We start from the raw sequence: 57,671 nt of genomic DNA on the forward strand, positions 1-57,671 counted from the left end.
ACGAGCCGTCGTCATCGTTGTGTAATACCCGCAGGATGGGCTTGCCTTCTTTGAAAATCTGCCTTGCTACAAAGGCCGCGACGTTTCGGTACTCGAAAAACTTGAAGTCAAGCTTTTGGTCAAGGAAAGGCTGGTCCAGTTTGTAGCCCTCATCGAATTCCGGCTCCCAGGGAAATTTACCGCCTTTATCCGTCCAGAATAATTGCAGCGCGGGGAAGGCTTCGTACTCGTAAAACCACTGAGCACAGCCGAAATAATCAGGAATGTTATCCGCATCAACCTGCCGAAACTGAACCGGGTGCAGCTCCAGAATCTCGAAGTTATCGACAGCTGTTTCCAAGGGATTGCCAGCTTTGATGATGTCACCGGCATCGTTCAAAATGGCGTGCATCGTATCGAGCGGCAAGCCAAAGGCAATTAGTTCGGGATGGTTGAAATTTTTCCAAAGGCCAATGGTATAAGCGAAGGCGGGCGTGGCGGTATCTGCTTCAAATAAGCAGACCGTCCAGCCATGTTTTTCAACATCGTTTTTAATGTTGATTTCGGCCTGGGTATCGTGTTCTTCGTGCGACATGGCGGTAAAAGTAGCTTAGGCTCCGCCACAAAAAAGCCCTGCCGTCTTGATTGACGACAGGGCTTTTTATTGGGTCAATTAACCTTACGCGTACCGCAGTTCCCCCGCGGCCACGCGTAGCGTCACGCCGGGCTCGGCGGTGAGGTGGCCTGCCACCTGGGCCAGGTAGCCGCTGGCGCGCAGCGAGGCCACCACGGCGGCGGCGCTGGCGTCTTCGGTCACGATGAGCATACCGGTGCCCATGTTCCAGTAGAGGTAGGCGGTTTCGGCATCGATGCCGCCGATTTCGCAGAGGCGCTGCATGGCGGGGAAGGGCTCGAAGATGTTGTCCAGCACCGCGCCGAGGCCGTTTTTGAGGACGCGCTTGAAGTTGTCGGCCACGCCGCCGCCCGTGATGTGGGCGATGCCGTGCAGCGGCAGGCCGGCATCGAGCAGGGCCGCCACGCCGGGCGAGTAGATGAGCGAGGGCTCCAGCATGGCCTCGCCCCAGTTGGCAAACTGGTCGGGGCCGTCGTAGGGCGCGTCGTGCCAGTTTTCGCCGAAGAGGCGGGAGAGGGTTTTGCGGGCCAGCGAGTAGCCGTTGGAGCGGAACGAGGGCGAGCGCAGGGCCACCACCGCGTGGCCGGCCTGGGCGGTTTTGCCGCTCAGGGGCTGGGCTAGGCTGGGGTGCAGCACCCCGATGGCCGTGGAGCACCAGTTGAAGTTCATCTTGGCCCCCGGCCAGCCGCCGATGCGGTTGCCAAGCTCCGCGATTTCGCCGCCCGTGATGGCGATTTGGGCGAAGTTGGCGGCATCGTGCAGGCCGCGCATCAGCTGGTCCACCACATCGTAGTCGAGGTGGTTCACGTCGATGATGTTGGAGAGGTTGGTGGGCACGAAGCCGGCGGCGATGAGGTCGTCGGCCGTCATGGCGATAAGGTCGTAGCCGAGCGAATCGTACTTGTTCAGGCGCTCGGCCACCTCAATCTTGGTCCCGATGCCGTCGGAGCTGATGCCGAGGCGCTCGGCCCCGAAGCGGATTTCGTTGGAGAAGCCGCCGTCGAGGTCCTGGGCGGGCTCGCCGGGCTTGCCGGCGCGGTTTGCGAAGGTTTTTTTCGACCAGTTGTAGGCGTTGCGCGAGGCGGCGTTGCCTTCTTCGATGGAGTAGCCGGCGGGGTTGTTCATGGGCAGTTGGAACGAAACTCCCCTCCTCAGACGAGGAGGGGATGTTTGCGCGCAGCGCAAACGGGGGTGGTTGAATTCGTTGAACGACTCGCGTCAGAGTCGTGTGGTTAGTTGAGCCGGGTTCGTTCGGGTGGTCGTTCAACGACTTCAACCACCCCAGTTTCAGCTAAAGCTGAAACATCCCCTCCTCATCTGAGGAGGGGAGTGATGTTCTCCCCTCCCCTATTTGCTACTTAATGCTCCGTCGGCGCGGGCGCTTTCGCGCTCACCGACTTCTTGTCTTTTTTATCGCCCCGGTGGCTGGCGCGCTCCTCCTGAATGTGGCGCAGGTAATGCGTCACATCACCAGTCGGATACTTACCCGAGAAGCAGGCGAAGCAGCTGCCGCCGTGGCCTTTTTCCTCGGCAAACAGCTCCTCCAAATCGGCCAAATCCTGGTAAATCACCTTGTCGGCCTCGATGTAGCGGCAGATTTCGTCCTCCGTGTAGTTGGCCGCAATCAGCTCCGTGCTCATGGCCATATCAATGCCGTAGATGCAGGGCGACACGATGGGCGGCGCGCTGGAAATGAAGTAGACTTCAGAAGCGCCCGCCTCGCGCAGCAGCCGCACGATGCGGCGCGAGGTAGTGCCGCGCACGATGCTGTCGTCGACCACGGCCACCTTTTTGCCTTCCACAAACTCGCGGATGGGGTTCAGCTTCTTCTTCACCACGTCCTCGCGCCCGGCCTGGGTGGGCACGATGAAGGAGCGGCCCATGTGGTTGTTCTTCACCAGCGCCCGGCGGTACGGTACCCCAATGGCCTCGGCCAAACCGGAGGCGGCAAAGTAGCCGGAAGATGGTACGTCAATCACCATATCAGGCTTCAAACCGGCATCAACGACTTTGCGGGCGAGGATTTTGCCGAGGCGAACCCGCTCCCGGGCCACCAGTCGCCCGTGAATCACGGAGTCTTCGCGGGCGAAGTAAATCTGCTCGAAGGCGCAGAAGTTCTTCGGCAGGGCGTACTTGTTTTTGTAGTGAACCTGGTAGTTGTTGTCGATGAAAATGGCCTGGCCGGGGCCGACATTCTCCACGAACTCAAAGTCCAGGTAATCAAAACAGGTACTTTCCGACACGAAGGCGTAGACCGGGCCGGCGGGCGTTTCCCGCTTGCCCAGCGCCAACGGCCGAATGCCCAGCGGGTCGGTGAAGGCCAGCAGGCCGTGCCCGGCAATCATGGTGATGGTGGCGTAGGCACCCTTCACCAGCTCCTGGGTGGTTTCCACGGCATCGAAAATATCAACTACCGAGATGTGGTCGAGGTCTTTCACGCGCAGCTCCGAGGCGAAGGTGTACATGATGAGTTCCAGGTCGTTGGTGGTTTTGGGCAGCACGTGGTACTTCTCGTGCAGGCGCTTGGCCACGTCGCGGAAGTTGATGACGTTGCCGTTGTGCACCATCGCCAGGCCGAAGGGGTAGCTGGTGGTGAAGGGCTGCGCGAGGTCCGAGTCGTTCGCGCCCTGCGTGGTGTAGCGCACATGCCCGATGCCGAGGTTGCCCTTGAGCTTCTTCACATGCTTGGGCTTGAACACGTCGTTGACCAGCCCTTGCCCCTTGCAGAGGTGAAACGAGTCGTCGAACGTGGCGATGCCGGCCGCGTCCTGCCCCCGGTGCTGGAGGGCGGTGAGGCCGATTATCATATCGCCTACGACGTTATCGGGACCGTGAAAACCTACTATTCCGCACATGGGATGGGGTGATTTTAGTGTCTTTTAAGAACGGTCATGTCGAGCGCAGCCGAGACATCTCGCGTGCGTCGCTGAACGATTGAGTTACTTCTCCGAGCGAGATGTCTCGGCTGCGCTCGACATGACGTTCTGTTTGTTGGTAATCAATGCAGCAATTGTTTCCGCGTACAACTCGTGCTCCACCGCCAGGCCGCGGCGCTCCACTTCCGCCAGCGTATCGGCCCCACGCAAATCCACCGTTTGCTGGGCGAGTATAGGGCCGGTATCAAGCCCCTCATCCACCAGATGCACGGTGATTTTGGTTTCGGCCAGCTTGTTCTCGAAAGCCCACTCGTAAGCATGCAAACCCTGGTGCTGATGGGTGTCAGCGGGGTGAATGTTGATGATGCGGCCCGCAAACGGCTGAATGAAGGCTGGTGACAAAATCCGCATATACCCCGCCAGCACCACCAAATCGGGCTGATACTGCTGGAGCAGCGCCGCCACATCCGCATCGAAAGCCTCGCGCTTGCGGCCCTGGCTGGGCAGCGAGGCGATGGGGCAGCCAAGGGCAGCGGCGGCTTCGAGGCCGAAGGCATCGGGCTTGTTGCTAAAAACAACTACCACTTCGGCCAGGCCTTTCAGCACGCCGGTTTTGGTGGCTTCCAGTAGCGCGAGCATATTGGAGCCCCGACCCGACAGCAGGATGGCCAGGCGCACCGGCCTCCCCTCCTTCCCCTCGCCAAAAGAGAGGGAAGCCTGCTGCAATTGCTCGAAGGAGGCGAGGAGCTTCATGAGTTTCAGTTGTGCTTCTGGTCTCAATTTACAAGGGAGGCAGTGAGAACCGGTGCAGGGCGCTGGGCGATATCGGGGCGGAAATACGCATCCTGGAACGTGACGCGGGCACAGGCTTCGTAGGCGCGGGCGGTGGCTTCTTCCAGGTCCTGGCCGTGGGCCGTGAGGACGAGGACACGGCCGCCGTTGGTCACCAACTCGCCGGTTTCATCGCGCCGGGTGGCCCCGTGGTAGGCATGCACGCCGACCGGCAGGTTATCGAGGCCGGTGATGGGAAAGCCGGTGGGGAAACCGGACGCCGGGTAGCCGCCCGAGGCCAGCACCACGCCTACAAACGCGCCTGGCCGCTGCCGCACGCCCTGCTGGGCGAGGGTGCCGTTCAGGGTAGCTTCAATCAGTGTGAGAAGGCTGCTATCCAAAGCGGGCAGTAGCACTTCGGCTTCGGGGTCGCCGAGGCGCACGTTGTATTCCAGCAGCTTGGGGCCGGTGGGCGTGAGCATGATGCCGAAATAGAGGAAGCCCTGGAACTCGAACTGCTCGTTTTGCAGGCCGCGCAGGGTGGGGTCGATGATGTCGCGGCGGATGGCGGCCAGCACGTTGGCATCGGCGAAGGGTACGGGGCAGTAGGCGCCCATGCCGCCGGTGTTGGGGCCGAGGTCATCGGCCAGCAGCTGCTTGTGGTCCTGCGAAGTGGCCAGCAGGCGGATGGTGAGGCCATCGGTGAGGCCGATAATGCTGATTTCGGGGCCGGTCAATTTCTCCTCCAAAAGGAAGGAAAACCAGCCCGAATAGCTCGTTTGTAAATCATCGAAAGCCGCTTCCGCTTCTTCCGGCGACGAGCAAACATATACGCCTTTGCCAGCGGCCAAGCCATCGTACTTCACCACCACATGCCCACCCAGCTCCGCCGCTTTGGCGCGGGCAGCGGCAATGTTGTCGCTCCGGAACGGCCAGGCTTTCGCCGTCGCCACGCCATGGCGGCGCATGAACTCCTTACTCCACACCTTCGAGCTTTCCAGCCGCGCCGCCGAACGGGTCGGCCCGAAAACCTGAATATCGGAACCTGCAAAAAAGTCGGTGATGCCAGCCGCCAGCGGCGCTTCGGGGCCTACCACAATCAGCTTGGCATCGTGAGCGTGGGCGAAGGCTTTCACCGACTCGAAATCGAGCGGATTGACTTCGGGGTGGCTGTTGGGGATGCCGGCATTGCCGGGCAGCACGAGCACCGTGGCCCCGTCGTGGGTCAGCTTTTCGGCCAGGGCGTGCTCGCGCGCGCCGGAGCCGAGGAGGAGAAGGATTTTGGTGCTAGTCACGGGATTTGGAATGTAGAGACGCAATATTTTGCGTCTCGTCGTTGAACATCTTCGTTGCACGGCGCAGTACCGCTCGTTCAACGACGAGACGCAAAATATTGCGTCTCTACAGTGCTTTTAGCTCCTCGTCGGCGGCGCGCAGCTTGGCTTTCGTGGCGAGAATGTCTTTGCTCAGGCGCTCGCGCAAGCGGGGCAGGTTCAGGGCGCGGAGGGCTCCTTGGGCGGCATTGTCGGGGCGTACTACGGTCAGGTTGGGCGTGCCGCTGGGCATGATGACCGACGAGTTCAGGTTCATGGCCAGCTCGGCGTAGTCCTTGTAGGGCGGGCACGAAATGACGGGCACGTTCACGTTGGCCGCCAGCGCACCACCAAGGCCGTTACTGAGGCCGGCCACGGCGATGATGACGCCGGGCTCGATGCTGTTGTTCCAGATTTCGGCCATGCCGGCGATGGCTTCGCCGTTTTTGTGGGCCGAAGTCACGCGCAACTGGGTGAAAACGTCGTAGCCTTCGAACTGCTGACGGATTTTCTCGCAGTGGTCTTTGTCGGCGGGCGAGCCCATTACGATGTTTACCCAGGCATCTTTCAAGATGCCGGCCTGCACGAGGTTGGCCAGCAGGCGGGCGCGGGCATCGTGGCGGCCGGAGCCGGGGGCATCGGCGGTTTCGGGCTCGGCGGTGGGCAGGGGCTCGCCCACGATGCGCTCGTAGATATCGAGGTAGCGGCGGCTGGCTTCCTGGGCCACTTCCGGGGTGAGGGCGCGGGGGTACTGGCCGTCTTTCTTGTTGGCGATGAGCCACTGGCGGACGTACTCTTTGTCCATCTGCTCGGCCGTTTCGGGATTCTTGGCGTAGTCTTCGGCGCTCCAGAAACGCGACGAATCGGGCGTGTGCATCTCATCGATGAGAATCAGCTTGCCATTCAGCAGGCCAAACTCATACTTGGTATCCACCAGGATAATGCCCTTTTCGGCCAGCAGCTTCGAGCCCACGGCAAACAGCATCAGCGACTTCACGGCCATCTGGTCGTACAGTTCCTTGGTCACCCAACCTTCGCTCACCAGGTTTTCGGGAGTAATTTCGCGGTCCGATTCCTCCTTGGTCGTGGGCGTCACGATGGGCTCGGGGAACTGCTGGTGCTTGGTGAGGCCTTCGGGCACGGTCACGCCCGAGAAGGTACGCTGGCCCTTTTGGTAGCCGCGCAGCATCGACCCCGTGATGTAGTTGCGCACAATCATCTCCACCTTGATGGGCTCAGCCTCCTTCACCAGCATGGCGTTGGCATCGATGAGCTTAATCACGTGGTTGGGGATGATGTGGGCCGTCTTTTCGAACCAGAAATTGGCCAGGCCGTTCAGCACCGCGCCTTTGTGCGGGATGGCCGTTTCGAGCACCGAATCGAACGCGGAGAGGCGGTCGGTCACGATGATGAGGCGGTCGCCGCTGGGGGCGCGCAGGCTGTCGCGCACTTTGCCGCGGTGCAGCAGGGGGAGTTGGGGAGAAGCGAAGTGGGTGAGGGTGTTCATTAGCTACGTTTCTGTGAGAGGCTAGTTTTGGTTGGCGAGTTGCACGGCCGGGGCCGTTACGGTATTTTTTTGGGCGATGTGCGCCACGATATTCTTAAAGATTTTCAGCCCGTCCCCTTCCTCAGAAGCGGCGGGGTTCTGGCGGCGGCGGCGCGCCCAGTCGGGGTGGTTGTAGGCCGACAAAAACGCCTCGGGGTGCGGCATGAGGCCGAAAACCTGGCCGGTGGGGTCCGTCAGACCGGCGCAGTTCAGGGCCGCGCCGTTGGGGTTGAAGGGATACACGTCGGTTGGGCCGCCGTCGAAATCGGCGTAGGTCAGGCAGTTCAACCCGGCTGATTCGATGGCGGCTTGCGTGGCGGCGTCGGGAATCACCAACCGGCCTTCGCCGTGGCGCACGGGCACTTCCAGCGTGTCGATGCCTTTGAGGAAGGGCGTGTGCGACACGGGATTCACACGGAGCGTCACCCACCGGTCTTCGTAGCGGCCGCTGGCGTTGTGGGTCAGGGTGACTTCGGGCGTTACATCGCCACTGATGTTAGGCAGCAAGCCCAATTTCACCAGCACTTGGAAGCCGTTGCAGATGCCGAAGACGAACTTACCGTCGGCGATAAACTGCTTGATATCATCGAGCAGGGTGCGACCGTCGGGGCCGTTCTGGCGGTAGCGCAGCTTATTGGCCAGCACCACGCCCGAGCCCAAATCATCGCCGAAGGAGAAGCCGCCGGGGAAGTTCAGGATGTCGAAATCGTGGATGCTCACCTGCCCGTGCAACACCTGGTTGAGGTGCACGATGGTGGCTTCGGCCCCGGCCAGGCGGTAGGCGGCGGCGAATTCTTCTTCGCAGTTGATGCCGAATCCGGTCAGAATTAGCGCGTGAACCATGAGATTAATGCGAAAGAGTGGAGGAAGACACGCCCAGCAGCTTGTTCACCGGACCATTGGTCCAGGCGGCACGTAGCGTGGCGGTGTTGGCCGAAATAACCGTTTGGCCGGCGTGGCGCACGGTTAGCTGGCCGTCCAGCGTCACACGGCCGAGGCGGGTGGCGCGGTCGCCGAGCAGCTGCTCGAAAGCCACTACATCTTCCGGCGCAACAGTTGCCAGGAAGCGGGAGTGCGACTCGGAGAACAACTGCGTGGCCAGGGAAAGGTCCGTTTCCGGCAATTCAATATCAGCGCCGTAGCCGTAGCCGAAGGTGGTTTCGGCCAGCGCCACGGCGAGGCCGCCGTCGCTCAGGTCGTGGCAGGATTGGATGAGGTTTTGGTCGTTGGCCTGGCCCACGAGGTTGTAAAGGGCTTTGGCTTTTTCGAAATCTACTTTTGGCACATTCGCTCCCAGTTCGCCAAACAGATTGTAGAACTCCGAACCGCCCAGCTCGTCGTGGGTTTCGCCGAGGAGGTACACCACGTCATCGGCCTGCTTGAAGTCCGAAGTCACGGCGCGGCGCACGTCTTGCATTTTGGCCGTCATTGAATAGAGCACGGTGGGGGGCACCGAAATTTTCACCCCGTCGGCTTTGAAGTCGTTTTTCATCGAGTCCTTGCCGCTGGTGAGCGGGATGCAGTAGGCAGCCGTGGCGTCGCGCAGGGCCTCGCACATACGCACCAGCTTGGCCAGCTTCTGCTTGCCATCGGGGTTGCTGACGGGGTCGTACACCGAATCGGGTACGCAGAAGTTGTCGTTCACCGACCAGAAAATCCCGTCGCCGGGCGTCAGGTTCGGGAGCTTCCCTCCCACCGCGATAATCTGGCGCACCGCCTCGTCAAACGAGCCGGCCGACATGTCATACGCGTCCAAATCGCCGTAGCGCGGGATGATGCCGTTGCTCACGGCCACGCCTTCCCAGCTCTCGAAATTGAAGCGCACCACGGCCGCGTCCTGCGGCGCCTGGCCCGTCGCGCCCATCAGCGGCTTCACAATCGTGCGGCCCTTCACCTCGTGGTCGTACTGGCGAATGACCGATTCGCGCGAGCAGATATTGAGCGAGCCCAGCAGCTTGAGTAGCGTCTCAGTGTAGTCAGTTTCAGCAGGAACCTGAGGCTCGGCAGCGGTGGGTTTGGTCCACTCCGCTTCCAGAATTTTGCGCGGCACACCGTCGTGCAGGAAGTGCATGTTGAGACGGGCCACCGGCGCACCATCGAAGCGCACGTCCAGGAACCCATCCGAAGTGAAGTGGCCAATATCCGTCAGCTCCACTTCCATTTCCTGGCCCAGCGCCGTGATTTCGGCCATTTTACCGGGCTCCACCACCAGCGTGAACCGCTCTTGGGATTCGCTCACGAAAATCTCCCAGGGCCGCAGACCGGGATACTTCAGCGGCACGCGCTCCAGCTCCACTACCGCGCCGCCCGAGATGCCGGCCAGCTCACCCACGGAGGACGAGAGGCCGCCCGCGCCGTTGTCGGTGCTGCATTTCAAGAGGCCGCGACGGGCCGCCAGCATCAGGAAATCCATCGCCAGCTTCTGGGTGATGGGCGAGCCGATTTGCACGGCCGTAGCGGGCGCGGTTTCATCGAGCTCGATGCTCGAAAACGTGGCGCCGTGGATGCCGTCCTTGCCCACCCGGCCGCCGGCCATAATGATGCGGTCGCCGGCATCAATCTTCTTTTCCCACGAGTCCAAGCCCGCGAATTGCATAGGCATCACCGCGCCGGTGCCGCAGTACACCAGCGGCTTGCCGGCGTACCGGTCGTCGAACACAATCGCGCCGTTCACCGTGGGCACGCCCGACTTGTTGCCGCCGTCCTCGATGCCCTTGCGCACGCCTTCCAGAATGCGGCGCGGGTGCAGCTGCCCGGTCAGCAGCTGCCCGTGAAACTCGGGGTTGCCGAAGCACAGTACGTTGGTATTGAACAGCAGCCGCGCGCCGCCAATGCCGGTGGCCAAAGGGTCGCGGTTGTTGCCCAGAATGCCCGTGATAGCCCCGCCGTAGGGGTCGATGGCGCTAGGCGAGTTGTGCGTTTCCACCTTCCACACGAACAGCGAACCGGGGTTGATGCGCACCGCGCCGGCGTTGTCCGAAAACACCTTTATCAACCAGTCGTTGCCGTTGGCGCGCAGTTGGCGGTCCACTTCCGAAGTGGCGTCTTTGATGTAGGTTTTGAACAACGAATCGACCTGCTTCTCCTCGCCCGTTTCCAGGTCTTTGTAGTTAATGAGGGCCGAAAACTCCTTGTGCTTGCAGTGCTCCGACCACGTCTGGGCAATGATTTCCAGCTCGCAATCCGTGGGGTCAACAGGTAATCCTGCTGCCTTCCGCTCCGCCTGCGTTTCGGCAGCGGCGAAGTAGTCGCGCACGGCGCGCATTTCCTCCAGGTTCAGCGCGTAGATATTCTCCTTCGAGAGCTGCACCAGCTCCGCATCGGTGCGACCGGTTAGCGAAATGACTTCGGTAATGGCCTCAGCGCCGCCGCCGGGACGCGGCGTGTAGTCGCGGATGCCATCGGCCACGCGGCCCACTTCCAGCCAGTTGATGAGCTTGTTGCCGAGCAATTCCTCCGCGATGCGACGCAGGTCGGTTTCCGGAAGGTCGTTTTCAAGCAGGTAGAGCTTCTTGCTGAAAATGTGCTGGGTGTGCACGTCCAGCGGCTCGTTCAGGATATCGGCGAGGGCATTCTGGGCCGAGGTGCCTTCGTCGTCAGTCACGCCGGGGCGGCGGGCTACCAATATATAAGTGGCGAATCCGGGCGCGGCCGTCACCTCATTCAGGCGCACGTCGTGCAGCACCGGGTCGGCGAGGCAGCGGGTGGCGAAATCGCTCAGTTGGGTTTCGGTGAGCGGGTAGCGCACCGTGTAGAGGGCGGCGCTGCGCACGCGGCCGGTGGCCAGGCCGAGGTGGCGGGCGGCGGCTTCGGCCACGCGCTGGCCGTCGCCGTCGTGCTGGCCGGGTTTCAGCGTGAGCTGGATGGTGTGGGTGGTGTTTTCCAATTCTGCCAAAATCTAGGTTCCTCCTTTGTCCTCCGTAAATCTCTCCTCGTGGTCCTAAAACGCTTTTTCAGGCCGGCTGCCGGGCTTCACTACCGGCACGCCGGCGGCGCACAATGGGCAGCTCTCAGGCGCAAAGGTCGCTGCCTGCACCTGTAAAAGCGCGAAATGCGGGAAATCAAGCCCACCCTTTCCGCCCGTGCGGTCAATCAGCGAGGCCACGGCCAGCACCTCCGCGCCCATGGCGCGCAGCACTTTAGCCACTTCCAGCGTGCTTTTGCCCGTCGTCACCACATCTTCGGCAATGACAACTTTTTCGCCCGGCTCGATGGTAAAACCGCGCCGCAGGGTCATTTGTCCGTCGGCGTCGCGCTCCGTGAAAATGCCAGGCACTCGCAGTTGCCGGGCCAATTCGTAGCCAATCACCACGCCGCCCATGGCAGGGCCTACCACCACATCGGGCTTCAGGCCCGCTGCTTCCAGTTGAACTGCCAGCGCCGCCGCAGCGGGGCCCGCCAAATCGGGCCGGCGCAGAAAGCGGGCGCACTGCACGTAGGTATCCGAATGCAGGCCCGACGACAGCCGGAAGTGCCCGCTCAACAGCGCATCTTCCTGGCGCAGCAAATGCTCCAGTGTGGCCGCATCGAAAGCGGTGATGGCCGAGGTATATAGTTGGTCGTTCATCTTTTACAGAAAATCTACTATGCAAAAAGCCGCGGTGAAGCGGCTTTTTGGGTCAGGCATGGGTCGGGCTCGTCACGGCCCGGAATTCGTTGATTTGTTCTTTCAATTCGCGGGCGGCGGCTCCGGCGTCTTTCGCCTGCCAGATTCCCCGCGAGGAGTTTATCAGCAGGCCGCTGCCGTCGGCCCGGAGCCCGGCGCGCAGCGTGGCAGCCAAATCGCCGCCCTGAGCGCCAATGCCCGGCACCAGAAACCATTGGTCCGGGCAGGCGGCGCGGACTTTGGCCACGGCCGCTGGCTCGGTAGCGCCCACCACCAAGCCGATAGTGGATTCGGTCAGCTCCTCGTCCATCAGCTTGGCCAGGCGGGCGGCCCAGTCACTGATGGAGCCACCACGCGTCATGGCCGCGTCTTGGAGGCCGTGGATGGGTTTATTGGAGGTTTTAGCGAGCGAAAAAACCATTTTGCCGGGCCGCGCAAACGGCCGGATGGTATCGTCGCCCATGTAGGGGTTCACCGTCACGGCATCAGCCCCAATAATGTCATAAGCGAAGCGCGCGTACTGCTCGGCCGTGTTGGCAATGTCGCCGAATTTGCCATCCAGAATCACCGGAATGTCCTTCGGAATGCTGCGCACGGTTTCCTGGAGCAGGGCCACGCCGTTTTCACGGCTCAGAAAGAAGGCGAGGTTGGGTTTGAAAGCAGCCGCATAAGGGGCCGTTTCAGTAATGACTTCGCGCAGCCGCTGGGCCACCTGGGCATCATCGCCCGTGGGGTCCAGCCCCACGCAAAGCAGGGAATTGATGGTTTCGACGCGGGTGATGAGCTTTTGCATGGCGATGCGCGAAGAGGGTTTGGGTGGGATTTTGGGGAGGAGAGAAAGAGGAGAATCAGTAATTATTTAGACCGTCATGCTTCGCTGCGCTCTGCATGACGGCCTGATTATTCATACTTCACATTATGCATCACTTCCGAGGCCAGCCGCGCCGTGAGGCCCGGCGACAGCCATTCGCCGCTGGCCACTTGCACGGCCTGAGCGCCCACGCGCAGGTAGTCCTGCACGTCGCGCAGCGTGAAAATGCCGCCCGTACCGAAGATAGGCAGCGCCAGTTTTTCATCTTGAGCCAGCTCCCACACGCAGCGCAGGGCCAGCGGCCGCAGCGCCTCGCCCGAGAGGCCGCCCACGAGTGGCGCGGCATTGCGGTCGGTGGGCAGGTGCAATACTTTGAGGGTGTTGGTAGCGGCCAAGGCAGTGGCCCCGCCCTCCTGCGCGCCCAGGGCCAGGCCCCGGATGTGGTCGGGCCACGGCGGCAGCTTCACAATCACGGCCGCATCGTCGCGCAGCTCGTTGCGCACGGCCTCGGTGGCCTCGCGTACGAAGCGGGCCGTCACATCGGCTCCGGAACCGCCGGGCGGCACCGTGATGTACACTTCCAGCCCGGCCAGCTGCTCGCCGGCCTCGCGCTGGAGGTAGCGCGCAATCTTGCGGAAGCCCGGCACGCCTGGTGCCGTCACGCTCACAAATACGGGCACGCCGAAACGGCGCAGGCGCGGCAGGTGCTCCTGCACCAGCAATTCTGCGCCTTCAGTGCGGAGGTCGGTGCGGTTGAGCAGGGTTTGGTCGGCCACTTGCAGGATGCCTTCGTCGCCGGGCAGGCCGGCGCGGGGCTCCATGGTCACGGTTTTGGTGAAAATCGCGCCTAGCTGCTCGTAGCCCTCGCCGGCGAGGTCCCAGGGTGCCGCCGCCAGGCACACTGCATTCTGTAACGTAATGGCTCCGAGTTTCATAGATATTGTACAAGTAATAAAAACGAATATTCACCCGCACTTAGGCTGGGCCAAGCGCGGGTGACATTCGGCCGGCGAACCGGCAAAAGGATTCCTTAAATTACGTTATCGCGGTTAATCAGGAACGGCATGCACTCGCGGATGTCGGTCTGGCCGAGGCGAGGCGAGGGTCGCCGCAGCCACTTTGGGGCGAGGGTGTTGGTGTCCATGAATATAGTAGTTAAAAGGCGGTTTAGACTATTAAGCTGGAGAGAAAACCGAACCAACCGTGCATAAAAAAACCGTTTCGGAATCCGAAACGGTGGCGGGGCAACAACCCGAGAAAACAGCGGAAATACCGGAGACAAAATCGGAAAAACTGACGGCGACGAAGACCTTCCGGTCCTCTCGCGGGTCGCTGCTGAGCAGGGTCCCGCGCTTCATCAACGGGTGTTTGGGTTGAAGCACGATGCAAAATTACGGCAGGATTACGCCGGCCAAACCTTTGGTCATATTAAGTTTTTGTTGAGCCCTGCCTTACAATTTTAATTTTCGCCCTAACTAGCTAATCGACGCACTTTTCACCACATTTTTTCGCCCTTAAAAAAATTCCGGCATTCGTAACCAATTGCTTTGCAATCACAACCCGCCGTAACTTCGTCTTTTTATCCCTGATATGTAGCCTCCGGCCGCATTTATCAGGCAGCAAAAAGCCCATGAAATACGCGGTATTTCATGGGCTTTTTAATTTCCGGCCGGCTTCGTTATTACAAGCGTAATTAATCAGCCAAAAGCCGGGCTGCAAGCACGATATCAGCTGGTGGGGCCGGTGTCAACTTTCGACTCGATGGTGGCCTGCACCGTGCTGCTCACAGCCGAGAGGATGTTGTAGCCGGTAGCCGATTCGATGGCATCTACCGTGGTGCGGTAAGCCCCCCAGGCCGTGCCGATGGAATTGGTGTTGGGCATGTTCACGGCGATAACGCGGGTGCTGGTGGTTACGCGGCTGGCGTCGGAGCTGCCCTCGGGCAGCACCACCATCACCTTCCAGCAATTGCTGGGCACACTGATGCGGCCGGCATCGATGGTAGTAGCGTAGCCGTTCGAGCCGGTGCCGCCGCTGCCGTAGCTGCCGGCAATGATGTAGATTTCGTAGCCCTGGCCTACCAGGGTACGGGCGTAGTTTTCGAGGCCGGCCCAGGTTTGCTGGTTGTTGGTGGGCGCCTGGGGCATCATATTGGTCATGAGAAACGTGGCCGTGTTATCGGCCACCGAGCCGGTGCGGTCTGCCGAGGGGCAGTTGTGGCCCCGGTCGAAACCCGAGCCCGAGTAGCTGGTGCTGCCCACGTGGTACCACGAAGAAGGCAGCGAGGCATCGGCGGCGAAATTATCCTGGCGGGCGGTGCTGCCCAGCCAGGCGCTGCTCAGGTGCCAGCTCACCCAGTTCGGCTTGCCCTTGTCGCGGCTATACGAGAGGGTGTACTGGGTTTTGGTCATCAGGTAGTTGTTGGGCGAGTTGGTGGCGTCGGTCACGGCCCCACTGGGGTTGCCCATGGCCAGGTTGTTGTCGCGGGTAGCGTCCTGGTTTACGGTGGCGGCGGTGGGCTGCTGGCTCGGGGCCACTTGCTCAGTACGCGAACACGACGCGGCCAGGGCCAGAAGCAGCGCGGCGCTGCTGAGACGGGTAATCATTTGCTTCATAAAAAGAATGGGGTAAGATGGTGAGATGGTGGCCGCAAAATTCCGGCGCCGGAACAATGATGCCGCCGTTGCAATGTTACGGCTTGGTTAAGATTAGTCAAGGCCAAAGACGCACAAGATTATGGCATTGTAATTCAGCATTTTGGAATGGTATTTGAGCAACAGTCTATATAAAATCTAATACACCTTCCCGGGCTTGTTCTTCCTGCTGTCAAGCGACAGCGATTTATTCCCCCCTTTCCCTTTTTTATGTCTGCACCGCTACGTTTGTTTTCGTTCCTGCTGATTGGGCTCCTGCTGGGGTTCATCAGCCCCGCACGCGCCTCGCACATCATGGGCGGTCAGTTGACGTACCGTTGGGTGAGTGGCAGCACCTACGAAGTCACGCTGGTGCTGTACGGCGACTGCACAGGCATTTACTTGCCCACTGGCAGCGTTACCATCCTTGCCCAGAATAATGGCTGCAATTCCACGGCGGTAACGGCCGCATTGGTTCCTTTGGGGACATCGCAGACTATCCAGCCGTATTGTTCAAGCGTGCAACAGCAGGTCATCTGCTCCGCCGCCAGCACAAGGCCGCTTACCTATTTCCAGAGCTACCGCGGCACCATCAGCTTGCCCCCGGCGGCGAACTGGGTGTTGAGCTACGAAGATGCTGCGCGGCCCGGTAGCGCCAACGTAGCAGGACAGCCCAACTTTCGGTTTGAAGCCACGCTCAACAACCAGCTGGCCGCAGGAGGAGCAGTGCAAACCGTCGCAAACACGTCGCCATTGTTTAACCTGACTACCAGCTCCCTCATTCCCTGGAACCGCAGCTCCACCATCAGCAATGCCGGCTTCGATGCCGATGGCGACTCGCTGGCGTATTCGCTGGTGGACCCGTTGGAAATGTGCAATAGGACAATAGCATATTATCAAAGTATTACCCGCCTCGCAGGTGTCCCGCAACCCGGCTGCACCTATGCCGTAGCGGCGGGTTCTCCCACTACCTATTCGGCCACTTACCCGATGGTCACGGCTTACGACACCACAGGCAGCTGCCCACAAAGGTTGCTTACCCCCAAACCCTTCCTTTTCGACGCGGCCACGGGGACCATCACCGTCACCCCAAGCCGGCACCCGGCTTTCGCCCCCATTCAGAGTGCCTACAGATATATGGTCGTGGTGATGGTAACCGAATACCGCCGCCTACCGGGCAGCAACCGCCGCTACCGCGTGGGCTCGGTGCGGCGCGACCTGATAATGACCGTGTATGACTGCGGCGCTAACCAGCTGCCCCGCTTCGCGCCTACCGTAGTCGTCAACCAACGTTCGCAAAGCCGCACACAACCCTTGGGGCAGGAAATTCAGGCGCTAGCCGGCGAAAGCCTCACGGTCGACCTGACGGCCACGGACAGCGATGCCGGGCAATTCGTGCTGCTGTCGGTGGCCGGCACCCCAGTGCCCGGCATCTCGCTCTACCAAACCCTGAACGGGCAGTCCCGCCTCACTTTCGTCGTGCCGCCGAGCCTGCCTGAAGGCCTCTACCACGTGTCCGTCGCGGCCCTCGACGACGCTTGCCCGGTTAAAGGTGTCCAGGGCCAGACGCTGGCCTTTCGGGTAGTCAATACGGCGCTGGCTACCCGTGCCGCTCAGGCCCTGGCCGTGGCGGCCTTCCCCAACCCCTTCACCGAGCAGGTGAAGTTCCAACTGGCCACGCCCGGCGTGCAAACCCTTACCGTTTGCGACCACCTGGGCCGCACCGTAGCCACCGTGCGCAGCCAGCCCAACGGCACCGTGGTATGGCAGCCGGCGGCCACCCTGCCCGCCGGCCTCTACTTGGCCCGCTCCGCCGATGGCCGCCAAAGCGTGCGCTTGCTGCGTAGCGCGGCGCAGTAAACCCCTCCCCCTTTTGGCACTAAAAAAGCCCTGCTGATGGTGTCGGCAGGGCTTTTTTAGTGCCAAAAGGGGGAGGAGGAATTAGCGGCTGCCCACCACCAGCCGTTGTGTAGCCAGTCGCTGCCCGGCGGCATCACGCAGCACCACATGGTAGAGGCCGGGAGCCAGCCGGGGCAATGCCAGGCCGGTGGTGGCTTCGCCCACGGGCTGCTGGCTCACCAGCTGGCCCATTTCCGAGTATGTCTGGACCATACTGCTGCCAGCGGGCATATTGATGAGCCTAACCTGCACTGCCTGGGCATCGGGCGCAGGGTTGGGGTAGGCTTCGAGTTGTGGCACGGCCACGGCTTTGCCCACCGTCACCACCACCACGGGCGAGAAGGACTGGGTGCCGTCGGTATCTACCTGCCGCAGGCGATAGTATAGCATGCTCACGCCCAGGGTGCCGGCCTCGGCATCGCGGAGCTTGTAGCTCAGGGGGCTGCTGCTGCTGCCGGCCGCCGCTACCTGGCCCACGGTTTTGAAGGCGGCTTCGCTGCTGATGGCGCGCTCTACGGCGAAATAGCTGCTATTTTTTTCGGTGGCGGTGGCCCAGTTCAGCTCGGCCGCGCCATTAGTCCACTTGCCCACGAAGGCCGTGAGCTCCACAGGCAGCGGTATAATGGTGGTGATGATGCCCCCGGCCAGGTTATCGGCGAAGGCCTGATACACGTTGATGTTCACCCCGAGGGCCACCGTGGAGGAAGCGCTGATTTGGATGGAAGCGAAGTTCTTGGTAGTCAGAAACGAGACTTCCTGCCGGCCATCGGGCAACAGGTTCAGCGAGAGGAGCGACGAGCCCGAGGCGCTTTCCAGCAGGTTGCCAGCCGCATCATACGTCGTGAGGGTGAGGCGGTCAAGTACGCTGGCATCGAGCAGGCCGCTGTTGTTGCTGATAATCATACCGGCGCGATAGCCCGCCTGGCCTACATCGGTTTTCACATTTCCACTGCCGGGGGCACGCAGGTCCAGCTTCAGCTCGGCCGTGGAGGCGATGCCGCCGCCAATGTTGATGACGGCTTTGGTAGTGGGGTCGTTGTCGGCGGCACCAGCGGGGTTGCTCACGCCACAGCCGACGCACACTACCGCCGAGGTGTTCGTGGCATAGTTGGTGTTCGATACCGGCTGCCCAAAGTCCGACAGGTAGCGCGTGGTGCCCGTGAACGCCGTAGGCTCCACCCCGAAGCCGTAATAGATGTCCAGGTTATTCAGCGCCGCCAGGGCGCTAATCTGCTCAATCTTCACCTCATCGAACGCGAACTTGGTGGGGAAGCTTACCTGGTATTTGCCGTCGGGCAGCAGCTTCACGTCCAGCAGATTGGCCCCGGTGGCCGATTCCTGCTTCACCGATACGCCGTTGATGGTCTTATAAGTAGTGATGCGCAGGGCCGACAGCGCCGCCAAATCAATGATGCCGGAGCTGCCCAGCACGAAGCCCGCATAGTAGCCGGCCGGGGCCGTTTTCGAGCTTTCGAGCTTAACACTGAGCGACGACGGGCAGTTGACCGAGATGAACGTGCCGAACGTGGCATGGTTCGTCAGACTGTTATCAACGGCAAATTCCGGATTGTAAATATTGGTGTTGCCGCACACGCTCACCAAATCGCCGGGCGTGATGGCCGTATTGTAGTAGGGCGTAAGGTCGCCGGCGGGAAAATGCGAGGTGAGCCCGCGCACCGGCTGCTGCACCAGCGACTGCACAGCGTAGCCATAGTACACGTTCAGGCGGTACAGCGCGTCCACCGTGCCGCCAATTTCCAACTCGATGTCATCGAAAGCCTGCTGGGCCACAAACTCCATCTGAACCGGCCGGCCGGTGCCCGCTGCCACCCGCAGGCTTTGCACCACGGCTAGGGAAACCACCTGGGTTTCCAGAGCGGTGCTGCTGCCGCGCAGGTAGGTGCGCAGCGTGTAAGTGCCCAGCGCACTCACGCCCGCCAAGCTGGCCGGCGGCGCTACCAGCACGCCGGCGCGGTCGCCGGCACTGGCCCGGCGGTCGAGCCCCAGGCGCAGGCTGACGCTTTTGCCGACGGCTATGAATTTCACGATGGTCGCATTATCGGTGGTGGACGTACCGTTGGCCGCCTGGCCCGGATTGTCGACCCCGCCGCCAAAAATGCCGCAAAGCGTGGGCGCTATGCAACTGTTGCTGGCCGATGCGACCCCGGTGGTGGAATAAATGGGAGCACCGGCGGCGCTGGCAGTATTCATGGCCAATACCACGAGCAGGGCGGCAATCAGCCAGGCCCGGAGCCGGGCCAGTGGGGCGGAAGGTGAGGAAAGGGATGCCATAATAATTCGTAAAAAATATTTAACTCTTTGGCCCTGTGCCTGCCCCATCCGTGCAATTCCGTGGCCATGTCGGCAAAACCCCCTTGTTAGCTTATTAGCCAATTAGATATAATTTTCATGATACTTAATTTATTTCCCATTACTGGAATATTGTCCTTAAATGGGAATTCACAAATAATAACCCTGCAATCCGATTGCATTTCCAGTTCGTATATGCCTTATTGAGGCCGTTTTTAGCCCAAAATGCTTTTTGTTGCGTATTTTTGTAATATAATTTTTCCAATACAACATTCGTTGTAAACACCGTGAATCGGCCTGTAAGCCGGTAGTTTTCGGTTGCTGCGGCGTTATCTTAGACACCCACACTCCCTTGCTGCATGACACCTGCTCTACCTTTCAAGATTTTTGTTGTCGAGGACAATGAGTGGTATGGCGAGCTGCTGATGCATCGGCTGAGCCAGAACCCGAACCACAGCGTTTCGCGCTTCACCACGGCGCAGGCGTGTCTGGAGCAGCTGGGCGAGAAGCCGGATTTTATCACGCTCGACTATTCGCTGCCCGATGCCAAGGGCGAGCAGGTGCTGCGCCAGATTCGGGAGCGGCTGCGGGGCACCGAGGTGGTGGTGATTTCGGGCCAGGAGGATGTGAGTACCGCCGTCAATATGCTCCAGCAAGGCGCTTATGACTATCTGGTGAAGGACGAGAACACCCTCGACCGCCTCTGGAACCTGGTGGGCAAGGTGGAGCAGCAGGTGTGCCTGCGCCGCGAAAATACCCAGCTTCGCCAGCAGATTGGGGCGCGCCACGGGGCCGGCCAGGCCATTCTGGGCGAGCACGCGTCGATGCAGGCCGTGCAGACGCTCATCACCAAAGCCGCCCGCACCACCATCACAGTGAGCGTGAGCGGCGAAACCGGTACCGGCAAAGAACTGGTGGCCAAGGCTATTCACTTTCAATCGAGCCGGGCCAGCCTGCCCTTCGTGGCCGTGAACATGGCCGCTATTCCGCGCGAGTTGGTGGAAAGCGAGCTGTTTGGGCACGAGAAAGGCGCATTTACCGGGGCGGTGGCCCGCCGCGTGGGCCGACTGGAAGAAGCCAACGGCGGCACCCTGTTTCTGGACGAAATAGCTGACCTCGACCTGAGCCTGCAAGCCAAGCTGCTGCGCGTGCTGCAGGAGCGGGAGGTGACCCGCGTGGGCGGCAACCAGCCCATCCCGTTCGATGTGCGCCTGATTGTGGCCACGCACCGCGATTTACTGACGGAGGTGCAGGCTGGCCGTTTCCGCGAAGACCTGTACTACCGCCTGCTAGGCCTGCCCATTGCCCTACCGCCGCTGCGCCAGCGCGGGGCCGATGTGCTGATGCTGGCCGAGGTGTTCGTGCGCGATTTCTGCCAGCTCAACAACCTGCCGCCGCGCCAGCTCACCGACTCGGCCCGCGAGCAGTTGAAGGCACATCCCTTCCCGGGCAACGTGCGCGAGCTAAAGGCCGTGGTGGAGCTGGCCACCGTGCTGGCCGACGGCGAGTTCATTCACGGCGAAGACCTGCCCCTGCGGGCCGGCAAAGCCACCATTGGCCCCGGCAGCCAACTCTCGCTGCGCGAGCAAACCACGGCCATCGTGCAGAGCTGCCTCGATGAGATGAACGGCGACGTACTGGCCGTGGCCGCCCGCCTGAACATGGGCAAGTCCACTATTTATCGTATGTTACAGCAGCAGGAATTGCACCTCGGCTAAGCCCCGCATGGCAGGCTGGCGGGTCGTTTCCGGATTCATTGGCTCGCATTGTATTTGCTTGCGGCATTATTTTACGTTACGCTTAGTTCTGTTTTGATGCGTCGCTCCCGTTATCCTCGTTTGGCCCGCCGGCTAGCTGTGCCGGCTGCCCGGCGGGTAGCCGAACGTACGATGCCGCCCGCCCCGCCCCTTCCCGCCGACACCGCCACCGCCCCAGCGGATGCGGCGATGCCGGCGCAGGTGCTGGCCGACCGGGTTCCGCTCATCCTGTTCAACTACGACTTGCGGCACCACCAGCTGGTGCATTGCAACCGGCATTGCCACACCGTGCTGGGCTACTCGGCCCAGGCGCTGCTGGACCTGGGCAAGGGCCTGACCCAGCAGGTGATGCACCCGGATTCCCTGGCTCAACTCTTAAAATCGGACATTAAGCAGCTGCTGGCCCGGAACAAAACGGCCAGCTGGGACTGCCGCGTGCGCCACCACGATGGCAGCTGGCGCCTGTTGCGCCTACGGGTGCGGGCCAGTGTGCTGGGGCCCGAAGGCCAGGTCTGGGAGCTTATGGGGAGCGCCGAGGACGTGACCCGCCACCGCGCTGCCGTGGATGAGCTGCGCCAGAGCCGCCACTTGCTGCGGCAGGTGCTGGACGTGGTGCCCAACTTGGTGGCGGTGTTTGACCTGCACCTGCAGCGCACCACCTACACCAACCGCCGCATCGAAACCCTGCTGGGCTACACCAGCGAAGAGATTCTGGCTTTCCCCTCCGGCCAAATACTGCCGCACTTGCTGCCGCCCGAGTCGCTGGCCCGCTACCAGGCCAACCTGGAAACCGTGGCCCAGCTACCCGATGGCCAGGTACGGACCATTGAGTTCACGGCCCGCCACCGCGATGGTTCCATTCGTTGGCTGCACAGCACGCAGGCGTCTTTTGGCCGCGATGCCCACGGGCAGACCAGTAGCATCATCAGCGTAACCGAAGACATCACCGAGCAGCGGGCGGCCGACGAGCAGCACCGCCTCGCCACCGCCCGCCTCACCGAGCAGCACCGCCTGTTCCGGCAGGTGATTGATGCCCTGCCGCATCCTATTTATCTGAAGGATGAGCACGGCAACTACCTGCTGGCCAACCAGGCGCTGGCCACTTTGTATGGCCTGACACCCGAGGAGCTGGTGCACGCTGGCAAACCGGATATCCCGACCACGGCAGACACGGCCCGCTATCTGCAACAAGACCTGCAGGTCCTCGCCACCGGCCAGGACCTGACGCTGGAGGAGTCGTTCACGAACCCCGATGGCCGCATCGAATGGTTCAGCAGCGTGAAGCGGCTCTTTGTGCAGGACGACGGCACGGCCCAGGTGCTGGGCGTGGACAGCAATATTACCGAGCTCAAAAGCACGCAGCAGGCCCTGGAAAGCGCCATTGCCACGGCCCAGGTGGATGCCCAGGCCAAGGAAGATTTTTTGGCCAACATGAGCCACGAAATCCGCACGCCGCTGCACGGCATTCTGGGCCTGACGGGCGTGCTGGTGAAAACCACCCTCAGCCGCAGCCAGCACGACTACCTGCGCCTGCTGGGCGAATCGGCCGAGCACCTGCTCAACGTGCTGAACGACGTGCTAACCACCGCCCGCCTCGGCGCGGGCAAGCTCCAGCCCGAGGCCATGCCCTTTGCCCCCGGCGAGCTGCTGCGCGGCTGCGCGGCCCTGCTGCGGCCCCGCGCCCGCGAAAAAGGCCTGAGCCTGCGCATCGACAAGCCCACGCTGGCCGTGCAGGTACTGGGCGATGCCCACCGCCTGCGCCAGGTGCTGCTCAACCTAGTCAGCAACGCCATCAAGTTCACCGAAACCGGCAACATCCGCCTGCGCTGCCGGGTGGTGCCCGGTCCCCGCCAGCACACTGAGGCCGCCGGCACGGTTTGGCTGCAATTTATGGTGACCGACACCGGCCTGGGGATTGCCCCCGAAACGCTGGAGAAAATCTTCGAGCCCTTCACCCAAGCCGCTGCCAGCACCGACCGCGAATACGGCGGCACGGGCCTGGGCCTAAGCATTTCGGAAGGATTGGTGAAGCTCATGGGCGGCGCGTTACGCGTGTGCAGCGAGGTAAACCAGGGCAGCACTTTCGCGTTCACGCTGGCCTTTCAGCCGGTGGCCGCCGCCAGCGCCACGCCGGTGGCTGCCCCGGCCGAGGCCGCGCCCCTGGCCGATGCCGGCCGTATTCTGCTCGTTGAAGACAACCTGGTGAACAGCTTGCTGGCCGAAACCGTGCTGCGCAACTGGGGCTGGCAGGTAACCACCGCCGCCAGTGGCCCGGCCGCCATCAAGCTGTTTGAACATCGGACCTTCGACCTGGTATTAATGGATATCCAGATGCCGGGCATGGATGGCGAAACTGCCGCCCGTGCCCTGCGCGAGCACCCCGACCCCAGCCGGGCCGCCACGCCGGTCATCGCCCTCACAGCCCGCGCCCAGGCCGGCGAGGCCGAGCGCCTGCAAGCCTCCGGCTTTGCCGGCTACCTTGCCAAACCCTACCGCGAAGAGCAGCTCCTCGAAATCATGCACGCCGTCCTGGCCCACCACAACCAGGTCAGCGAACCCGCCCCTACTTACCTTACCACTCCTTCCATGGCTTCTGCTCCACCCCTCTATAACCTAAGCAACGTGCGCCAGCTGGTGCGCAATGACGAAACCATCGTGCGCCGCCTGGCTTGGGCGTTCATCGAAACCACGCCCGCCATTCTCACCGCCCTTGATGAGGCTCTGACCAAAGGCGACTGGGAAGCCCTCGGCGATGCCGCCCACCACCTCAAAAGCTCCCTCGACGGCCTGGGCGTGGAAAGCCTGCGCCACGTCATCCGGGAGGCCGAAGCCTTCGGTGAAACCCCGCCCGCCCCGGCGCACGCCGCGCAGCAGGTCACCCTCATCCGCACCGTCACGGAGCAGGTGATGGCCGGCCTGCGCACGGAGTTCCCCGAGCAGCAAGCCTAACGCGTATGCCGCTGCCCACGCCTCCGGCTGCCCCGTTCTCACTCATCCACACCGATACGTTGGTGATTGGGGCGGGCCAGGCCGGTTTGGCGGCGGCTTATTATCTGCAACAGCACGGCGTCGATTTCCGGGTGCTGGATGCGGCCTCCACCGCCGGCCACGCCTGGGATACTCGCTACGATTCCTTGCGCCTGTTCTCGCCGGCCTGGGCCAGCGGCTTACCTGGCCGTCCCTGGCCCGGCAACCGCCGCCGCTACCCCACCCGTGCCGAAACCAGCGCCTACCTGCGCGATTACGCCGCCCATTTCGCGTTTCCAATTGATGTCAGCCAGCGCGTTACTCGCCTGACGGTCGCCCCCGGCCAGCCCGGCTACCACGCGCACACCACCGCCGGCCGCACCTACGCTGCCCGGAGCGTGATTGTGGCCACCGGCCCCTACACCGACCCCAAAATCCCGGCGTGGGCCAATCAGCTGCCCGCCGCCGTGGCCCAGCTGCCCAGCCGCGACTACCGCCGCCCCGGCCAGTTGCCCGGCAGCGGCCCGGTGGCCGTGGTGGGCAGTGGCAACTCCGCCCTGCAAATCGCGGCCGACATCGCGGCCACCGGCCGGCCGGTTTTCGTGGCTTTTGATGAAAAGACCCCGGCAATGCCCAACAACCAGTTCATGTGGACCACGCTGGCCATCACGGGCATGATGCGCATACCGCGCCACACCGCCTTCGGCCGCTGGATGATGAGCCAGCCCGATCCCGTGGTGAGCGGCGACCTAGCCCGCCTGCGCCAACTGCCAGCGGCCACGTTCATCGGCCGGGCCACAGCGGCGCTGCCCACCGGTGCCATTCAGGGCCAGCGGGAGGCCTCTCCCCCACTCGATGCCGTGGTGTGGGCCACCGGCTACCGCCCGGACTATAACTGGCTGGAATTGCCCATTTTGGAGGCCGATGGCCAGCCCCGGCACCAGCGGGGCCTGACGGCCGCGCCGGGCGTGGCTTTTCTGGGGCTTGACTGGCTCGATAGCCGCAACTCGGCCCTGCTCAATGGCATTGGGGCCGATGCCCGGCGCGTGGTGCAGGCCCTACTGCAAATGCCCTAATCTTATTGAAACCCGGCCGGCCCTTTCGGGGTTGAACACATCAGATGCAGATTGCTGAAACAAGCTGCTTTTTATCCACCCGATTTTTCTGTAGCATTATGTTTATTTTCATGCTTGGCCTCTTGCTGGTCACCGCCATCCTCGCACTCAAAACGGTATCTAATGTGGAAGAAATGCTTACGCCCATCCCGGTGCGCGCCCAGTAATTCCCCCACTTTTGACAATAAAAAAAGCAGCCCGAAAGCTGCTTTTTTTATTGTCCGATAATTGACTCTTAATTGCCCTAATTGCGGATTAACGAATAACCAGTTTGCACATCTGGCTGGTGTTGTCCGACTCGAGCCGCACGTAGTAAAGGCCGTTGGCGAACTTACTCAAATCAAGCGTGCGGGAATATTTGTCGTTGAATTCCGTTACGGTTTCGTGGTACAGCACCGAGCCGATTACGTTCAGTACGCTCAGCTCCACTTTCTTGCCCTGCAAGTTGTTGATGGTGAGGTGAACGATGCCGGTGCTGGGGTTGGGGTACACCAGGAGGGTCTTGTCGTCGCCGGGCCGGGTTTGCTGGCCGTGGCGGTGCATGGTGGCGGCCGAAGCAGCGGGCACCGTGCGCAGTAATGGCCCCATTCCGAGGCTAAGACAGACAAATAATAACAGAGGTAAGAGTAGGCGTTGCATCATAGTATTAATTAGTGGGTGGGTAGAAAGAGCGGCGGGTGTTGAATTAACGGAAAAACTTGCTTTTGGTTGACAAAGATACGGCGCTTCTGCAGTAAGCTACGCCAGAATATCCGAAAACCTCGATAAACCACCCTACTTTCGCTTCCATTGTTCTTTTTTCACCGACCAGTTAAATGGATATTTTATTGATTGGTGGGGGCCTGGCCGGTTTGGCGGCGGCCCTGGACCTGGCCCGGCGCGGCCACCAGGTGGCGGTGGTAGAGCGCAAGCAGTACCCCTTCCATAAAGTGTGCGGCGAGTACGTGAGCAACGAGGTGCTGCCCTACCTGCGCCGCCTCGGGGCCGACCCGGCCGAATTGGGCCCGGCGGCCATTTCCAAATTCCTGCTGTCGTCGCCGGGCGGCCGGACGCTCACCAGCCCGCTCGACCTGGGTGGCTTTGGCGTGAGCCGCTATTTGCTCGATGACTTTCTGTACCAGAAAGGATTGGCAGCGGGCGTCACCTTTCACCTGAAAAGCACGGTGACGAACGTAGCCTTCGACTCTGGCACCGACCGGCACACCGTGACCTTGGCCGATGGCCGCACCCTCACGGCCCGCGTGGTGCTGGGCACCTACGGCAAGCGCGCCAACCTCGACCGACAGTTGCAACGGCCGTTTTTCGTGCAGCGCTCGCCCTACCTCGGCGTCAAGTACCACCTGCGCCTGCCGGGCTTCCCGCGCGATGTGATTGCGCTTCACAATTTCGCAAATGGCTACGCCGGCATTTCAGCCATTGAGGAAGACAAGCTGTGTTTTTGCTACCTCAGCACGCGCCAGAATTTGAAAGACCACGGCACCATTCCGGCGCTGGAACGGGAGGTGCTGGCCCGCAATCCGCGCCTACGCGATATTCTGGATGCGGCCGAAGTGCTTTATCCGCAGCCCGAAGTCATCAACGAAATATCCTTCGCCCCCAAGCAGCCCGTGGAGCAGCATGTGCTGATGTGCGGCGACGCGGCCGGCCTCATCACGCCGCTGTGCGGCAATGGCATGGCCATGGCGCTGCACGGCGCAGCACTGGCGGCGGCGGCGGCCGACAGCTTCCTGGCGGGCCACACCAGCCGCCTGCAGATGGAAACGGACTATGCCCGGGCCTGGCAGGCGCAGTTTGGGGCGCGGCTGCGGGTGGGCCGGGCAGTGCAAGGCTTGTTTGGCGGGCCGCTGCTGAGCGAGGCGGTGGTAGGCAGCCTGCGCCACTGGCCGGGCGCGGTGCAGGCACTGATGCGCCGCACCCACGGCCAGCCGTTCTAAAACCTGGCGGCCGCGCGCCGGGTTGCGGAGATGAGGCCGAAATGTTATTGGCCTTTTTCGAGGGCTAAATGTGCAAAATCATGCCTTCTTCCGTAAGTAGTGGGCCAATGTGCGGGGCCACCCGTACTTTCAGCCGTTAGGCGCGGTGGTTATTATCCGTTTTCAGAATCCGAAAATCCTTCCCGGAATGCCGAGTTACTTAGGTGCCATTGGCACTGCCAATCCCGCCCACCGTATCGCGCAGCCGCAAATTGCTGATTTCATGGCCCAGGCCCTGCAATTTGGCGAGGCCGACACGCGCAAGCTGCGGGCACTGTACCGGGTTTCGGGCATTGCGCACCGCTATTCGGTGCTGCCCGACTACGGCCAGACCAACGGCAACTACACGTTTTTCCCCAACACGCCCACCCTGGAGCCCTTCCCGAGCGTGGGCCAGCGCATGGCCGTGTACCGCCGCGAGGCCCTACCCCTGGCCACCGAAGCCGTGCGCGAGTGTCTGCGCCAGGTACCCGATGTGGCACCGGCCAGCATCACGCACCTGGTCACGGTGAGCTGCACGGGGATGTATGCGCCGGGCTTGGATATTGAGCTGGTGCAGGCGCTGGGCCTGCGCCGCGACGTGCGCCGCACCTGCGTGAATTTCATGGGCTGCTACGCCGCTGTGAACGCCGTGAAGCTGGCCGATGCCTTCTGCCGCGCCGATGCCGAAGCCCGTGTGCTAATTGTGAGCGTGGAACTGTGCACGCTGCATTTCCAGAAAAGCCCCGAGGAGGACCACCTCATCAGCAACGCACTGTTTGGCGACGGGGCGGCGGCCTGCCTGGTACAAGCCGCGCCGCTGCCGAACGGCGTGCCCAGCCTGGCCTTGCAGGCCTTCCATTGCGGGCTGGAGCCCGATGGGCACGACGACATGGCGTGGCACATCAACGATTTTGGGTTTGAGATGACGCTGAGCAGCTACGTGCCGAAGCTGATTCAGCGCGGCATTCGGAGCCTGACGGATGGGCTGCTGGCCAGCCTGCCGGTGGAGCTGGGCGACATCCGGCACTTCGCCATTCATCCCGGCGGGCGCAAGATTCTGGAAACCATCGAAACCGAGTTGGGCCTGACCCACGACGACAACCGCCACGCCTACCGCGTGCTGCGCGACTACGGCAATATGTCGTCGGCCACGGTGCTGTATGTGCTGCGCGACGTGCTGGCCCACGCCACCCCGGCCGATGACGGCGCGCCGGTGCTCAGCTTCGCCTTCGGCCCCGGCCTGACGATGGAAGCCATGCTGCTGCATCTGGCCGTGAGCCCCCAGCCGCAGGAAGAAGCGGCCACCGAAACTGCCCAACTCCTCACGGCGAATGTTTGAAGCACGAGCCTCCGGCCCGGAGCTGATGGACGACCTGACGCTGGCGAATGACGCCCTGCGCCAGAACCTCGACGAGCTGGAAACCATCAATACCTGGCTGGGTGGCTACGCGCCGGTGCTCAATGCCCTGCAACGCCTGAAAAGCCGATTCCCAACCAGCCGGCCCCTGCGCCTGGCCGACCTGGGCAGCGGTGGAGGCGACACGCTACGCCATGTAGCTATTTGGGGCCGTAAAAATGGCGTTGCGGTGAAATTGACGGGCATCGACGCCAACCAATTCATGCTGGAGTACGCCACAGCCAAAAGCCGTGAATATCCCGAAATCAGCTACCGGCAGTTCGATATTTTCTCCCCGGAATTTCAGGCTCAGCCTTATGATATTCTGACGTGCAGCCTATTCTGCCACCATTTTACCGATGAAGAGCTGGTGGTACTGCTGCGGCAGTGGCAGCAACAGGCCGGTGTGGCCGTCGTCATCAACGACCTGCACCGGCACTGGCTGGCCTACCACAGCATCAAGTGGCTGACGCGGCTGCTGGGTGGCTCCTACCTCGTGCGGCACGATGCGCCGCTGTCGGTAGCCCGCGCTTTCCGGCGGCAGGATTGGGTGGCGCTGCTGGCGCGGGCCGGCATCACGAAGTATGAGTTGCGCTGGCGCTGGGCCTTTCGCTGGCAGGTGATTATCATCAAGTGAAAAGCCCGGCCGCCACGCGGTACGTGTTGGCGTGGGCTTCCACGATGTCGATGATGCGCTCGGAATAGCCGCCGCCCATGCACACCACTACGGGCAGGCGGTGGCGGTGGCACAGACCGAGCACCAGTTCATCGCGCCGACGGCAGCCTTCGCGGGTGAGGGCTAGGTGGCCGAGTTTGTCGGTGGCCAGCACATCCACGCCGGCCAGGTAGAACACGAAATCGGGCTGCACTTCATCAAGGAGGCGCGGGAGGGTTTCGGCTAGCATGTTCAGGTATTGAGTGTCGTCGGTGCCGTCAGCAAGGGGCAGGTCGAGGTCGGAGGTTTCCTTGCGGGCGGGGTAGTTGCGGCCACCGTGCATGGAAAAGGTAAACACTCGGGGCTCTTGCTGAAAGATGGCGGCCGTGCCGTTTCCTTGATGCACGTCGAGGTCCACGATGAGAACTTTTTGCGCGTGGCCGTGGGCCAACAGCCAGGCCGCAGCCGCAGCTTGGTCATTCAGCAAACAAAAGCCTTCGCCCCGCGCCCTAAACGCGTGGTGCGTGCCGCCCGCAATGTTGAACGCCACGCCGTGCACCAACGCCTGCCGGGCTGCCTCAATGGTGCCGCCCAGGATGGTAATTTCGCGCTCAAACAACTCTTTTGACCACGGGAAGCCGGTGGCCCGCTCCTCCTGCCGGGTGAGCTGGCCGGTGCGCAGGCGGTGGTAGTAGTCGGCATCGTGCACCCGCAGAATGTCCTCATCGGGCGGGGGCTGGGCCACGAAAAAGTCGGCGGTCGTGGCGGTGCCTTCGTGCAGGAGCTGCTCGGGCAGCAGCTCGTATTTGAGCATGGGAAAGCGGTGGCCGGCGGGCAGCGGATGGGCATAGCAGGGCGCGAAAGCAATGGGCAGCATCGGGACAAAAGTCGGTAGTACGGCCACGAAAAAGGCTACGCAATTTTATAACATCACAACCTGGCCTAAATGCTTGTGTTTGTGCGCGCCGGTGTGCTTCTTGCTGCTGTGAATACGGCCACCAGCTGCTGGCAAAGCTGAGGAAACCCCAGAGACATCAAAAAAGCGCCCCGACTACGGAAGTCGGGGCGCTTTTATTTTTGGTTGGTTGGGATAAATAACTGGCCACCCCGCCCCAAACTAACTGGTCCTGGCGGCTGGTGGGTCGCCACCGGTTATATGTTGGCGCAAAGCAATTTGCTGCCAACCAAGCCGAGATGGAACGCGGAATGATGAAGCAGGCATAGCCCGCCGCTGGCCCGTTGGCCAAGGTGACCCAAACGGCATGTAAGCGGCTTTGCTAAAAAGCCCTCACTGCGCTATGCAATGAGGGCTTTTAACTAGCCATAGGCAGCGAATGGCAGCATTACCGCCCGTGCAGAGCGGGAACTACAGTCATGGCCTTCGCTTCAGGGAGGATTCCCGCACCACCAATACAGGCTTGAGCACGATGGTACGCGGCGGCAGAATCGATTCGCTATTCAACTGCTCCAGAAATAGTTGGGCCGCCACTTTGCCCATTTCAAATGCGGGCTGGCTTACGCTTGATAGCGTGGGCGTGAGCAAACTGGCCACGGGCTCGTCATTGAACCCAACCAAAGCCACATCCTCGGGCACGCGCTGGCCCCGGTGGCGCAGCGCCAGCAGAGCCCCAATGGCCAGCCGGTCGCTCACGGTGAAAATGGCATCGGGCTGCTGGCCGCTGGCCAGCAGCTGCTCGGTAGCCCGGTAGGCATGGGCCTGGTCGAATTCACAGTGGATGATAAGGTCCTCATTGACGGGCAAGCCGTGCTGGCGCAGGGCCGCGAGGTAGCCATCCTTGCGCTGGTTGCTGATGGAGAAGCTGGGCGGCCCGGCCAGGTAGGCAATGCGCCGGCAGCCCTGCTCAAACAAATGGTTGACGGCCTGCATGGCCCCGTCGTGGTTGTCGAGCACCACTTTGGTGGCATCGAGGTCCGTCGCCACGCGGTCGAAAAGGACCAGGGGCACACCGCGCGTCATCAGGCGGCGCATGTGGTCCACGTTGCTGGTGGCGCTGGAGAGGGACACGATGAGGCCATCGACCTGGCTGTTGAGCAGGCGCTGGGTGTTGGTGATTTCGCGGCCGTAAGACTCGTTCGACTGGCAGGTGAGGACGGTGTAGCCCGCTTCGAGGGCAATTTCGTCGATGCCGCGCACGGCCGTGGCGAAGAAGTAATCCAGGTTCGGCACGATGACGCCGATGCTGTGCGTGTGCCGCGTTACCAGGCTCAGGGCCACCTGGTTGGGCTGGTAATCGAGCTGCTTGGCCATGTCCAGCACCGCCTGCTTGGTGTCGGGGTTCACGTCGGGAAAGTCGCGCATGGCGCGCGAAACCGTGGAGATGGAAACGCCCAGCGAACGGGCAATATCCTTGATAGTGGCCGGTTTAGCCGGCCGTTCGCGGCGCTGAAGGGGCATGGGTGGGAAGGGAGAAGGTAGGATATTCTGAGCCGTCGCAAAGAGAACCGGGAGGCGTGAACACGCCCTGGACAAAGCCGTGCGGGCACTACAAAGGCCAACGCAAATCTAGCCAGTTGCCCGGAATGAGAGCTGCAGATTGAAATTAATTTAATTTTTCAAAGGACAATTCGTTTTTACGCAATCGATGCCGGTAACGTTGCCGGTAACGTTTTCACGGGTCAAACACACATTAAAAATGCCTTAAAACGATTATTAAATGCATTTTTGAGCTTGGAATCGTTTGTGGGAAAGCATACATTTGGAATACCAAAGCGGCTCACCAATGCTGCATCCTTTCAATAACAATTGAATTTTATAAAGAATGCCGGCCTCCTGCAAATGGCTTCTGTATCTGGCGCTGCTGACGAGTGGCACCGCCGCCCGCGCCGCCAACATCCGGGTGACGGACGTGGCGGCGTTCCGGACAGCGGTGCCACGACTGCAACCCGGCGACACGCTGGTGCTGGCCGCCGGGCCGTGGGCCGATGCGCCACTGGTATTCAGCGGCCACGGCACGGCCGCCCGCCCCATTGTGCTGCGGGCAGAGCGGCCGGGCGTAGTGCAGTTGCGCGGGCAGTCGAGCCTGCGGCTGGCGGGGGAATACCTAGTGGTGATGGGGCTGGATTTTCGCAACGGCTACGCGCCGAAGGGTGGCGTGATTGAGTTTCGGGACGGCAGCAACGGGCTGGCCAACCACTGCCGCGTGACCGAATGTGTGATTGACAATTTCAACCGGCCCAGCAGCGACAAGGACGACAAGTGGATTCACTTCTACGGCCAGTACAACCGCTTCGACCACAACTACATCGCGGGCAAGAAAACCGGCGGCGTGACCATAGTAGTAGAATTGCCCACGCCCGAAAGCCGCGAAAATCACCACCAGATTGACCACAACTTTTTCGGCCCGCGCCCACGCTTAGGCTCGAATGGCGGCGAAACCATCCGTATCGGGCTAGGCGAAACCTCGTTGTCGCCCTCGCGCACGGTGGTGGAAGACAACTACTTCTACCATTGCAACGGCGAGACGGAAATCATCTCCATCAAATCGGGCGAAAATATGGTGCGCCGCAACCTATTTGAGGAGTGCGAAGGCTCGGTGGTGCTGCGCCACGGCAACAACAACGTGGTGGAAGGCAACTACTTCCTCGGCCACGGCAAGGAGCAGACGGGCGGCGTGCGCGTCATCAACGCCGGGCACCGCGTGGCGGGTAACTACTTCGCCGACCTCACCGGCCACGACTTTCGCGGGGCGCTGGTCATCATGAATGGCATCCCGAACTCGCCCCTCAACCGCTACGCCCCGGTGCGCGACGTGCTCATCGAAAACAACACCTTCGTGAACTGTGAGAGCGTGGAGCTGGCCGCCGGCAAAAGCGCCGAGCTGAGCCTCCCTCCTACCGGCGTCACGCTGAAAGACAACGTCTTCTACAGTCCCAGGCTGTCCAACCCGTTTCACGTCTACGACGACATCAGTGGCCTGGCATTCAGCAATAATTCGCTGCAAATAAGCGGCAAAGGTCCCGACATAAAAGGACTGGACGCCGCCGTACTCACGGTGCAAAAATCCGCCGATGGCCTGCTGGTGCCCACGCCCAAAGGCGCACTCAAAACCACCCTGCGCCGCCCCCTAACAGCCGCCGAAGCCGGCCCCCGCTGGTTCCGGCCCGAGGATGCGAAGGCCGCGCCGCGCACCGGCCGCGTGGTGCCGGCTGCCAATACCGAAGCCTTGCACCAAAACTGCCAAATGGCTAAACCAGGCGATATTATCGAACTGACCCAGGCCGGGCCATATGCACTGGCGCAGCCACTGGTGGTGGCCGTGCCGCTCACGGTTCGGGCTAAAAAAGGCGTCCAGCCAGTGTTAGCCGCGACGGGGGCGCAACCGCTGTTCCGGTTTGAAAACGGCGGCACGCTACGGCTGCAAAACCTGGCCTTGGATGGCGCGGCGGCCGGGGCCACGAGCCTCATTCAACCCAGCGGCCAAGCTATGCTGGACCACTACAGCCTGTGGGCTAATAACTGCGCATTTTATAACCTGAAGGACCCGGGCAGCCAGGTTTTCCGGGCTACCACCGCTACGTTTGCCGATACGGTGCAGTTTGCCAACTGCCGGTTTTATGACCTGGCCGGCGGCGCGCTGAGCCTCGCCACCGAAACCCAGGACCTCGGCACCTACAACGCCGAAGTGGTGATTCTGCGCAACTGCCTGTTTCGCAACGTGCGCGGCACGGCGCTCGACCTCTACCGCGGCGGCAAGGACGAGAGCACCTTCGGCCCCTTCCTCATCGTGGACCACTGCACCTTCGATAACGTGGGCACTGCCGCCGGTAGTCCCGTGCTGAAACTCACCGGTGTGCAGCGCTCCACCATCCAGAACTGCCTGTTTGCCAACTGCGCCCCGGTCGGGCCGGCTATTCAATACACCGAATTGGGCAAAGCCAGCAACCTGCTGGCGAGCACCAATTTCTACCAGTCGGGCAAAGTAGAGGCGAAATTCCCGCCGCGCACCGCCAGGCTCACCTACCTGCCCACCGCCTTCGTGGCCCCGCAGCGCTTCGACTACCGCCTGAAAACGCCGGTGGCCGCGCTCACGGCCGGCACCGATGGCCGCCCGGTGGGTTATCTCACTCCGCAATAATTCTTTCCCGCTTCCAACCCATTATCACACCCTGGGCTTCGGCCCGAAAATTCCCCACACATGCACGATTTATCAGGAAAAGTAGCGTTGGTTAGCGGCGGTGGCCGCGACATTGGTCGCCAGGTTTCGCTCGCTTTGGCCAAAGCTGGCGCCAACGTCTGCTTCAATTATTTCGACTCGGAAACGGAATCGGACGAAACCAAAAAGCAGATTGAAGCGCTGGGCGCGGGCCAGGTAGTGGCCGCGCAGGGCGACATGACCAAAGCCGCTGATGTAGCGCAAGTGGTGAAAACCTGCACCGATGCCTTCGGCCCAAAAATCGACATTCTGGTGAACGTGGTGGGCGGCCTTGTGGCCCGCAAGACACTGGAAGAAATGGATGAGTCCTTCTGGGATTTCGTGATTGACGTGAACCTGAAATCGGTGTTTTTGCTCAGCAAAGCCGTGGTGCCGCACATGACGGAGGGCGGGGCCATCGTCAACTTCGCCTCACAGGCGGCCCGCGACGGCGGCGGCCCCGGTGCCCTGGCCTACGCCACCGGCAAAGGCGGCGTGCTAACCCTGACCCGTGGCCTGGCCAAGGAGCTGGGCCCCAAAGGCATCCGGGTGAATGCCGTGTCGCCGGGCATGATTGCCACGGCCTTCCACGACACCTTCACCAAGCCCGAGGTGCGCGAGCGGGTGGCCGGCGGCACGCCGCTGCGCCGCGAAGGCCAGGCCCGGGAAGTGGCTGATTTGGTGACGTATCTGGCGTCGGGCGAGTCGTCATTCATCACGGGCGCTTCGATGGAAATCAATGGTGGCACTTACTTCATTTAGGCAGATGCGTTGCCGCTGGACAGGACGTATTCGGGGGTTGGTGCTGGCCGTAGCCGGCCTGCTGGCTGCGGAAGCGGCCCGCGCCGGTGCGCCTGCGCCTGGCCACCCGGCGCTACTCATCACGGCGGCCGAGGTACCGGCGCTGCGGCAAGCCCAGGGCCAGTATCCGCTGTTCGACAAAAGCTACCGCGCCCTGCAAAAAACGGCCGACAAAGCCCTTTCCAGCCCCATTGCGGTGCCCGTGCCCAAGGACCCCGCCGGTGGCTACACCCACGAGCAGCACACCCGCAACTACTACGCCATGCAGGCCGCCGGCATCTGCTTCCAGATGACCAAGGACGGCAAGTACGCCCGCTTCGTGCGCGATATGCTGCTGGAATACAGCAAACTGATTCCGGGCCTAAAAAACCATCCGGAGGCCAAAAGCTCGTCGCCGGGCCGGCTGTTTCACCAGGCGCTGAACGATGCCAACTGGCTGGTGTATAGCGCACAGGGCTACGATGCCGTGTATGACACACTGACGCCCGCCGAGCGCAAGCAGATTGAGGACGGGGCCTTCCGGCCGCTGTGCAGCTACTTCACCCAAGACCTGAAATCGTGGTTTGACCTCGTGCATAACCACGGCGTGTGGGCGGCCGCCGGGGTGGGCATGGTGGGCTACGCCATGCACGACCAGAAACTGATAAACCTGGCGGTGCACGGCAGCTCGGGCAACGACAAAAGTGGCTTCCTGGCCCAGCTGAACGGGCTTTTCTCGCCTGATGGCTACTACACCGAGGGGCCGTACTACTCGCGCTACGCGCTGTCGCCGTTCTACATGTTTGCCCAGGCCATCGATAACAACCAGCCCGAGCTGCACATTTTCGAGTACCGGGGCAGCATCCTGAAAAAGGCGCTGAACTCGTCGCTCCAGCTCACCAACAACGATGGCCGCTACTACCCGCTCAACGATGCGCTGAAGGAAAAGGACTGGACAACGCAGGAGCTGATTGGGGCCGTATCGATTGCCGCGCAGCACTACGGTGTTGATAAAACCCTGCTGGGGTTGGCCCAGCAGCAGGGCAAGGTAATGATTTGCCCCGGCGGGCTGGCTGTGGCCAAAGCGGTGCAGGAAGCCGGCAAAAACCTGCTGCCCTACCAGCGCCAAAGCGTCCTTTACACCGACGGCCCCACCGGCACCGAGGGCGGCCTGGCCGTACTCCGCGCCGGGGCCCAAGATGCCCAGACCAGCCTGATTTTCAAGTACACCAGCCACGGGCTGTCGCACGGGCACTACGATAAGCTCGGCATCGTGCTTTACGACCAGGGGCGGGAGGTTTTGCAGGATTACGGGGCCGTGCGCTTCCTCAACGTGGAGGCCAAAGAAGGCGGCCGCTACCTGCCCGAAACCAAAACCTGGGGCAGCCAGACCATCGCGCACAACACGCTGGTGGTGGACGAGGCCTCCGATTTCGGCGGCAAGGAAAGTGTGGCCGAGCAGAACGCCGGCCAGGCTTGGTTTGCCGATATCCGCAACGCCAAGGCGCAGGTGGTAAGCGCGAAGGCGAACACCGCCTACCCCGGCGTGCAATTACAACGCACCGTGGCACTGGTGCTCGACAGTATCTCGGGCAAGCCGCTGGTGCTGGACGTATTTCGAGTGCAGGCCACCGCGCCGCACCAGTACGACCTCCCGTGGTACTACCAGGGCCAGCTGATTTCGACCAGCTTCAAATACGACAGCTTCGCCACAAGCCGGCAGACGGTGGGGCTGAAGAACGGCTACCAGCATCTCTGGCGCGAGGCCGTCAGTCAGCCGGTGCGCACGCCCGGCGTGGCCACCCTCACTTGGCTCAACGGCCCCCAGTTCTACTCCCTGAGCACGGCCACCGACACGGCCACGCATCTGGTGCTGGCCCGCGTCGGGGCCACCGACCCCAACTTCAACCTGCGCCCCGAACCCGCTTTGATTGTGCGCGAAAAGGCGCAGAACCAGGTTTTCGTGTCGGTGATTGAGGGCCACGGCGAATTCAATCCGACCTCCGAAGTAGCCAGCGGCTCGCGCAGCAACGTGGCCCGGGTGACAGTGCTGGCCGACAGCCCCGAGGCCACGGTGGTGGAAGTGCAGCTGCGGCGCGGCGGGACCTACCGCCTGGCTATCGCCAATCAGGACGCCGCCGCCACCAAAGCCCACCAGGCCACCGTGGCCGGCCAGCCCCTGCGCTGGCAGGGCCCTTACCAGCTGCGCCACACCGGCCGCTAAATCAATATTTCTACCACCAATTAACCTGAATCCAACCCTCTTATGCGGTATTTCAGCACTCCTTTTATTCAAGACCAGGACATTGCCTGGGAAGCCGTGAGCCCCGGCGTGCGGCGCAAGATTCTCGCCTACGACGACACCTTGATGCTGGTGAAAGCCGACTTCGAAACCGGGGGCGTGGGGCCCATCCATCAGCATTTTCACAGCCAGATTACCTACATCGAAAGCGGGGAGTTTGCCGTGACCATCGGCGAGGATACTCAAGTGCTGCGCACGGGCGATGTGTACTACATCCTGCCCAATGTGCCGCACGGGGCCACGGCCATCCAGGCCGGCGTGCTGCTGGATATTTTCAGCCCCATCCGGGAGGATTTTATGACCGGGCACCCGGCATACGCGCCGGCGGCTGCGGCAGTCTAAATCGGCTGGCAGTCATGCAGAGCGCAGCATGACATTCTTTTAATAACGCTACCCTCCCCCATCCCAAATCCCACCCGATGCAGCCACTTACCGCCCCGCCGCCCACCCCGGCTCCTGCGCCGCCCGCCACCCGCAAGGTGGAAGGGCTGCGCTGGTGGATTATCGTGCTCATTGCCATTGCCACGGTTATCAACTACATCGACCGCAACGCGCTGGCTGTAATGTGGCCCGGGATTGCCAATGACTTGCAGCTCGACAAGAACCAATACGCGCTGGTGGTGAGCTTCTTCATGGTGGCGTATGCCATCAGCCAGAGCGTGTCGGGGCGGGTGTTTGATAAGGTGGGGACGCGCATCGGGTTCACGCTCTCCATTGTGGTGTGGAGCGTGGGGGCGGCGCTGCACTCGCTGTCGCGCGGGCTTGTGTCGTTTGCGGTGTTTCGGGCCATTCTGGGGCTGGGCGAGGCCGGCAACTGGCCCGGCGCGGCCAAGTCGAACGCCGAGTGGTTTCCGGTGCGGGAGCGGGCGTTTGCGCAGGGCTTGTTCAATGCGGGGGCGTCGGTGGGCGCGGTGGTTTCGGCTCCGCTCATTGCGTATTTCTATGGCTCGCTGGGCTGGAAAATCACCTTCCTGCTCATCGGCGGGCTGGGTTTGATTTGGGTAATTCCGTGGTGGATTGTGAACAAGGCCACGCCCGCCACCCACCCCTGGTTGACCGAGGCTGAGCGCCAGCATATCCTGGACGGGCAGCCACCGGCCGCGCCGGACGTGGCCGAAGTGGCGTTGCCCATCCGCACGCTGCTGAGTTACCGGCAGTCGTGGGCGGTGCTGGGCTCCCGGTTTCTGCTCGACCCCATTTGGTGGTTGTTTGTGAGCTGGCTGCCGATTTACCTGCACGAGCGGTTTCAGTTCGATATCAAGCAGATTGGCGCGTTTGCCTGGTTTCCGTACGTGGGCGCGGCCATTGGCAGCCTGGGCGGCGGCTGGTTGTCGGGGCGGCTCATCAAGGGTGGCAGCACCGTGAACCGGGCGCGCAAAACCTGCATCGCGCTGGGCTGCATCATCATGCTACCGGCACTGATTCTCAGCTCGCAGGCTACTACACCGGAGTACGCCATGGGCTGTATCTTCTTTGCTCTCATGGGTTTCCAGATTACGATTGGCAACATCCAGACCCTGCCGGGCGACTTGTTTTCGGGCAAGTCGGTGGGCACGCTGGCGGGGCTGGGCGGAACGGCGGCCGTGTTCGGCACGCTGCTCACTACCTGGCTAGTGCCGGTGCTCACGCGCACCAGCTACGTGCCGTTTTTCGCGCTGGCGGCGCTGCTCGTGCCGCTGGGCGCGGCCGTGGCGCTGGGCGTCAGCGGCACCATCCGGCGGGTGGCTTAGCCTCATCTCACCCGCGAATTTTCTTTAATCCCCAAAACAGCCGGCACCTCTGCCGACCTGCTTAGAATTCCCACCCTTTAGCTTTTACAGCTATGTTTCCTCTTTTTACGAAAGACAATCCGGCCCGCCGACTGAGCCGCGCCCTCCCGCCGCTGGTGCTGCTGGCGCTGCTGCCGGGCATCTTGCCGGTGCAGGCCCAGGCCCAAACGCAGGTGCTCAAGGGCATCACTGTGACGGGCCGGGTGAAGGACGTGACCGGCGAAAACCTCATCGGCGTGACGGTGCGCGTGAAGGACGGCACCGTGGGCACCGTGACCGATGCCGAGGGAAAATTCAACATCCAGGCCCCGAATAGCCAGGCGATGCTGATATTTTCCTACGTGGGCTACCAGCAAGTAGAGCGTGCCATTAAGGGCAATACGCTGCTGAACATCACGCTGAAAGGCGACGCCCAGAGCCTGGAAGAAGTGGTGGTGGTGGGCTACGGCGAGGTGAAGCGCGGCGACCTCACCGGCTCGGTGGGCTCGGTGAACGTGGAGGATTTGAACAAGGCCCCGGTGAAGTCGTTCGACGATGCGCTGGCCGGGCGCGTGGCCGGCGTGCAGGTGGCCTCGCCCGATGGGCAGCCCGGCGCGGCCCCGGCCATCATCATCCGGGGCGGCAACTCCATCACGCAGGATAATTCGCCGCTCTACGTTATCGACGGCTTTCCCATTGAGGGCTACAACAATAACTCGCTCAATCCGAGCGAGATTGAATCCATTCAGGTGCTAAAGGATGCGTCGGCCACGGCCATCTACGGCTCGCGGGGAGCCAACGGGGTCATTCTCGTGACCACCAAGCGCGGCACCGAGGGCGCGCCCACCATCACCTACGACGGCTACTTTGGCGAGCAGCAAAGCCTGAGCCGCGCCAAGCTGATGGACCCGTATGAATTCGTGAAGCTCCAGCTCGAATACGACCCCATCAACGCCGCCAACCTGTACCTGAAAAACGGCCAGACGCTGGACAGCTACCGCAATGCACCCAGCATCGACTGGCAGGATGAGCTGCTGCGCATCGCGCCCATGCAGAGCCACAACCTGGCCCTGCGCGGCGGCAACAAGGGCACCAAATACTCGGTTTCGGGCTCGATACTGGACCAGAAGGGCACCATCATCGCCTCGGGTTTCAAGCGCTACCAGGGCCGTTTCACCCTCGACCAGGACGTGAACCGCAACCTGCGGGCCGGCCTGAATGCCAACTACAGCAACTTCACCTCATACGGCACGCCGGTGGCCGGCGCGGGCAACTCCGACCTAGCCCTGCTCACCAGCCTGTATGGCTACCGGCCCATCAACGGCGGCAACGACCTGACTACGCTACTCAACGCCGAGCAGGACGCGGAAGTCACCTCCGCTACCAATTTCCAGTGGAATCCGCGCCTGACTGCCGAGAACGAGCTGCGCAACCGCATCACCAACCAGCTCACGGCCAATGCTTACGCCGAATATCTCATCGGCAGCTCGCTGCGGCTGCGCGTGACGGGCGGCGTGAACCGCAGCGTGCTGCGCTACGAAACCTTCAACAACTCCAGCACCCGCACGGGCAACCTCAACAGCGTGCAGGGCTTTAATGGCGTGAACGGCTCGGTGGTGTTCACGGAGCTGAACAACTACGTGAACGAGAATACGCTGACGTACAACAAGCTATTTAGCGGCAAGCACCGGATTAATTCCGTTACTGGCTTCACGGTGCAGGGCAACCGCACGGCGCTGTCGGGCGGCGGCTCGGTGCTGGTGCCGAATGAGAGCCTGGGCATCAACGGGTTGAGCGACGGCACGCCGTACAGCATCACCAGCTACCAGGGGCAGAACACGCTGCTGTCGTTTCTGGAGCGCGTGAATTACAACTACTTGTCGCGCTACCTGCTCACGCTTTCGTTCCGGGCCGATGGCTCGTCGCGCTTCGCGGAGGGGCAGAAGTGGGGTTATTTCCCCTCGGGTTCGGTGGCCTGGCACATCAGCCAGGAGGATTTCATGAAGGGGCTGAAGTCGGTGTCGGACGCAAAAATCCGGGCCAGCTACGGCGTGACGGGCAACAACCGCGTGGGCGACTACGCCTCGTTTTCGACCCTGAGCTTGCCGGTGGCCGAGTCGTACTCGCCGGGCGGCGTGTTCGTGCGCGGGGCCGCGCCCATTGCGCTGGGCAACCCCAATCTGAAATGGGAAACCACCGCCGAAGCCGATTTGGGCGTGGATTTGGGCTTTTTCAACCAGCGCATCACCCTCACGGCCGACCTCTACCGCAAAAAAACCACCGACCTGCTGCTCAACTCGCAGCTGCCTCCCACCAGCGGCTACCTCACCGCCTTCCAGAACATCGGCTCGGTACAGAACGAGGGTTTGGAGCTGACGCTGGGCACCGTGAACGTGGCCCAGAAAGCTTTCGGCTGGACCAGCAGCTTCAACATCGCCTTCAACAAAACCAAGGTTCTCGGGCTGTCGCAAAACCAGGACAATCTGCTGACCACCGTGCCGTGGTCGTCGGCCTCGGGCTACGGCAACGTGCCGGCCTACATCGCGCAGGTGGGCCAGCCGGTGGCGCAGATGTACGGTTTTGAGTGGATTGGCAACTACCAGCTCAGCGACTTCAACGAGACGTCGCCCGGCGTGTACGCCCTCAAGGACGGCGTGCCCAACAACGGCATCACGCGCACCAGCATCCGGCCCGGCGACATCAAATACGCCGACCTGAACAACGACGGCGTGGTGGACAACAACGACCGCAAAGTCATCGGCAACCCCAACCCCAAGTTCATCGGCGGCTTCTCGAACAACTTTACCTTCAAAGGTTTTGATTTGAACGTGTTCCTGCAGTTCTCCTACGGCAACGACATCCTCAACGCCAACCGCATCATCTTCGAGGGCGGCGCGCTCAAGCCCGGCCTCAACCAATTCGCCAGCTACGCCAACCGCTGGACCATCGACAACCCCACCAACGACCTCTACCGCGTGGGCGGCCAGGGCCCGCGCGTGTACTCCACCCGCATCATCGAGGACGGCTCCTACCTGCGCCTCAAAACCGTGAACCTGGGCTACACCTTCCCGGCTCCGCTGGCCCGCCGCGCCCACCTGCAAAGCCTGCGCGTGTACGCCTCGGCCCAAAACCTGCTGACGTGGACCAAATACTCCGGCAACGACCCCGAAGTATCGGCCTATGGCGGGGCCCTCACGCCGGGCTTCGATTTCTCGGTGTACCCCCGCGCCCGCACCTTCACGCTGGGCCTCAATTTCTCCTTGTAAGCTTCTCAGTCTTAACGGCCATGAAAAAATCATTTCTGCCCAAAACCCTGGGCTTGCTGCTGGGCCTGAGCTGCCTGAGTTCGTGCAAGGATTTCCTGAACACGCTGCCCGAAAGCACCATCGCGCCCCAAACGTATTACAAAACCGAAGCCCAGCTCACGGCCGCCCTCATGGCCGTGTACAGCGAAATGGGCAACAGCGACGAGTCCACGTATTCGCGCTTTTTATCCCTGGAAGCGCCCAGCGCCAACGACGAGCAGCTGCTGCGCAGCAACGCCGCCGTGGCCGTGAGTGCCTACAATTTCGACCCGTCCTACGCCAACCTCGTCAACTGCTGGACCGACCTCTACGAAGGCATCAACCGCGCCAACGCCCTGCTCGAAAACATCGACAAGAGCCAGGCCAGCGCCGCTGCCAAAGAGCAGATTCGGGCCGAAGCGCTGTTTCTGCGGGCCTACTACTATTTCATTCTGGTGGGCTACTGGGGCGATGTACCGCTGAAGCTGAGCAGCACCACCTCGGCCCAGAACGTGAATATTTCCCGCACGCCGGCCGCCGATGTGTACGCCCAGATTATTAATGACATGACCTCGGCCGAGGCTGTACTCAAGAACAACACCGACTGGGGCAACACCGGCCGCATCAGCAAAACGGCCGCCGCTGGCATGCTGGCGCGGGTCAACCTGCATGCCGCCGGCCGGCTGGGCGATGCGTCCAAATACACCGCCGCCCGTACCTGGGCGTTGAAGGTGATGAACTCCGGCCTGCACGCGCTGAGCAGCGACTACAGCCAGATTTTTAAGAACGAAAGCGCCGACATCTACGACCTGAAGGAGTGCCTGTGGGAAGTGGAATTCAATGGCAACGGCGTGGGCAACGTGTACCGCGAAATCGAGCGGTTTGGCTCGACGCTGGGCATCCCCAACAACAACGAAACCGTCGGCTTTATGCAGGGCCAGTACGTGGCCACCGGCGTGCAATTCCAGCGCTACGGCACCGGCGACCTGCGCCGCGATTGGAACATCGCCCCCTTCACCTACACCGGCCAGGATGCCACCAAGGCCCAGATTCCCTACGCTGCCACCTACGTGTGGGGCCGCTACATCGCCAAGTGGCGCCGCCAGTACCAGACCATTGCTTTCGCCAAAAACTTCGGCCCCACCAACTGGCCGCTACTGCGCTACTCCGATGTGCTGCTGATGTTTGCCGAAGCCGACAACGAGGTGAACGGCGGCCCCACAACCGACAGCTACCTGGCCCTGAACCAGGTGCGCCGCCGCGGCTACGGCCTGCCGATAAACACTGTCTCAACCGTGGCCGACACCCGCGCCGGCCAAAGCAAAGCCGATTTCCTGACCACCCTCAAAGACGAGCGCGCCCGTGAGCTGGCCTTCGAAGGCCTCCGCAAGCTCGACCTGCTGCGCTGGGGCACCTTCCTCACCGTGATGAAGGGCATGGTGCCCATCATCACCGCCCAGGCCCCCAGCGCCTCGAACAGTGGCATCGGCTATTACGGCCGCGCCGCCACGCTGGTGCCTTACAACAACGTGTCGCAAAGGGACTTGCTCTGGCCGATTCCGAGCACGGAAATCTCGCTTAATAAGTCGATGACGCAGAATACGGGCTGGTAGCCGGCGTTCATCTCACCAAATCCCACCCTTCTCCTCCAATGAAATCCCTCATCCTCTCCTTCAGCCTCCTGGCCAGCGCCCAACTCGCCCACTGCCAGGCCGGCCCGCCCATTCCCACCGATTCCACCGTGAAGGTGATTCCGGTGCCGAAAGGCTTCACCAAGCAAATTGACGTGGTGTACACCCGCGTCAACGGCTGGGACGGGCGCATGGACCTCTACCTGCCGCCGGCGGGCAGTGCGCCCACGCCCATCATCATCAACATTCACGGCGGCGGCTGGAACAAGGGCACCAAGGAGTCGCAATCGGGGTTCAGCGGCTTTTTCCGGAAGGGCTACGCCGTGGCGAATGTGGAGTACCGGCTCTCGCAGCAGGCTACCGCCCCGGCGGCCGTGCAGGACGTGCGCTGTGCCTTGATTTACCTGATTAACAACGCCAAGAAGCTGAACATTGACCCGAATAAAATCGTAATTATGGGCGCTTCGGCGGGCGGACACCTGGCTTTGGTGGGCGGTCTGCTTGAAAATGACCACCGCTTCGACACCAACTGCCCGACCAAAGAGAAGGTGAAAGTGCTGGCCATCGTGGACAAATACGGCATCACCAACGCCGGGACCTGGGCGAGCAAATCGGGCAAGCAATGGCTCGGGGCACACTATGGCGATGAGGCGTTTATCCAGTCGGTTTCGCCGCTTTATCTGGTGAAGAAAACCAGCCCGCCCACGTTCATCGTGCACGGCGATGCCGACCCCACGGTACCCTACTCGCAGTCGGTAGACCTGCACGACAAGCTGGTGAAAATGGGGGTCAAAACCGAGTTTTTGACCGTGCCCGGCGGGCAGCACGGCAAGTTTCCCGCCGAGGAAAACAAGCGGGTGAACGAGGCCATTATGAAGTTTCTGACCGAAGTCGGGCTGTAGCCCAGCCCCTGAGAGTGCCGTTAGTCGCGGGGCTTTCTCCCTCTTTTTTGGATGAGTGGACGGATAGCATTTGGTGGAGCCAGCGGGCTCGCCGAATGCTATTCCCGGCCGCGCCATGCCCTTTTCAAACCCACCCAACCTTTTGAATATGCCTAAACTTTACACCATTTTGGGGCTAAGCTGGAGCCTGGGCCTGCTGCCGCTGGCCGGTCAGGCGCAAACCCAGACGCCCACCACTATCACGCCCGTCGATGTGACGGGCTTTGGCAGCGCCAATGCCTACACGCAGAATTTCAACGCGCTGTTCCGCACCTCGGGCAGCACCAGCAGCGCCCTGCCGGCCGGCTGGGGCTTTGCCGAAACCGGCGACCTAGCCAATGGCACCTACGCGGTATCGACGGGCAGCACCGGCGTGGGCGACACCTACAGTTTCGGGGCCAGCACCAGCGTGAACGGGGCCGCCGACCGGGCCTTCGGCGCGGTGCAAAACACCAGCGCCGGCACCACCCTGGCCGCGACGCTGGGCGTAGCTTTCCGCAACCTCACGGGCAGCCCGATTGACGGCTTCACCATCCAATACCAGGGCGAGCAGTGGCGCAACGGCAACAGCGCCCGCGCCGATGCCGACCGCCTCGATTTTCAGTACGTGACCACCACCAGCACGCCGGCCGCCAGCCTGATTAGCGGCGGCTACACCACCGTCGCCGCCCTGAGCTTTTCGAGCCCGCGCTACAACACGGCTGCCGCGCCTGGTGCCGCAGTGACGCTGGATGGCAACGCGGCCGGCAATTTTCAGACAGTCAGCGCCTTTCTGCCGGTGCATCTTGATGCGGGCGCGACTATCTATCTGCGCTGGGTTGACTTTGATGTGAGCGGCACCGACGATGGCCTGGGCATCGACGACTTCCAACTAACGGCCGTTCAGCTGCCCGCCGTGACTACGGACGCGCCGGCCGTAGCTGTCTTCAGCACCACCGTGGGCGGTAATGTGAGCAGCGCCGGCACCAACGGCCCCGTGACGGGCCGCGGCGTGGTGTACAGCGCCACCAACCTGACGCCCACCATCGGCGGCTCCGATGCGACGGCCGTGTCCGTGGGCAGCGGTTTGGGCGCGTTCAGCACGGCCCTCACGGGGCTCATGCACTTCACCACCTACTACGTGGCCGCCTACGCCACCAATGCCAACGGCACCAGCTACGGCCCGGTCGAAACCTTCGTATCCGGGGCAGGGGCCACCAGCCTCACAGCCCTGAACGTGGCGTATGCGGAGAATTTCAACACCCTGGCCAGCACGGGCGGCACCAATGCCAAAGCCACCCTGCCCGCCGGCTGGGACTTCGTGGAAGTGGTGCCGGCTAGTGGCAGCGGCTCCAGCGCGCCCGACAACACGTACTCGACCGCCGCCAGCAACACCGGCAACACCTACAGCCTGGGCACCGCCGGCACTACCGACCGCGCCCTCGGTATGGTGCAGAACAGCGGCGTGCAGTCCACCATCGGCGCGGCGTTTGTCAACAATACCAGCCAAACCATCACCAGCATTCGCATCAGCTACACCGGCGAGATGTGGCGCGCCGGCGGCTCCGGCCTCACCGACCGCATCGAATTCGAGTACAGCACCAGTGCCACGGCCCTCACCACCGGCACCTTCACCGCCGTGCCGGCCCTGAATTTTGCCAGCCCCACCAGCCCCGCCACCAACACCGCCCTCGATGGCAACGACGCTGCCAACCGCGCCGCCCGCATTGCCATCATTGCGGTGAGCATCGCGCCCGGCGGCAGCCTATTCATCCGCTGGAACGACATCAACGTGGCCGGCACCGATGACGCGCTGGGCGTGGAAGACTTTTCGCTAACGGCCTCCACCACCCCGCTGCCAGTTGAATTGGTTGATTTCACGGCCACCCCAACCAGCACCGGAGCCGCCCAGCTCGCCTGGCGCACCGCTTCCGAGCGCAACAGCGCCTACTTTGCCATCGAGCGCAGCACCACCGACGGCCGCACGTTTGAAACGCTGGACCAAGTGCCGGCGCAGGGCAATTCCACCAGCCCGACTGCCTACGCCTGGCGCGATGCCAACCGGCCTGCCGCCGCCGTGCTCTACTACCGCCTGCGGCAGGTGGATAAGGACGGCACCACCGCTTACTCGCCCGTGCGCGCCGTGAAAACCGGCCTCGCGGCGGCTCTGGCCGTCCGTTTCGAAGTGTACCCGACCATTATCGAGCAAGGACAGCTTCGCTACTTCGGGCAGGGCCTCGCGCCGGATGCCCGCATGGAGCTGTACTCCTTCACCGGCCAACTTGTGAAGCGCCAGGCAGTAGCAGGCGAAGCCGGTTTCATATCAGTAGCCGGACTGACCGCAGGTTGGTATCTGGCCCGATTACTGACTGCTGGCGAGCAGAAACAGGCGCGGTTCTACGTGCCTTAAGTCGCTTTCGCAATGTTACTGGAATCGCTGAACGACGTAGGGGCGGGGCTTGCCCCCGCCCGGGCACCCACGCCAAACCAACAAAATCGTTCAACGGCGGGCGGGGACAAGCCCCGCCCCTACGTCGTTCTGATTCCGCAACCTGAAAAAGGCGGCTTTCCATACAGGAAGCCGCCTTTTTCAGGTGCCATAATCTCCACCACTGCGTTATTCCTGCCGGATAATCTTCCGGGTAAAAACCTTGCCTTCCCGCGTTACCACGCGCAGTAAATAGGTGCCCGCCGCCAGCTTCCCCAGATTCAGCGGCCCCGGCGCGAAACCGGCCTGCTCGCGCACGATGCGCCCCATGCTATCGGTGAGCGTGAGCTGGCCCGTGGTGCCGGGGAAGTAGACCGTGACGTTGCGGCTGTGCGGGTTGGGGTACACGATGACTTGTTCCTCGGGCACAGCGGCCTTATTCGCCGTCACGGTAGCGCAGGCCGCCCCGCCCAGCCGCTCGCACAGCTGCCGGTCGTACAGACTTTGCGGGGCCACAAAGGTGCCCGTCGATTCCACGTAGCCCTGGCCGGTGAAGAAGATGCCCACGCCCGACACGATGGCCCGCGTGCCCACCGACCAGTTGACGTGGCCCGGTGGGCTCTGCACGGTGGCCGTGGCGGCGGTGCAGTTCCAGAGCATGTTTTGCGCGCCGGCCCAGCCGTGGCCGGTGCCCGAGGTGCGGCGGTTTTCGAGGTTCAGGGGGCCGTCGCCCACCAGGTTGTCGTAGAGCGTGCCGGTGGCCCAGCGGCCGTGCGGCCCGGCAATGTTGAGCTGCTGCGTAGTCGTGCAGCGCACGAAGGCATTCGGCCCCGCCACCCGCGCCCCGGTCATAAAATCGTGCCGGCCCAGGCGCGTGAAGCAGTCCATCACTAGGTTCCGCTGCCCCTCCAGGCAAAACGAATACTTGCGCTCGCCCATCGTGAGGGCAATGGCATCGAAGCACTTCGAGTTCAGCACGCTGATGAAGGCGCTGCTCGTGAGCACCCGCACCGCCGCGAAGCCGAAGTGATACACTTCCACATCGCGCACCCAACCGTTCTGAGCATTGGTGAAATCCACGCCGTCCCAGCCGTGCTGCTCGTCGGTGGGACTGCTGTATTCCGAATCGAGCCGCAGGTTTTCGATGCCCACGTTTTCGATGCGGCCGGTCCAGGTGTATTTCAGCAGCGTGCCGGTGGCGTAAGTCTGGTCGATGGGGTCGACCACGGGTGCATCGAGTGTAATGCTGTTGCCGCTCACAGCCGTTACTTTGCGCTTGAAATCAATGGTGTAGCTGCTAGGCGTCCAGTCCACGCAGGTTGAGTCTTCGGCGTGCAGCGTGTTCATGCCCAGCATATTAATCCAGGCCTGATTGGGCGTGCGGCGCAGCACCACCAAATCGCCCACCGCAAACGTGTGGCCACTGGCCACCGTGCAGGTGCGCGCCCCGATGGGCAGGTAGGAATTGGTAATGAGCTTGCCCGTGCTGCCCTGCGCCGATGCCCGGCCCGCGCCCGTGAACTCTACCAGCGTGTGCTGCTGCCGCAACGTGGCCACCAGCTTGGTGCCCGTGGGCCCCGCGCCCTGCCCACGCAGCACCACCCCGCTGGCACTCACCACCAGCGGACCACTCACCGCATACGTGCCCGCCGTGAGCAGCACCGCTCCCCGAAACCCGCTGGCATTCATCGGCAGGGCCGAAACCTGGGCGATGGCCGCCTGAATGCGTGCCCGGTTGTCGCCCGCCACCGGCCCCAACGTAACGGCCACCGGCACGGTGGGGATGGTCGCCTCGCCGCTGCGGTAGCCCACGGCGCTGAAGTCGGGCACGGTATTGCCCCGGCTATCGGGCACGTATTGCAGGCGGCCCTGCGCCGAAATCTGAATCAGGGCGCTGGGAGTTTGGGCGCGGCCCGGCAGGCTGGCCAGCGCCAACACAGGGAGCAGTGTCCATAGCGGGCAAGTAAAAATTCGCATCAGGAAATGGGTGGGAAGTGGAAAATTGCAATGCAGGCTTGCGGCTTTTGGTGCGGGCGCAAGGCCCGAAGCGGGCGGGTTGGCAGGCATCTTTTGAATGTCACCGCAAAACGCCGCGCCTTAAACATAGTGCAATTTTTATTTACCACTCAAACAAGCCGAGCACTGGGCTAGCAAGGCATTAACAAATCGAGCGGGAATAAGTGAGTCCGACAAAACGCCCGAAAAAATCTTCTTCTGAAATAACGTTACCGGTAGCGTTACCGGCAACGTGTGCGTAAAATAATGGCCGAAAACGCAAGGAATTATGGATTATATGGCAGATAATTGTTCATCCCACCGCAACAGCAGCGGCCGGGTTTCCCAAACTGCTCATCCAAATTTTTCCGCTCCACAGAATTCCCCACGACCATGAAAAACGTTTTACCATTGAATTTTGCCAAATCAAACACGAACTCGAATTATAAATTAAATTCAATTTTCAAAGCTTTGGCCACCGCTGCAATCGTTAGTGTAGGCTTGGCCGGCCAAGCCAATGCCCAGACGGCCGGCCGCGCCGTGTGGTCGATGAAGCGCAGCAGCCAGGACAGCGTGGCCTTGCGCTCGGCGGGCCTCACGGCGGCAACGCGCTTCTCGCGCCTCGTGGTGTCGGATGGCTCCACACCGGCCAGTGGCACTACTACCACGGCCTATTCGGCCACGCGCGGCCAGGCGTTCGCACCGAATGCGGACGGCAGCGGCTGGCCCTCGGCCGCTCCTTCGGCCGGCCCGGGCTCCGCGCCCCGGCGCAGCCATTATGAGCAGTTTGCGGTGACGGCCGCGGCCGCTACGCGCATCGACTCCCTGCTGTTCACCGCCGCGGCTACCAGCTCGCCCGGCGGCCGGGTGGCGGTGATGTACTCGCTCAGCAACTTCACGGCCGACTCGTCCACCTTCACCGGGGGCAAGGGGCCGGCCTACGCGGGCTACACCTCGGGCACCCTGGTGGTGCCCGCCTCCAGTGGCGGCGTGCTACCTGCCACGGCCGACGGCTCGTTTCCGGCCACCGGCACTACCAGCACGGCGGCGGCCATCGTGCCGCAGTTTGTGAGCGCCAATGGCAACAACGGCACCTTCCGCTTCGCCCTCAACAACGCTACCGGCGTGGTGCTGCCGGCCGGCGGCACGCTCACCGTGCGTCTGTATTTCACCGTCAACAACTCGGCCGCCGGCCGCTACATTCTGCTGCGCGACGTGACCCTGAAGGGCCAGGCCGGCACGGCTACCGCCGCCGCCGCCGCCGCCGCCCGCCCGCAAACCAACCTCGTGGCCTACCCCAATCCGGTGGCCGATAACCTGACGATTCAGCACCCGGCCGCGCCGGCTGGTGGCCGCGTGACGCTGTACTCGATTACCGGCCAGCAGGTGGCTACGATGGCGGCGCAGCCCGGCACGGCTCGCACGGCCTTGGCTTTAGGCCAGCTGGCCAGCGGCATCTACCTGGCCGAATACACGGATGGCCAGCAGCGCATCACGACGAAAGTGGTGAAGCAGTAGTGGCTGCTAGCAGTCGGTCAGTTAAACCAGAAGGTCATGCTTCGACTGCGCGGATGCCGCGCGGTAAGCATAACCTTCTGGTTTATTCTGTCTCCTCCCAATGCAAAAACGCATGCTCACCAGCGGCCTGTTTCTGCAATGCAGCGGCTGGTTGCTGCGGGTGCAAAGCTGCCGCTCTACACTGGCCTGATACCGGATTTGCAACCCAGCAATATACCGTAAACCCAGCCCCGGGCGGCCGACGGCTTACCCTGCACCATCAATGTGGTAATGCCTGCGCTATGGTTTTTCGGCGCTTGCGCACTTGGCTGCCACGGCTCCGACATCAACAAAAAAGCAGGGCAAGACAACCGAGCACCTGCTAAGCTGGCTAGTCCCCAGTAAATGATTTGATTAACAGCCCTTCGTTGAGACAAAGGAGTACGAAGCAGTTTAAGTTATCGGGGCTTTTCAGCTTTGTTTTATGCAAGCGAATCGATGTAGTTCGGAATTAACCGAGCGACAATGGCAGCGGTTGGCACCGCTGCTGGTCGTGCGGCGCACGAGCAAGTGGCCGTTGCAGGCGGTGGTCAACGGCATTTTCTACGTGCTCAAGAACGGGTGCGTCTGTCGCGATGTCCCCGCCGACTTGCTGCCCTGACCCACGGTGTACTCCTTTTCACGAAGTGGACGGCCGACGGCACTTGGGCGCGGGTCAGCGGCGGCTTAACTATCGAGGCCCACGAGCGCGAAAAAAAAAGCGCGCAGCCCACGGTGGCCATCCTCGACAGCCAAAGTGTGAAAAACACGACCCCCAGCACAGCCCGCGTGGGCGACGACGCGGGCAAGCACATCAAGGGCCGCAAGCGGTTTTTTCTGGTGGACACGACCGTCCACCTGCTGGTCGGTTGGGTAGTGGTGGCGGCCTGTCATGCCGGAGCTACCACCGCCCGCCTGTGGGATGTGCTGCCGGCCGGCAATGAGTTGCTGGACCGATTGCAGACCGTGTTCGTGGATGGCGGCTTCGACCACCGCTTCCGCCTGCACCTGGCCCGGCATGGCGTACCGGCCCAAGTGCCCAGCGACATAGTGGCCGACAACGGCCGCTTTTTCATCCACGCCAACGCTGGGTCGTCGAGTGCAGCATCCGCCTGGGCCGCGGCCAATCGCCGCCTGGCCAAAGACTACGAGCGCAAAACCACCCATGCCAATGCGTGGCTGTATCTGGCTAATATCCGACGATTGTCCAAGCGAACTTAAACAGCTTCTAAAGAAGTCCTACTTAAAATTGAGCCGTGGCTTCGGGCTGGGACCCTAGGCATGGCGGCGGGTATGGTAGTTGACTATCTGGGAGATGGCTGGGCGGCTCACGCCAAACCGATTGGCGAGTGCCTGGCACGTTGTTCCCTGGGCCGCCAATAGCCGCACCTCCACGACCTGGACGGTGGTGAGCCGGCTGTTGCCGTGGCGCTCGCCGCGCAGGTGCAGACGTGGGGCCACGTCCGCGTCCTCCACCTCGCACGGGTCTACCCATTGTAGGTTCTCGGCGTGCAGGTTCAGGGGGTTGCCATCGCGGGGCAGCACGAAGGTGAAACGCACCTGGGCCGGAGGCGGCAAAAAGTGCTGGGCCACGAGGCGATTGATGCCCACCCGCATAATGCCCAATTCGTTGCTCAGAGCTACTGCGGGGTACCGCCGGGGTGCCAACACGCGCAATAGACGCGTTCGGGCCGCTTGTTTGTAGCGGGTGCTGACCACCTTGCCGTGGGATGATACCAGGTAGCGGCCATCGAACCCAGCCACGGGCACCCATTGCTCGCCCGTGGGCACGGGCACCAGGGTATGGGCAGGCAGGCAGTGCCCGTTGTCTAGCTCTGCCGAGCCGTCGGGCCAGACCTCTACCACGATGGCGTGTGCGGGGGCGAAACTGGGGTGCACGACCGTATCACCGGTGCGCACCAAATCGTGAGGAGTAAACATGATACGGCGATGGTGTTGACTTAGCTCCGGCCATCCAATATGATGAGCATAGTCCTGCAACGAGAACGCGCTGGCAAAGGGCGATATCCGGTGAACATACTTGGCGTGGGGACGCAAAGAACTTCGGCAAATACGTCAGCGGACATCAGGCAAACCATTCGCATTTGTCAATGCCCTTCGTGCGGTCAGTAAGATTCTCATAGCTTGCCTAAGCATCCCCCAAACGTGCTGATATCCCAACAAAGCCCCACCAGAATCTGGTGAGGCTTTGTCAATGAACACCTGGACGGATGCTGGATTACCTGGCCAGTAATCTGCCGGGATATTAGCGTCTGGTCATAATCCGGGTCTTGCCTTGCCTTATTTGACGATGGTTAGCCGTTGAACTAAGGTCTGGCCGGCGCTTTCGTATCGACAGAGGTAAATGCCAGTGGGCAGCCCTTCCGCGTTTAGCGGGAGTGAATAGTCATGGTCGGCTTCCGCCACTCCATCGAAGAGGGTGGTTACAACCCGTCCCTGGCCATCGTAGAGGCGAACCTGGGTCGGGGCCGTCTCCACCTGGCGGAAACGAATGGTTGTGCTGGTGCTGAGCGGATTGGGATATGCTTCCAGAACCGGGGCCTGCAACAAGTCAGCGGGGCGGGCGTCAGGGGCATTAGAGCCAGCATTTCGGTTCAATGGCCCTACGCAGGCACCAAGCTTATCGCCGGGGTGTCCGTTGAGGTGGGCGGGCACGGCACTGGCGGCGATGCAGATTTCGTTGCCGTTGTGGCACACGATAACCTTTTCGTTTTTATTGCCGCAGCGCACGTCCAGCACGTTCACGGTGATGGTGCTCGTAGCCGCTGTGCAGCCATTGGCATCCGTGGCGGTGAGGGTGTAAGTCGTTGTTGCGGTGGGGCTGGCGGTAACGGTGCTGCCCGTGGTACGGCTCAGCCCCGTGGCCGGGGCCCAGGTGTAGGAATACCCGCCCACGCCCCCGGTAGCGGCGGCCTGAAGCGTCAGGCTCTGGGTGCCATAGCCGCGGTAGATGGTGCGCGACTGAGCCCCGCCGAAAGTGGTGAGCGGGCTGGCGCTGGCCGTAGCCACAATGGCCGGGGCCTGCGTGAGCGTAATGGTGCGAAGCACCTGGGTGCCGTTGGCGTCGGTGATGGTAACGGTGTAGGTGCCAGCGGCCAGTGCTTTCACCGTGGCCATCGTCTGGCCGTTGCTCCACAGGTAGCGGTATGGCTGGCAGCCGCCACTCACGCTGACCGTGGCAGTGCCGGTGCGGCCCCCAAAGCAGCTCACGTTGTAACCGGTGGAGGAGTCGTCATGGCTGCCGCAGCTGCCGTGGTCGTCATCATCTCCACCCTGCCCGAAGGTGGGGCTGCTGACACTGGCAAGCATCGGCCAGCCCAGCACCGTTACCCGGAACGACCGGATGGTGCGGTTGCCCGCGAGGTCGGTAGCCGTCAGGACAACCGTCGTCACGCCCACCGGGAAGACTGAACCGCTCTGATGCGAGGAGGTCAGGGTGGCGCTACAGTTGTCGGCAATCAGCGGATTGGTCCAGCGCACAATGGCCGAGCAATTGTTGATTATCGCCATAGTGGAGATGCTAGCCGGCAGCTTGGTCATGGTTGGGGCAATGGTGTCGGCCACAGTTACCACCACGGAGCTGCTGGCCACATTCCCGTGCGTATCGGTGACGGTTACATTCACGTTGTTCGCACCCAGATTGGCGCAGCCAAAAGAGGTAGTACCCACCGAAACGGAGGCCACACCGCAGGCATCCGAGGAACCATTGTTCACCTGCGCGGCGGTCAGGCTGGCCTGGCCAGCGGCATTGAGGTAAACCGTAACAGGGCGCGTGCGCACCGTGGGCGCTACACCATCTACCACGGTGGCCGTGGCGGTGGCCGTGTTTACGTTGCCATTCATGTCAGTCACGGTCAGCGTCACGGGATTGGGGCCAATGTTCGAGCAAGTGAATGCACTAGGCGAAACTTCCACTGAAGCAATGCCGCAGGCATCGGATGAGCCATTATTTACTTGGGCAGCCGTGATGCTGGCGTTGCCAGTAGCATCGAGCTGCACGGTCACGTTCTGGGCCACGGCGGTGGGAGCCGTTGCGTCGGTCACCGTCACGGTCTGAGTAGCAGTGGCCACGTTGCCGGAGGCATCGGTCGCCGTCCAGGTTACGGTAGTCAGGCCTTTGGGAAAAATGGCCGGGGCGTTGTTGGTGACCACGGCACCGGCGCAATTATCGCCGGCAACGGCACTGCCCAACGCGACCCCCGATGCCGAGCACTGGCCTGAGTCGGTGGTGGCGGCTACAGCCGCCGGGGCGGCGATGGTGGGTAGTTGGGTATCCACCACGGTTACAGTGGCGGGCATGGAGGAGCTATGGCCGGCGGCATCGGTCGCCGTCAGGGTCACCGTGTTCGGGCCCAGATTGGCGCAGTCGAAAGCCGTGCGGTCGAGGGCCAGGGCGAAGGTGCAGTTGTCGGTGCTGCCGTTGTCCACGTCGGCGGGTGCCAGGGTCACGGTGCCGGCGGCGTTCAGCGGCAGCGTAATGTTCCGGGTCAGGACCGTCGGGGCCACATCGTCTTGCTGGCTCAGGGTGTAGGTAGCCGTGGCCGAGCAATTGTTGGCATCGGTGGCGGTCACGGAGTATGTACCTGCGGGCACGCCCGCCAGGTCCTGGGTGGTGGCGCCGTTGCTCCAGAGGTAGGTAATCGGGGTCACGCCGTTGCTCACCATCAGGTCCAGCGCGCCGTCGCTGCCGCCGGGGCAGGCTATGGGGGTGGGCGAAGCGGTTAGTTGTAGGTTGCAGCAGCTGGCTACTACCACGTTCAGCGTCACGGTGGTCACGCCGGTGGGGCTGCCGTTGTCGGTGGCCGTGAGCACCAGCGGGTGAGAGCCCGCGTTGCAGGCACTGCCCGTTATCACAATGTGCGCGCTGGCCGTGGTGCCGTTGGTAGTGGTCACGGTGGTGTTGCACAGGCCGCCCGTGTTCACGGCCACGGTCACGGTCTGGTTCACTTCCGGGCCCAGAAACTGGGGGTCCAGCGTCACGGTCTGGCCACAGGCCACGTTCACGGTGTTGTTGAGCGGCAGGTTGTTGGCCGAGGGCGGGACATTGCCCTCATTGCTCACGTTGACCCCAAAGCATTGGCCGTCGAGGTAGTTCACCCCGTCGTACGCGCCGCCGGGTCCATCGTAATCCGAGTTGTTGAGGTTGAAGCGCCCCACCTGAATATAGTCCACGTTGTTGCCGTTGTTGGCCCCTACCGTAGACGGTACCCCCAAAAATCCGCTGGCCCCACCCGATGCCGAGCCGGTAGTCCACTGCATGTCGTCGTAGCGCAGGCTTACGTTCTGGCCCGGCCCGAGCAACACGTCGGTGTCAGAGCCGATGATGGCCTGGAACGTATTCAGCTTGTCGGCCATGTTGCCGTAGTAGCCCACGTTGTCCCAAGTCACAATCAGGTTGGTGGCGCTGAGCTTGTAGTGAATCTGCCCGCTGGCGGGGTTGCGCGTATCCACGTCGGCCCAAAAAGGTGCTACCATAGGCACCACCGACGGAAAACCCGACGACGAAAACCGGCTATAAGGCCCCGCAAACGTCAGGTTGCCGTTCGTATTAATCCACGCCTGGTTGTAGACGGTGCCGTACAAGTGAAAGTCGAAGGGCAGCGCAATGGGACCAAAGGACCCGTCGTCGTTGCGGGGCAGCGTAGTGTACGAATCGTCAAAAGGAATGAAGCAGCCGGCGCTGGTCCGGTTTGCCTGGCTCCTGGGCTTGCCGGTTGCCGGGGTGGCCTTGGTTGCGCCGGTTCCGCGGTGGCCGGCCGTCGCGGTCGCAACCTTGGCGGCGTCATACCCTGGGGTACCAGAAGGGTCCGAGACCGTTTGGCCTGCACCGGTCAGCGCGCCGAAAAGCAGCAGCACCAATAGCGCTGCAACGTGTAGTACGGTTTTTTTCATGGGCACCAGAAGCAATGATGGGGTTGGGAATTCTGAATCTTGATATTGCTGGCAATGCCCGCTCAAAGTAGCTTGTCAGCTAACTGACCCGCAAAACCCGGCTGGGATAAGGCCACGCCCGGTCTGGCCGGGTGTTGCGGCCGGCTTTTGGCAGCCGCAACACCCGGCCAGACCGGGCGGAACTACTCGCGTACCAGCCGGATGGTCCGGCGCACGGCACCTTGCTGCACCTGCACCAGGTAGATGCCCGGAAGCAAGCCATTGGCTTCGGCCAGCGGGAGTGAGTTGCTGCCGGCTACCAGCAGGAGCTGATGCTCGGCTACTTTATGCCCCAAGGCATCCGTCAGGCGCAGGGTGACTGGGCCTTCCTGTGCACCGTCGATGCGCAGGCTGCACGGCGACTGCGAGGGCGATGGATAGGCTTGCACCCGCAGCCCCAGGCCCGCTACCGGGGCAGTGGCCAGGGTGCGCACCGGCGAATAATGCCGGGAGCTATCCGCATCCACCTGCGCCAGTCGGTAGTAGATGACCGCCGCCGGGGAATGGTTCAGGCGTGCATCGGCCCAGGTATAGGCCTGCGCCATGCTGGTGCTGCCGTGGCCGCGTACTTTCCCAATCGTGCTGTACCGGGAGCCATCGGTGCTGCTCTGGACCGCGAAATAGGCGTTATTCAGTTCCGATGCGGTGGTCCAGCGCAGGAGGGCATTGTCGTCCCGGCGCTCGGCCGTGAAGCTTGTGAGCTGCACCGGCAGGGGCGT

General features: G+C 62.2%; 40 protein-coding genes (2 of these 40 only partly in view). 19 read left to right on the forward strand and 21 right to left on the reverse strand.

The features are described from left to right. The 13 genes from ACYU70_RS13025 to ACYU70_RS13085 all read right to left on the reverse strand — a co-directional run. On the reverse strand, positions 1 to 574 hold the 5' portion of the coding sequence (locus tag ACYU70_RS13025) for a DUF4262 domain-containing protein (protein WP_342300274.1). Its footprint begins 179 nt before the window's first position; 574 of the gene's 753 nt are visible here — the first part of the coding sequence; its start codon is at positions 572 to 574; the stop codon falls past the left edge of the window. A gap of 84 nt (positions 575 to 658) precedes the next feature. Continuing rightward, entirely contained in the window at positions 659 to 1,738 is a 1,080-nt protein-coding gene (locus ACYU70_RS13030) for a phosphoribosylformylglycinamidine cyclo-ligase (protein WP_460616015.1), read from the reverse strand. Between the two features lie 233 nt (positions 1,739 to 1,971). Further along, complete coding sequence (gene purF / locus ACYU70_RS13035) at positions 1,972 to 3,468, reverse strand: amidophosphoribosyltransferase (protein WP_460616016.1); 1,497 nt, start codon at positions 3,466 to 3,468, stop codon at positions 1,972 to 1,974. Positions 3,469 to 3,552: 84 nt separating this feature from the next. Further along, a complete protein-coding gene (purN, locus tag ACYU70_RS13040; RefSeq protein WP_342299456.1) occupies positions 3,553 to 4,242 on the reverse strand; it encodes a phosphoribosylglycinamide formyltransferase in 690 nt (229 codons plus the stop codon). A 23-nt stretch (positions 4,243 to 4,265) separates the two neighbouring features. After that, on the reverse strand, positions 4,266 to 5,555 hold the full coding sequence (gene purD / locus ACYU70_RS13045; protein WP_342299458.1) for a phosphoribosylamine--glycine ligase: 1,290 nt from the start codon (positions 5,553 to 5,555) through the stop codon (positions 4,266 to 4,268). Between the two features lie 106 nt (positions 5,556 to 5,661). Continuing rightward, positions 5,662 to 7,080, reverse strand: a complete 1,419-nt coding sequence (gene purC / locus ACYU70_RS13050; RefSeq protein WP_342299459.1) for a phosphoribosylaminoimidazolesuccinocarboxamide synthase — start codon at positions 7,078 to 7,080, stop codon at positions 5,662 to 5,664. 21 nt (positions 7,081 to 7,101) lie between these two features. After that, positions 7,102 to 7,962: a phosphoribosylformylglycinamidine synthase subunit PurQ gene (locus tag ACYU70_RS13055; protein ID WP_342299461.1), complete on the reverse strand. Its 861-nt coding sequence runs from the start codon at positions 7,960 to 7,962 to the stop codon at positions 7,102 to 7,104. Positions 7,963 to 7,966: 4 nt separating this feature from the next. After that, positions 7,967 to 11,005 (reverse strand): phosphoribosylformylglycinamidine synthase subunit PurL, encoded by a 3,039-nt coding sequence (locus ACYU70_RS13060; protein ID WP_342299462.1) that lies wholly within the window; start codon positions 11,003 to 11,005, stop codon positions 7,967 to 7,969. Positions 11,006 to 11,059: 54 nt separating this feature from the next. Further along, positions 11,060 to 11,686: an orotate phosphoribosyltransferase gene (gene pyrE, locus ACYU70_RS13065; protein ID WP_342299463.1), complete on the reverse strand. Its 627-nt coding sequence runs from the start codon at positions 11,684 to 11,686 to the stop codon at positions 11,060 to 11,062. Positions 11,687 to 11,738: 52 nt separating this feature from the next. Then, the gene (pyrF, locus tag ACYU70_RS13070; protein ID WP_342299464.1) at positions 11,739 to 12,518 is read right to left on the reverse strand and encodes an orotidine-5'-phosphate decarboxylase; all 780 of its coding nucleotides are present in this window, start codon (positions 12,516 to 12,518) and stop codon (positions 11,739 to 11,741) included. Positions 12,519 to 12,625: 107 nt separating this feature from the next. Next, positions 12,626 to 13,471, reverse strand: coding sequence for a dihydroorotate dehydrogenase (locus ACYU70_RS13075; RefSeq protein WP_342299465.1), 846 nt, complete (start codon positions 13,469 to 13,471; stop codon positions 12,626 to 12,628). A 240-nt stretch (positions 13,472 to 13,711) separates the two neighbouring features. Next, positions 13,712 to 13,918: a hypothetical protein gene (locus tag ACYU70_RS13080; RefSeq protein WP_460616017.1), complete on the reverse strand. Its 207-nt coding sequence runs from the start codon at positions 13,916 to 13,918 to the stop codon at positions 13,712 to 13,714. Positions 13,919 to 14,263: 345 nt separating this feature from the next. Continuing rightward, a complete protein-coding gene (locus ACYU70_RS13085; RefSeq protein WP_342299466.1) occupies positions 14,264 to 15,151 on the reverse strand; it encodes a DNA/RNA non-specific endonuclease in 888 nt (295 codons plus the stop codon). Positions 15,152 to 15,400: 249 nt separating this feature from the next. On the opposite strand from ACYU70_RS13085, the gene ACYU70_RS13090 reads away from it, so the two are divergent. Continuing rightward, positions 15,401 to 17,029, forward strand: a complete 1,629-nt coding sequence (locus ACYU70_RS13090) for a T9SS type A sorting domain-containing protein (RefSeq protein WP_342299468.1) — start codon at positions 15,401 to 15,403, stop codon at positions 17,027 to 17,029. 81 nt (positions 17,030 to 17,110) lie between these two features. Here ACYU70_RS13090 and ACYU70_RS13095 read toward each other — a convergent pair whose 3' ends face one another. Next, positions 17,111 to 19,360, reverse strand: coding sequence for a T9SS type A sorting domain-containing protein (locus ACYU70_RS13095; RefSeq protein ID WP_342299470.1), 2,250 nt, complete (start codon positions 19,358 to 19,360; stop codon positions 17,111 to 17,113). A gap of 377 nt (positions 19,361 to 19,737) precedes the next feature. On the opposite strand from ACYU70_RS13095, the gene ACYU70_RS13100 reads away from it, so the two are divergent. From ACYU70_RS13100 to ACYU70_RS13110, 3 genes are all read left to right on the forward strand, one after another. Next, positions 19,738 to 21,096, forward strand: coding sequence for a sigma-54-dependent transcriptional regulator (locus tag ACYU70_RS13100; protein WP_342299473.1), 1,359 nt, complete (start codon positions 19,738 to 19,740; stop codon positions 21,094 to 21,096). A 96-nt stretch (positions 21,097 to 21,192) separates the two neighbouring features. Next, positions 21,193 to 24,084 carry a PAS domain S-box protein gene (locus tag ACYU70_RS13105; RefSeq protein WP_342299476.1) on the forward strand — a complete coding sequence of 964 codons (2,892 nt, stop codon included), beginning with the start codon at positions 21,193 to 21,195 and terminating at the stop codon, positions 24,082 to 24,084. A gap of 5 nt (positions 24,085 to 24,089) precedes the next feature. Further along, positions 24,090 to 25,178: a flavin-containing monooxygenase gene (locus ACYU70_RS13110; RefSeq protein ID WP_342299478.1), complete on the forward strand. Its 1,089-nt coding sequence runs from the start codon at positions 24,090 to 24,092 to the stop codon at positions 25,176 to 25,178. Positions 25,179 to 25,472: 294 nt separating this feature from the next. Here ACYU70_RS13110 and ACYU70_RS13115 read toward each other — a convergent pair whose 3' ends face one another. Continuing rightward, complete coding sequence (locus ACYU70_RS13115) at positions 25,473 to 25,859, reverse strand: T9SS type A sorting domain-containing protein (protein WP_342299481.1); 387 nt, start codon at positions 25,857 to 25,859, stop codon at positions 25,473 to 25,475. A 173-nt stretch (positions 25,860 to 26,032) separates the two neighbouring features. Between ACYU70_RS13115 and ACYU70_RS13120 the strand changes: the two genes are divergently transcribed. The 3 genes from ACYU70_RS13120 to ACYU70_RS13130 all read left to right on the forward strand — a co-directional run bounded on the left by ACYU70_RS13120 (position 26,033) and on the right by ACYU70_RS13130 (position 29,205). After that, positions 26,033 to 27,151 (forward strand): NAD(P)/FAD-dependent oxidoreductase, encoded by a 1,119-nt coding sequence (locus ACYU70_RS13120; protein WP_342299483.1) that lies wholly within the window; start codon positions 26,033 to 26,035, stop codon positions 27,149 to 27,151. Between the two features lie 187 nt (positions 27,152 to 27,338). Continuing rightward, positions 27,339 to 28,511: a type III polyketide synthase gene (locus ACYU70_RS13125; RefSeq protein ID WP_342299486.1), complete on the forward strand. Its 1,173-nt coding sequence runs from the start codon at positions 27,339 to 27,341 to the stop codon at positions 28,509 to 28,511. Continuing rightward, positions 28,504 to 29,205 carry a methyltransferase domain-containing protein gene (locus tag ACYU70_RS13130; protein WP_342299487.1) on the forward strand — a complete coding sequence of 234 codons (702 nt, stop codon included), beginning with the start codon at positions 28,504 to 28,506 and terminating at the stop codon, positions 29,203 to 29,205. The genes ACYU70_RS13125 and ACYU70_RS13130 overlap by 8 nt, the downstream gene beginning before the upstream one ends. Here the strand turns inward: ACYU70_RS13130 and ACYU70_RS13135 are convergent. Together ACYU70_RS13135 and ACYU70_RS13140 are read right to left on the reverse strand one after the other, a co-directional pair. Next, positions 29,198 to 30,100 (reverse strand): histone deacetylase family protein, encoded by a 903-nt coding sequence (locus ACYU70_RS13135; RefSeq protein ID WP_342299489.1) that lies wholly within the window; start codon positions 30,098 to 30,100, stop codon positions 29,198 to 29,200. The genes ACYU70_RS13130 and ACYU70_RS13135 overlap by 8 nt on opposite strands. A 495-nt stretch (positions 30,101 to 30,595) precedes the next feature. After that, positions 30,596 to 31,639, reverse strand: a complete 1,044-nt coding sequence (locus ACYU70_RS13140) for a LacI family DNA-binding transcriptional regulator (RefSeq protein ID WP_342299492.1) — start codon at positions 31,637 to 31,639, stop codon at positions 30,596 to 30,598. A 364-nt stretch (positions 31,640 to 32,003) separates the two neighbouring features. Here ACYU70_RS13140 and ACYU70_RS13145 point away from each other — a divergent pair, with 364 nt between their 5' ends. The 9 genes from ACYU70_RS13145 to ACYU70_RS13185 all read left to right on the forward strand — a co-directional run bounded on the left by ACYU70_RS13145 (position 32,004) and on the right by ACYU70_RS13185 (position 47,451). Further along, positions 32,004 to 34,319 (forward strand): chondroitinase-B domain-containing protein, encoded by a 2,316-nt coding sequence (locus ACYU70_RS13145; protein WP_342299494.1) that lies wholly within the window; start codon positions 32,004 to 32,006, stop codon positions 34,317 to 34,319. Between the two features lie 60 nt (positions 34,320 to 34,379). Beyond that, positions 34,380 to 35,138, forward strand: coding sequence for an SDR family NAD(P)-dependent oxidoreductase (locus ACYU70_RS13150; RefSeq protein ID WP_342299496.1), 759 nt, complete (start codon positions 34,380 to 34,382; stop codon positions 35,136 to 35,138). A gap of 4 nt (positions 35,139 to 35,142) precedes the next feature. Continuing rightward, on the forward strand, positions 35,143 to 37,380 hold the full coding sequence (locus tag ACYU70_RS13155; protein WP_342299498.1) for a heparinase II/III domain-containing protein: 2,238 nt from the start codon (positions 35,143 to 35,145) through the stop codon (positions 37,378 to 37,380). Between the two features lie 42 nt (positions 37,381 to 37,422). Beyond that, positions 37,423 to 37,800, forward strand: a complete 378-nt coding sequence (locus ACYU70_RS13160; RefSeq protein ID WP_342299500.1) for a cupin domain-containing protein — start codon at positions 37,423 to 37,425, stop codon at positions 37,798 to 37,800. 77 nt (positions 37,801 to 37,877) lie between these two features. Beyond that, a complete protein-coding gene (locus ACYU70_RS13165; RefSeq protein ID WP_342299501.1) occupies positions 37,878 to 39,188 on the forward strand; it encodes an MFS transporter in 1,311 nt (436 codons plus the stop codon). A gap of 92 nt (positions 39,189 to 39,280) precedes the next feature. Continuing rightward, the gene (locus ACYU70_RS13170) at positions 39,281 to 42,472 is read left to right on the forward strand and encodes a SusC/RagA family TonB-linked outer membrane protein (RefSeq protein ID WP_342299502.1); all 3,192 of its coding nucleotides are present in this window, start codon (positions 39,281 to 39,283) and stop codon (positions 42,470 to 42,472) included. Positions 42,473 to 42,492: 20 nt separating this feature from the next. Beyond that, complete coding sequence (locus ACYU70_RS13175) at positions 42,493 to 44,103, forward strand: RagB/SusD family nutrient uptake outer membrane protein (protein ID WP_342299504.1); 1,611 nt, start codon at positions 42,493 to 42,495, stop codon at positions 44,101 to 44,103. Positions 44,104 to 44,141: 38 nt separating this feature from the next. Then, entirely contained in the window at positions 44,142 to 45,023 is an 882-nt protein-coding gene (locus ACYU70_RS13180) for an alpha/beta hydrolase (protein ID WP_342299507.1), read from the forward strand. Positions 45,024 to 45,171: 148 nt separating this feature from the next. Further along, positions 45,172 to 47,451 carry a T9SS type A sorting domain-containing protein gene (locus ACYU70_RS13185; protein WP_342299509.1) on the forward strand — a complete coding sequence of 760 codons (2,280 nt, stop codon included), beginning with the start codon at positions 45,172 to 45,174 and terminating at the stop codon, positions 47,449 to 47,451. Positions 47,452 to 47,658: 207 nt separating this feature from the next. Here the strand turns inward: ACYU70_RS13185 and ACYU70_RS13190 are convergent, their stop codons facing one another. Continuing rightward, a complete protein-coding gene (locus ACYU70_RS13190; protein ID WP_342299511.1) occupies positions 47,659 to 49,446 on the reverse strand; it encodes a T9SS type A sorting domain-containing protein in 1,788 nt (595 codons plus the stop codon). A gap of 489 nt (positions 49,447 to 49,935) precedes the next feature. Here ACYU70_RS13190 and ACYU70_RS13195 point away from each other — a divergent pair, with 489 nt between their 5' ends. The 3 genes from ACYU70_RS13195 (at position 49,936) to ACYU70_RS13205 (ending at position 52,221) form a co-directional block, all read left to right on the forward strand. Continuing rightward, a complete protein-coding gene (locus ACYU70_RS13195) occupies positions 49,936 to 50,982 on the forward strand; it encodes a T9SS type A sorting domain-containing protein (RefSeq protein ID WP_460616018.1) in 1,047 nt (348 codons plus the stop codon). A gap of 463 nt (positions 50,983 to 51,445) precedes the next feature. Beyond that, complete coding sequence (locus ACYU70_RS13200) at positions 51,446 to 51,622, forward strand: transposase (protein ID WP_425293351.1); 177 nt, start codon at positions 51,446 to 51,448, stop codon at positions 51,620 to 51,622. Then, positions 51,583 to 52,221, forward strand: coding sequence for a transposase (locus ACYU70_RS13205; RefSeq protein ID WP_342301400.1), 639 nt, complete (start codon positions 51,583 to 51,585; stop codon positions 52,219 to 52,221). The genes ACYU70_RS13200 and ACYU70_RS13205 overlap by 40 nt, the downstream gene beginning before the upstream one ends. 54 nt (positions 52,222 to 52,275) lie before the next feature. Here ACYU70_RS13205 and ACYU70_RS13210 read toward each other — a convergent pair whose 3' ends face one another. The 3 genes from ACYU70_RS13210 to ACYU70_RS13220 form a co-directional block, all read right to left on the reverse strand. Continuing rightward, the gene (locus ACYU70_RS13210; RefSeq protein WP_342301402.1) at positions 52,276 to 52,941 is read right to left on the reverse strand and encodes an NUMOD4 domain-containing protein; all 666 of its coding nucleotides are present in this window, start codon (positions 52,939 to 52,941) and stop codon (positions 52,276 to 52,278) included. Positions 52,942 to 53,301: 360 nt separating this feature from the next. Further along, complete coding sequence (locus ACYU70_RS13215; RefSeq protein WP_342301404.1) at positions 53,302 to 56,913, reverse strand: nidogen-like domain-containing protein; 3,612 nt, start codon at positions 56,911 to 56,913, stop codon at positions 53,302 to 53,304. 182 nt (positions 56,914 to 57,095) lie between these two features. Continuing rightward, on the reverse strand, positions 57,096 to 57,671 hold the end of the coding sequence (locus ACYU70_RS13220; protein ID WP_342301406.1) for an ice-binding family protein. Its footprint extends 669 nt past the window's final position; the window shows 576 of its 1,245 coding nt (coding positions 670–1,245); its start codon lies beyond the right edge, outside the window; the stop codon is at positions 57,096 to 57,098.

The organism is Hymenobacter segetis (genome assembly GCF_054776495.1).

Excerpts from the sequence above, each read along its gene's own strand:
- pyrF (WP_342299464.1), bottom strand. The coding sequence starts at position 12,518 with ATGCAAAAGCTCATCACCCGCGTCGAAACCATCAATTCCCTGCTTTGC.
- ACYU70_RS13075 (WP_342299465.1), bottom strand. The coding sequence starts at position 13,471 with ATGAAACTCGGAGCCATTACGTTACAGAATGCAGTGTGCCTGGCGGCG.
- pyrE (WP_342299463.1), bottom strand. The coding sequence starts at position 11,686 with ATGAACGACCAACTATATACCTCGGCCATCACCGCTTTCGATGCGGCC.
- ACYU70_RS13135 (WP_342299489.1), bottom strand. The coding sequence starts at position 30,100 with ATGCTGCCCATTGCTTTCGCGCCCTGCTATGCCCATCCGCTGCCCGCC.
- ACYU70_RS13130 (WP_342299487.1), top strand. The coding sequence starts at position 28,504 with ATGTTTGAAGCACGAGCCTCCGGCCCGGAGCTGATGGACGACCTGACG.
- ACYU70_RS13145 (WP_342299494.1), top strand. The coding sequence starts at position 32,004 with ATGCCGGCCTCCTGCAAATGGCTTCTGTATCTGGCGCTGCTGACGAGT.
- ACYU70_RS13165 (WP_342299501.1), top strand. The coding sequence starts at position 37,878 with ATGCAGCCACTTACCGCCCCGCCGCCCACCCCGGCTCCTGCGCCGCCC.
- ACYU70_RS13125 (WP_342299486.1), top strand. The coding sequence starts at position 27,339 with ATGCCGAGTTACTTAGGTGCCATTGGCACTGCCAATCCCGCCCACCGT.
- ACYU70_RS13095 (WP_342299470.1), bottom strand. The coding sequence starts at position 19,360 with ATGGCATCCCTTTCCTCACCTTCCGCCCCACTGGCCCGGCTCCGGGCC.
- ACYU70_RS13120 (WP_342299483.1), top strand. The coding sequence starts at position 26,033 with ATGGATATTTTATTGATTGGTGGGGGCCTGGCCGGTTTGGCGGCGGCC.
- purF (WP_460616016.1), bottom strand. The coding sequence starts at position 3,468 with ATGTGCGGAATAGTAGGTTTTCACGGTCCCGATAACGTCGTAGGCGAT.
- ACYU70_RS13090 (WP_342299468.1), top strand. The coding sequence starts at position 15,401 with ATGTCTGCACCGCTACGTTTGTTTTCGTTCCTGCTGATTGGGCTCCTG.
- ACYU70_RS13055 (WP_342299461.1), bottom strand. The coding sequence starts at position 7,962 with ATGGTTCACGCGCTAATTCTGACCGGATTCGGCATCAACTGCGAAGAA.
- ACYU70_RS13030 (WP_460616015.1), bottom strand. The coding sequence starts at position 1,738 with ATGAACAACCCCGCCGGCTACTCCATCGAAGAAGGCAACGCCGCCTCG.
- ACYU70_RS13160 (WP_342299500.1), top strand. The coding sequence starts at position 37,423 with ATGCGGTATTTCAGCACTCCTTTTATTCAAGACCAGGACATTGCCTGG.
- ACYU70_RS13170 (WP_342299502.1), top strand. The coding sequence starts at position 39,281 with ATGTTTCCTCTTTTTACGAAAGACAATCCGGCCCGCCGACTGAGCCGC.
- ACYU70_RS13185 (WP_342299509.1), top strand. The coding sequence starts at position 45,172 with ATGCCTAAACTTTACACCATTTTGGGGCTAAGCTGGAGCCTGGGCCTG.
- ACYU70_RS13150 (WP_342299496.1), top strand. The coding sequence starts at position 34,380 with ATGCACGATTTATCAGGAAAAGTAGCGTTGGTTAGCGGCGGTGGCCGC.
- ACYU70_RS13210 (WP_342301402.1), bottom strand. The coding sequence starts at position 52,941 with ATGTTTACTCCTCACGATTTGGTGCGCACCGGTGATACGGTCGTGCAC.
- ACYU70_RS13200 (WP_425293351.1), top strand. The coding sequence starts at position 51,446 with ATGCAAGCGAATCGATGTAGTTCGGAATTAACCGAGCGACAATGGCAG.
- ACYU70_RS13215 (WP_342301404.1), bottom strand. The coding sequence starts at position 56,913 with ATGAAAAAAACCGTACTACACGTTGCAGCGCTATTGGTGCTGCTGCTT.
- ACYU70_RS13140 (WP_342299492.1), bottom strand. The coding sequence starts at position 31,639 with ATGCCCCTTCAGCGCCGCGAACGGCCGGCTAAACCGGCCACTATCAAG.
- ACYU70_RS13190 (WP_342299511.1), bottom strand. The coding sequence starts at position 49,446 with ATGCGAATTTTTACTTGCCCGCTATGGACACTGCTCCCTGTGTTGGCG.
- ACYU70_RS13155 (WP_342299498.1), top strand. The coding sequence starts at position 35,143 with ATGCGTTGCCGCTGGACAGGACGTATTCGGGGGTTGGTGCTGGCCGTA.
- ACYU70_RS13180 (WP_342299507.1), top strand. The coding sequence starts at position 44,142 with ATGAAATCCCTCATCCTCTCCTTCAGCCTCCTGGCCAGCGCCCAACTC.
- ACYU70_RS13115 (WP_342299481.1), bottom strand. The coding sequence starts at position 25,859 with ATGATGCAACGCCTACTCTTACCTCTGTTATTATTTGTCTGTCTTAGC.
- purC (WP_342299459.1), bottom strand. The coding sequence starts at position 7,080 with ATGAACACCCTCACCCACTTCGCTTCTCCCCAACTCCCCCTGCTGCAC.
- ACYU70_RS13085 (WP_342299466.1), bottom strand. The coding sequence starts at position 15,151 with ATGAAGCAAATGATTACCCGTCTCAGCAGCGCCGCGCTGCTTCTGGCC.
- ACYU70_RS13100 (WP_342299473.1), top strand. The coding sequence starts at position 19,738 with ATGACACCTGCTCTACCTTTCAAGATTTTTGTTGTCGAGGACAATGAG.
- purN (WP_342299456.1), bottom strand. The coding sequence starts at position 4,242 with ATGAAGCTCCTCGCCTCCTTCGAGCAATTGCAGCAGGCTTCCCTCTCT.
- ACYU70_RS13110 (WP_342299478.1), top strand. The coding sequence starts at position 24,090 with ATGCCGCTGCCCACGCCTCCGGCTGCCCCGTTCTCACTCATCCACACC.
- ACYU70_RS13175 (WP_342299504.1), top strand. The coding sequence starts at position 42,493 with ATGAAAAAATCATTTCTGCCCAAAACCCTGGGCTTGCTGCTGGGCCTG.
- ACYU70_RS13105 (WP_342299476.1), top strand. The coding sequence starts at position 21,193 with ATGCGTCGCTCCCGTTATCCTCGTTTGGCCCGCCGGCTAGCTGTGCCG.